Source organism: Halorubrum shenae (assembly GCF_051194165.1).
GTDB lineage: Archaea > Halobacteriota > Halobacteria > Halobacteriales > Haloferacaceae > Halorubrum.
The window spans coordinates 1-56,332 of the sequence record NZ_JBLZNI010000013.1 but is presented as its reverse complement, the minus strand read 5'-3'; the positions used below and the strand labels follow the sequence as shown (position 1 = coordinate 56,332).

General features: G+C 64.4%; 54 protein-coding genes (1 of these 54 cut by a window edge). 20 read left to right on the top strand and 34 right to left on the bottom strand.

Annotated features, from left to right (window positions below; genetic code table 11):
- The 4 genes from ACNS88_RS13655 to ACNS88_RS13640 form a co-directional block, all read left to right on the top strand.
- A protein-coding gene (locus ACNS88_RS13655; protein ID WP_435098756.1) for an orc1/cdc6 family replication initiation protein crosses the window boundary here: on the top strand, positions 1-858 show its 3' portion. 339 nt of this gene lie to the left of the window's left edge; the window shows 858 of its 1,197 coding nt (coding positions 340-1,197); the start codon falls outside the window, past its left edge; it ends in the stop codon at positions 856-858.
- A gap of 437 nt (positions 859-1,295) precedes the next feature.
- The gene (locus tag ACNS88_RS13650) at positions 1,296-2,573 is read left to right on the top strand and encodes an aminotransferase class V-fold PLP-dependent enzyme (RefSeq protein WP_435098753.1); all 1,278 of its coding nucleotides are present in this window, start codon (positions 1,296-1,298) and stop codon (positions 2,571-2,573) included.
- A 69-nt stretch (positions 2,574-2,642) separates the two neighbouring features.
- Positions 2,643-3,065, top strand: a complete 423-nt coding sequence (gene sufU, locus ACNS88_RS13645; RefSeq protein ID WP_435098750.1) for a Fe-S cluster assembly sulfur transfer protein SufU — start codon at positions 2,643-2,645, stop codon at positions 3,063-3,065.
- A 76-nt stretch (positions 3,066-3,141) separates the two neighbouring features.
- Positions 3,142-3,756 (top strand): Sjogren's syndrome/scleroderma autoantigen 1 family protein, encoded by a 615-nt coding sequence (locus tag ACNS88_RS13640; RefSeq protein WP_435098748.1) that lies wholly within the window; start codon positions 3,142-3,144, stop codon positions 3,754-3,756.
- 13 nt (positions 3,757-3,769) lie between these two features.
- On the opposite strand, the gene ACNS88_RS13635 is transcribed toward ACNS88_RS13640, so the two are convergent.
- Positions 3,770-4,363: a class I SAM-dependent methyltransferase gene (locus tag ACNS88_RS13635; protein WP_435098745.1), complete on the bottom strand. Its 594-nt coding sequence runs from the start codon at positions 4,361-4,363 to the stop codon at positions 3,770-3,772.
- 662 nt (positions 4,364-5,025) lie between these two features.
- Between ACNS88_RS13635 and ACNS88_RS13630 the strand changes: the two genes are divergently transcribed.
- Positions 5,026-6,960 (top strand): archaea-specific SMC-related protein, encoded by a 1,935-nt coding sequence (locus ACNS88_RS13630; protein WP_435098742.1) that lies wholly within the window; start codon positions 5,026-5,028, stop codon positions 6,958-6,960.
- A 432-nt stretch (positions 6,961-7,392) separates the two neighbouring features.
- Complete coding sequence (gene rdfA / locus ACNS88_RS13625; RefSeq protein WP_435098739.1) at positions 7,393-8,019, top strand: rod-determining factor RdfA; 627 nt, start codon at positions 7,393-7,395, stop codon at positions 8,017-8,019.
- A gap of 350 nt (positions 8,020-8,369) precedes the next feature.
- Here the strand turns inward: rdfA and ACNS88_RS13620 are convergent, their stop codons facing one another.
- The 11 genes from ACNS88_RS13620 to ACNS88_RS13570 form a co-directional block, all read right to left on the bottom strand.
- Positions 8,370-8,762, bottom strand: a complete 393-nt coding sequence (locus tag ACNS88_RS13620) for a PTS fructose transporter subunit IIB (protein ID WP_435098736.1) — start codon at positions 8,760-8,762, stop codon at positions 8,370-8,372.
- A 26-nt stretch (positions 8,763-8,788) separates the two neighbouring features.
- Positions 8,789-9,292 (bottom strand): PTS sugar transporter subunit IIA, encoded by a 504-nt coding sequence (locus ACNS88_RS13615; RefSeq protein WP_435098733.1) that lies wholly within the window; start codon positions 9,290-9,292, stop codon positions 8,789-8,791.
- Positions 9,282-10,382: a PTS fructose transporter subunit IIC gene (locus ACNS88_RS13610; RefSeq protein ID WP_435098730.1), complete on the bottom strand. Its 1,101-nt coding sequence runs from the start codon at positions 10,380-10,382 to the stop codon at positions 9,282-9,284. The genes ACNS88_RS13615 and ACNS88_RS13610 overlap by 11 nt, the downstream gene beginning before the upstream one ends.
- Before the next feature lie 145 nt (positions 10,383-10,527).
- Complete coding sequence (gene pfkB, locus ACNS88_RS13605; RefSeq protein ID WP_435098727.1) at positions 10,528-11,436, bottom strand: 1-phosphofructokinase; 909 nt, start codon at positions 11,434-11,436, stop codon at positions 10,528-10,530.
- A 7-nt stretch (positions 11,437-11,443) separates the two neighbouring features.
- The gene (gene glpR / locus ACNS88_RS13600; protein ID WP_435098724.1) at positions 11,444-12,271 is read right to left on the bottom strand and encodes an HTH-type transcriptional regulator GlpR; all 828 of its coding nucleotides are present in this window, start codon (positions 12,269-12,271) and stop codon (positions 11,444-11,446) included.
- A 65-nt stretch (positions 12,272-12,336) separates the two neighbouring features.
- Entirely contained in the window at positions 12,337-12,507 is a 171-nt protein-coding gene (locus tag ACNS88_RS13595; protein WP_435098721.1) for a hypothetical protein, read from the bottom strand.
- A 6-nt stretch (positions 12,508-12,513) separates the two neighbouring features.
- Entirely contained in the window at positions 12,514-13,662 is a 1,149-nt protein-coding gene (locus ACNS88_RS13590; RefSeq protein ID WP_435098718.1) for an ABC transporter ATP-binding protein, read from the bottom strand.
- Positions 13,663-13,695: 33 nt separating this feature from the next.
- On the bottom strand, positions 13,696-14,616 hold the full coding sequence (locus ACNS88_RS13585) for a carbohydrate ABC transporter permease (protein WP_435098715.1): 921 nt from the start codon (positions 14,614-14,616) through the stop codon (positions 13,696-13,698).
- Positions 14,613-15,536, bottom strand: coding sequence for a carbohydrate ABC transporter permease (locus tag ACNS88_RS13580; protein ID WP_435098712.1), 924 nt, complete (start codon positions 15,534-15,536; stop codon positions 14,613-14,615). The genes ACNS88_RS13585 and ACNS88_RS13580 overlap by 4 nt, the downstream gene beginning before the upstream one ends.
- A 12-nt stretch (positions 15,537-15,548) precedes the next feature.
- Complete coding sequence (locus ACNS88_RS13575) at positions 15,549-16,853, bottom strand: sugar ABC transporter substrate-binding protein (protein ID WP_435098709.1); 1,305 nt, start codon at positions 16,851-16,853, stop codon at positions 15,549-15,551.
- A 66-nt stretch (positions 16,854-16,919) separates the two neighbouring features.
- On the bottom strand, positions 16,920-17,372 hold the full coding sequence (locus ACNS88_RS13570; RefSeq protein WP_435098706.1) for an ADP-ribosylglycohydrolase family protein: 453 nt from the start codon (positions 17,370-17,372) through the stop codon (positions 16,920-16,922).
- On the opposite strand from ACNS88_RS13570, the gene ACNS88_RS13565 reads away from it, so the two are divergent.
- Positions 17,253-17,723, top strand: coding sequence for an FKBP-type peptidyl-prolyl cis-trans isomerase (locus ACNS88_RS13565; protein ID WP_435098704.1), 471 nt, complete (start codon positions 17,253-17,255; stop codon positions 17,721-17,723). The genes ACNS88_RS13570 and ACNS88_RS13565 overlap by 120 nt on opposite strands.
- Before the next feature lie 391 nt (positions 17,724-18,114).
- Here ACNS88_RS13565 and ACNS88_RS13560 read toward each other — a convergent pair whose 3' ends face one another.
- The 3 genes from ACNS88_RS13560 to ACNS88_RS13550 all read right to left on the bottom strand — a co-directional run bounded on the left by ACNS88_RS13560 (position 18,115) and on the right by ACNS88_RS13550 (position 21,696).
- The gene (locus ACNS88_RS13560; RefSeq protein ID WP_435098701.1) at positions 18,115-19,281 is read right to left on the bottom strand and encodes an NAD(P)/FAD-dependent oxidoreductase; all 1,167 of its coding nucleotides are present in this window, start codon (positions 19,279-19,281) and stop codon (positions 18,115-18,117) included.
- A 241-nt stretch (positions 19,282-19,522) separates the two neighbouring features.
- Positions 19,523-20,344, bottom strand: coding sequence for a hypothetical protein (locus ACNS88_RS13555; RefSeq protein ID WP_435098698.1), 822 nt, complete (start codon positions 20,342-20,344; stop codon positions 19,523-19,525).
- Entirely contained in the window at positions 20,341-21,696 is a 1,356-nt protein-coding gene (locus ACNS88_RS13550) for a serine/threonine protein kinase (RefSeq protein WP_435098695.1), read from the bottom strand. The genes ACNS88_RS13555 and ACNS88_RS13550 overlap by 4 nt, the downstream gene beginning before the upstream one ends.
- Positions 21,697-22,084: 388 nt before the next feature.
- On the opposite strand from ACNS88_RS13550, the gene ACNS88_RS13545 reads away from it, so the two are divergent.
- The 3 genes from ACNS88_RS13545 (at position 22,085) to ACNS88_RS13535 (ending at position 26,207) form a co-directional block, all read left to right on the top strand.
- Positions 22,085-22,300 carry a hypothetical protein gene (locus ACNS88_RS13545; RefSeq protein WP_435098692.1) on the top strand — a complete coding sequence of 72 codons (216 nt, stop codon included), beginning with the start codon at positions 22,085-22,087 and terminating at the stop codon, positions 22,298-22,300.
- 173 nt (positions 22,301-22,473) lie between these two features.
- Positions 22,474-23,991, top strand: coding sequence for an ATPase domain-containing protein (locus ACNS88_RS13540; protein ID WP_435098689.1), 1,518 nt, complete (start codon positions 22,474-22,476; stop codon positions 23,989-23,991).
- The gene (locus ACNS88_RS13535) at positions 23,988-26,207 is read left to right on the top strand and encodes a PAS domain S-box protein (RefSeq protein ID WP_435098686.1); all 2,220 of its coding nucleotides are present in this window, start codon (positions 23,988-23,990) and stop codon (positions 26,205-26,207) included. The genes ACNS88_RS13540 and ACNS88_RS13535 overlap by 4 nt, the downstream gene beginning before the upstream one ends.
- Before the next feature lie 401 nt (positions 26,208-26,608).
- Here the strand turns inward: ACNS88_RS13535 and ACNS88_RS13530 are convergent, their stop codons facing one another.
- Complete coding sequence (locus tag ACNS88_RS13530) at positions 26,609-26,962, bottom strand: ArsR/SmtB family transcription factor (RefSeq protein WP_435098683.1); 354 nt, start codon at positions 26,960-26,962, stop codon at positions 26,609-26,611.
- 140 nt (positions 26,963-27,102) lie between these two features.
- On the opposite strand from ACNS88_RS13530, the gene ACNS88_RS13525 reads away from it, so the two are divergent.
- The gene (locus tag ACNS88_RS13525; RefSeq protein ID WP_435098680.1) at positions 27,103-27,615 is read left to right on the top strand and encodes a GbsR/MarR family transcriptional regulator; all 513 of its coding nucleotides are present in this window, start codon (positions 27,103-27,105) and stop codon (positions 27,613-27,615) included.
- Positions 27,616-27,642: 27 nt separating this feature from the next.
- Here ACNS88_RS13525 and ACNS88_RS13520 read toward each other — a convergent pair whose 3' ends face one another.
- Positions 27,643-28,194: a hypothetical protein gene (locus ACNS88_RS13520; RefSeq protein WP_435098678.1), complete on the bottom strand. Its 552-nt coding sequence runs from the start codon at positions 28,192-28,194 to the stop codon at positions 27,643-27,645.
- Between the two features lie 821 nt (positions 28,195-29,015).
- Between ACNS88_RS13520 and ACNS88_RS13515 the strand changes: the two genes are divergently transcribed.
- Positions 29,016-29,288 (top strand): hypothetical protein, encoded by a 273-nt coding sequence (locus tag ACNS88_RS13515; protein WP_435098676.1) that lies wholly within the window; start codon positions 29,016-29,018, stop codon positions 29,286-29,288.
- A 258-nt stretch (positions 29,289-29,546) separates the two neighbouring features.
- Here the strand turns inward: ACNS88_RS13515 and ACNS88_RS13510 are convergent, their stop codons facing one another.
- A complete protein-coding gene (locus ACNS88_RS13510) occupies positions 29,547-30,086 on the bottom strand; it encodes a hypothetical protein (protein ID WP_435098674.1) in 540 nt (179 codons plus the stop codon).
- Between the two features lie 196 nt (positions 30,087-30,282).
- On the opposite strand from ACNS88_RS13510, the gene ACNS88_RS13505 reads away from it, so the two are divergent.
- A complete protein-coding gene (locus ACNS88_RS13505) occupies positions 30,283-31,572 on the top strand; it encodes a DNA double-strand break repair nuclease NurA (RefSeq protein ID WP_435098672.1) in 1,290 nt (429 codons plus the stop codon).
- Positions 31,573-31,605: 33 nt separating this feature from the next.
- On the opposite strand, the gene ACNS88_RS13500 is transcribed toward ACNS88_RS13505, so the two are convergent.
- The 3 genes from ACNS88_RS13500 to ACNS88_RS13490 all read right to left on the bottom strand — a co-directional run bounded on the left by ACNS88_RS13500 (position 31,606) and on the right by ACNS88_RS13490 (position 34,684).
- A complete protein-coding gene (locus ACNS88_RS13500; protein ID WP_435098670.1) occupies positions 31,606-32,331 on the bottom strand; it encodes a CPBP family intramembrane glutamic endopeptidase in 726 nt (241 codons plus the stop codon).
- A 75-nt stretch (positions 32,332-32,406) separates the two neighbouring features.
- Entirely contained in the window at positions 32,407-33,699 is a 1,293-nt protein-coding gene (locus ACNS88_RS13495; protein WP_435098668.1) for a phosphoglucose isomerase-related protein, read from the bottom strand.
- A gap of 73 nt (positions 33,700-33,772) precedes the next feature.
- A complete protein-coding gene (locus tag ACNS88_RS13490) occupies positions 33,773-34,684 on the bottom strand; it encodes an acyltransferase (RefSeq protein ID WP_435098666.1) in 912 nt (303 codons plus the stop codon).
- Positions 34,685-34,838: 154 nt separating this feature from the next.
- Here ACNS88_RS13490 and ACNS88_RS13485 point away from each other — a divergent pair, with 154 nt between their 5' ends.
- Positions 34,839-35,912, top strand: a complete 1,074-nt coding sequence (locus tag ACNS88_RS13485) for an aldo/keto reductase (protein WP_435098664.1) — start codon at positions 34,839-34,841, stop codon at positions 35,910-35,912.
- A 329-nt stretch (positions 35,913-36,241) separates the two neighbouring features.
- Here the strand turns inward: ACNS88_RS13485 and ACNS88_RS13480 are convergent, their stop codons facing one another.
- The 5 genes from ACNS88_RS13480 to ACNS88_RS13460 form a co-directional block, all read right to left on the bottom strand.
- Positions 36,242-37,183 carry an LLM class oxidoreductase gene (locus ACNS88_RS13480; protein WP_435098662.1) on the bottom strand — a complete coding sequence of 314 codons (942 nt, stop codon included), beginning with the start codon at positions 37,181-37,183 and terminating at the stop codon, positions 36,242-36,244.
- A gap of 8 nt (positions 37,184-37,191) precedes the next feature.
- Positions 37,192-38,151: a DUF7260 family protein gene (locus ACNS88_RS13475; protein ID WP_435098659.1), complete on the bottom strand. Its 960-nt coding sequence runs from the start codon at positions 38,149-38,151 to the stop codon at positions 37,192-37,194.
- A 125-nt stretch (positions 38,152-38,276) separates the two neighbouring features.
- A complete protein-coding gene (locus tag ACNS88_RS13470) occupies positions 38,277-39,119 on the bottom strand; it encodes an eIF2B alpha/beta/delta subunit family protein (RefSeq protein WP_435098656.1) in 843 nt (280 codons plus the stop codon).
- Positions 39,120-39,378: 259 nt separating this feature from the next.
- Positions 39,379-39,735 carry an RNA polymerase Rpb4 family protein gene (locus ACNS88_RS13465; protein WP_435098653.1) on the bottom strand — a complete coding sequence of 119 codons (357 nt, stop codon included), beginning with the start codon at positions 39,733-39,735 and terminating at the stop codon, positions 39,379-39,381.
- A gap of 6 nt (positions 39,736-39,741) precedes the next feature.
- Entirely contained in the window at positions 39,742-40,035 is a 294-nt protein-coding gene (locus tag ACNS88_RS13460) for a 50S ribosomal protein L21e (protein WP_435098650.1), read from the bottom strand.
- Between the two features lie 210 nt (positions 40,036-40,245).
- Here ACNS88_RS13460 and mptA point away from each other — a divergent pair, with 210 nt between their 5' ends.
- Positions 40,246-41,175: a GTP cyclohydrolase MptA gene (mptA, locus tag ACNS88_RS13455; protein ID WP_435098647.1), complete on the top strand. Its 930-nt coding sequence runs from the start codon at positions 40,246-40,248 to the stop codon at positions 41,173-41,175.
- Positions 41,176-41,311: 136 nt separating this feature from the next.
- Here mptA and ACNS88_RS13450 read toward each other — a convergent pair whose 3' ends face one another.
- From ACNS88_RS13450 to ACNS88_RS13435, 4 genes are all read right to left on the bottom strand, one after another.
- Positions 41,312-42,226 carry a DUF106 domain-containing protein gene (locus ACNS88_RS13450; protein WP_435098644.1) on the bottom strand — a complete coding sequence of 305 codons (915 nt, stop codon included), beginning with the start codon at positions 42,224-42,226 and terminating at the stop codon, positions 41,312-41,314.
- Between the two features lie 83 nt (positions 42,227-42,309).
- The gene (locus ACNS88_RS13445; protein WP_435098642.1) at positions 42,310-42,933 is read right to left on the bottom strand and encodes an adenylate kinase; all 624 of its coding nucleotides are present in this window, start codon (positions 42,931-42,933) and stop codon (positions 42,310-42,312) included.
- A 112-nt stretch (positions 42,934-43,045) separates the two neighbouring features.
- Positions 43,046-43,618 carry a GNAT family N-acetyltransferase gene (locus ACNS88_RS13440; protein ID WP_435098639.1) on the bottom strand — a complete coding sequence of 191 codons (573 nt, stop codon included), beginning with the start codon at positions 43,616-43,618 and terminating at the stop codon, positions 43,046-43,048.
- On the bottom strand, positions 43,615-43,983 hold the full coding sequence (locus ACNS88_RS13435; protein WP_435098636.1) for a universal stress protein: 369 nt from the start codon (positions 43,981-43,983) through the stop codon (positions 43,615-43,617). Before ACNS88_RS13435 ends, ACNS88_RS13440 begins: the two co-directional genes overlap by 4 nt.
- 101 nt (positions 43,984-44,084) lie before the next feature.
- On the opposite strand from ACNS88_RS13435, the gene ACNS88_RS13430 reads away from it, so the two are divergent.
- Together ACNS88_RS13430 and ACNS88_RS13425 are read left to right on the top strand one after the other, a co-directional pair.
- On the top strand, positions 44,085-44,813 hold the full coding sequence (locus ACNS88_RS13430) for a DUF5806 family protein (protein WP_435098633.1): 729 nt from the start codon (positions 44,085-44,087) through the stop codon (positions 44,811-44,813).
- A 2-nt stretch (positions 44,814-44,815) separates the two neighbouring features.
- The gene (locus ACNS88_RS13425; RefSeq protein WP_435098630.1) at positions 44,816-46,396 is read left to right on the top strand and encodes a PAS domain-containing sensor histidine kinase; all 1,581 of its coding nucleotides are present in this window, start codon (positions 44,816-44,818) and stop codon (positions 46,394-46,396) included.
- Positions 46,397-46,422: 26 nt separating this feature from the next.
- On the opposite strand, the gene ACNS88_RS13420 is transcribed toward ACNS88_RS13425, so the two are convergent.
- Both ACNS88_RS13420 and ACNS88_RS13415 read right to left on the bottom strand, forming a co-directional pair.
- Positions 46,423-48,210, bottom strand: coding sequence for an aldehyde ferredoxin oxidoreductase C-terminal domain-containing protein (locus ACNS88_RS13420; protein ID WP_435098627.1), 1,788 nt, complete (start codon positions 48,208-48,210; stop codon positions 46,423-46,425).
- Positions 48,211-48,275: 65 nt separating this feature from the next.
- On the bottom strand, positions 48,276-48,875 hold the full coding sequence (locus ACNS88_RS13415; protein WP_435098624.1) for a YfcE family phosphodiesterase: 600 nt from the start codon (positions 48,873-48,875) through the stop codon (positions 48,276-48,278).
- Positions 48,876-48,992: 117 nt separating this feature from the next.
- Between ACNS88_RS13415 and ACNS88_RS13410 the strand changes: the two genes are divergently transcribed.
- Together ACNS88_RS13410 and ACNS88_RS13405 are read left to right on the top strand one after the other, a co-directional pair.
- Positions 48,993-51,395 (top strand): amino acid permease, encoded by a 2,403-nt coding sequence (locus ACNS88_RS13410; protein ID WP_435098622.1) that lies wholly within the window; start codon positions 48,993-48,995, stop codon positions 51,393-51,395.
- Positions 51,396-51,562: 167 nt separating this feature from the next.
- A complete protein-coding gene (locus ACNS88_RS13405) occupies positions 51,563-52,759 on the top strand; it encodes a multicopper oxidase domain-containing protein (RefSeq protein WP_435098620.1) in 1,197 nt (398 codons plus the stop codon).
- A gap of 76 nt (positions 52,760-52,835) precedes the next feature.
- Here ACNS88_RS13405 and ACNS88_RS13400 read toward each other — a convergent pair whose 3' ends face one another.
- Complete coding sequence (locus tag ACNS88_RS13400; protein ID WP_435098618.1) at positions 52,836-53,258, bottom strand: MoaD/ThiS family protein; 423 nt, start codon at positions 53,256-53,258, stop codon at positions 52,836-52,838.
- A 182-nt stretch (positions 53,259-53,440) separates the two neighbouring features.
- On the opposite strand from ACNS88_RS13400, the gene ACNS88_RS13395 reads away from it, so the two are divergent.
- A complete protein-coding gene (locus ACNS88_RS13395; protein ID WP_435098592.1) occupies positions 53,441-55,729 on the top strand; it encodes a nitric-oxide reductase large subunit in 2,289 nt (762 codons plus the stop codon).
- A 7-nt stretch (positions 55,730-55,736) separates the two neighbouring features.
- Here ACNS88_RS13395 and ACNS88_RS13390 read toward each other — a convergent pair whose 3' ends face one another.
- Complete coding sequence (locus tag ACNS88_RS13390; RefSeq protein WP_435098590.1) at positions 55,737-56,135, bottom strand: CBS domain-containing protein; 399 nt, start codon at positions 56,133-56,135, stop codon at positions 55,737-55,739.
- Positions 56,136-56,332: the final 197 nt, after the last annotated feature.

Below are 56,332 nucleotides of genomic sequence, written 5' to 3'. Positions count from 1 at the left end.
GAAGCGGCCAGCGACTTCCCGAAGCGGGGGCTCGGTACGGGCGACGCGTTCGACGAACTGTACGCACAACTCGATCGAATCGGTGGAACCCATCTGTTTGTTATCGACGAAATCGACCACCTCGACGACGCAAACACACTCTTGTACGAGCTGCCGCGGGCACGTGCGAACAGCCACATTTCGGAGGCTCTCGTCGGTATCGTCGGCATTAGCAACGACTACACGTTTCGCCAGTCGCTATCGCCGAAGGTCAAAGATACGCTGATGGAGACAGAGATTTCGTTCAGTCCGTACGACGCGGGTGAACTCCAAACGATTCTTCGTCACCGGGCGGAGAAGGCGTTCGTTGACGGTGTTTGTGACCAGTCGTCTATCGCGAAGGCGGCGGCGCTCGCTGCACAGGATATGGGGAACGCACGACAAGCAATCGACTTTCTCCGTGTCGGATCAGAAGTTGCGGAGCGAGAGGGCGACCGACACGTGATCGACGATCACATCGAGCGGGCACGGACGCTCGTCCAGCGGGGCCGTCTCCAGAACAAGATCCGCGATCAGACCCAGCATGGCCAGTATATCCTTGAAGCGATCGCCACGCTTGCCAAAGAGGATGAACTCCCAGCACGATCTAAGGAGATCCAGACAGTGTACGAGACGGTTGCCGACGCCCACGGGACGTCACCGTTGACGACGCTAAAAAGCGTGCAGGACCACCTCTCCGATCTCCACATGCTCGGCTTTCTGATCCGACACGAACAAAATCAGGGTCGAAGCGGCGGACAGTACTACGAGTACGAACTGGATCTCGATCCAAACATCATTGTCCAAACACGCAAGAAGATCGCTGAGCAGACCCGCTGAGTGGATTTTCGGTCGGAGGTCTGCAGTTAAGTACAGAACCGAAGAACAGACGAAAGGTACTCTCCGTATCTCACAGAACACACGAAAGGTACTCTCCGTATCTCACAGAACACACGAAATGTACTCTCTCATAATGTGGACGAGATCACTTCCGAGTCTGTCGAAGAACAGACGAAACGTACTCTCTCGATGTCAGTGACCCACGACTGAAATCTCGGGCTTCGGCCTTGTCTATCTGTGAGACGATCAGGCCCTCTCAGCTATGGGAAACATACGAAATGTACTCTCTGAGTGAGAAAGACGATTCCCACCACACGACAAAGAACACACGAAATGTACTCTCGGGACGCGCTTCACTCATACAAAGCCACCTCCCAGACACTGGCAACACGTACCGGACCGAAGGTGTGTTAGTGCTTGGGGCCCAGATCCGGGTAATGGGAGTTCAGGAGCAGTACCCGTTCGACGTGGAAGCGCTCCGGGCCGATTTCCCGATCCTCGATCGGCTGGTCGGCGGCGATCCGGAGTCGCCCGGCGAAGGCCCCGGCGACGACACCCCGCTCGTCTACCTCGACAACGCGGCCACCTCGCACACGCCGGACCAGGTCGTCGACACGATCGCGGACTACTACCGCAGCTACAACGCCAACGTCCACCGCGGGATCCACCAGCTGAGCCAGGAGGCGTCGGTCGCCTACGAGGAGGCCCACGACACCGTCGCCGACTTCATCGGCGCGTCGGGCCGCGAGGAGATCATCTTCACGAAAAACACCACGGAGGCGATGAACCTCGTCGCCTACGCGTGGGGGCTCGAAGAACTCGGGCCGGGCGACAACGTCGTTCTCTCGCAGATGGAACACCACGCGTCGCTCGTCACATGGCAGCAGATCGGTAAACGCACCGGCGCAGACGTGCGGTTCATCGACGTGACCGACGAGGGGCGGCTCGACATGAAACACGCCGCGGACCTCATCGACGACGACACGCAGATGGTGTCAGTCGTCCACGTCTCGAACACGCTGGGCACGATCAACCCGATCGCGGAGCTGGCCGACCTCGCGCACGACCACGACGCGTACGTCTTCGCCGACGGCGCGCAGTCGGTTCCGACCCGCCCGGTCGACGTCAACGATCTCGGCGTCGACTTCCTCGCCTTCTCCGGGCACAAGATGTGCGGCCCGACCGGCATCGGAGCGCTCTACGGTCGCGAGGAGATCCTCGAGTCCATGCAGCCGTACCTCTACGGCGGCGACATGATCCGGCGCGTCTCCTTCGAGGACTCCACGTGGGAGGACCTCCCGTGGAAGTTCGAGGCCGGAACGCCCTCGATCGCGCAGGGGATCGCCTTTGCGGCCGCGATCGAGTATCTAGAAGAGATCGGTATGGCGAACGTGCAGGCCCACGAGGACCTGCTGGCCGAGTACGCGTACGACGAACTCGAGGCCCTCGGCGGCGTGGAGATCTACGGCCCGCCGGGCGACGACCGCGGCGGTCTCGTCGCGTTCAACGTCGAGGGCGTCCACGCCCACGACCTGTCCAGCATCCTCAACGACTACGGGGTCGCGATCCGCGCCGGCGACCACTGCACCCAGCCGCTCCACGACGAGATGGGGGTCGCCGCCTCCGCGCGCGCCTCCTTCTACCTCTACAACACCGTCGAGGAGATCGACGCTTTGGTGGAGGCCGTCGGCGAGGCCCGCGACCTGTTCGCGTAGACCGGCGAACGCTTTCGTCCACGAGGTGACGGAACCCTTTTGACTCGCACGGGCCTACTTCAAATCGATATGGGAATGGGCTCGGACATGTACCGACAGCAGATCCTCGACCACTATAAGAACCCGCGAAACTACGGGGAACTCGAGGATCCCGACTTCACCCACGTCGGCGAGAACCCCTCCTGTGGCGACACGATCCGGATGCAGGTCGTCCTCGACGACGCGGGCGAGACGATCGACGCGGTGCGGTTCACCGGCGACGGCTGCGCCATCTCGATGGCCTCGGCGAGCATGCTCTCCGAGCGCCTCCACGGGATGTCGATCGCGGAGCTCGACGAACTCGACACCGACGACGTCACCGAGATGCTCGGCGTCGACATCTCCCCGATGCGCGTGAAGTGCGCGGTGCTCGGCCGGCAGGTCGCGCAGGACGGCTCGAAGATCCACCGCGGCGAGCTCGACCCCGACGACCGCACGAAGACCGAGGTGTAGGGCGCTCCCGCCCCCGATCGACTCCGACCGTCCCGAGCCCACCGGACTTTTGCTCGTGAGCCACGTTCGTCCACGTATGAGTGACGGGTTCGACAAGGAGGCCGAACGCGAGAAGCTCCGCGAGAAGCTCGCGGACGACGATGAGAAGCGCGAGCACACCCAGCGGATGTCCGAGCTGCTGTTGCAGGGCGCGACGATGACCAACCGCCACTGCGACGACTGCGGCGATCCGATCTTCCGGCACGACGGCCAGGAGTTCTGTCCGACGTGTCACGCGACCGGCGCGGACGACGGCGCGCAGGGCGGTGTGCAGTCCCCGGACGCGAACGCAACGCCCTCACAGGGGGACACACAAGAAGCGTCGGCGCCTCCGACCGCGGAGCGAACCGCACCATCGGACGCGAGTCAGGACGCGACGAGTCCAGCGACGACGGACCCGACCGCGGCGGATCGGAACGCCGCCACCCCGCGTGCGGCGTCACCGCCCGCCGAGAAATCGCGTGACGAGCCGAGGACGGCTCCATCGGCCGGGCCCGCCGAAACGGGAACCGTCGCGGACGCCCGCGCATCGCTGACGCGAACGTTGGCGCGGTTCGCTCGCGCGGCCGAGGAGACGGACGACCCGCGGCGCGCTCGTGACCACCTCCAGGCGGCGCGCGAGGCGGCGGAGGCGCTGGCGGCGCTGGACTGACGTCTCTCCCCGATCAGCGCTCGAAAACGAGTCCGTAGTGGTACGGCGGAAGGTCGATCTCCCGAGCGAGGCGCAGGTCACTCGCGTCCTCGACGGCCCGGCGGGTCGCCGCCGGCGAGATCCGTAGGTCGGTCGGCGGCCCGCGGGGCTCGCCGTCGATCGTCGTCTCCTCACGCGGACGGTCGTGCCAGTTCACCACCGCGAACCGACCGTTGACGGCGAGTGCGGCGGCGACAGCCTCGACGAACGCGGCGCGGTCCGCGATCCCGTGAAACGCGTTCGCGAGCAGCGCGAAGTCCACTGGCTCGGGGAGCAGCTCCGAGAGCGCACGTGCGTCCCCCTCGACGGCGGTGACGTTGTCGATCCCGTGGTCCGCCGCGAGCGCGTCGAGCTCGGCGAGCAGCGCCTCGTCGACGTCGACCGCGTACACCGTCGCCGGGTCGGCGATACGCGCGGCGGGCAGCGCGAAGTACCCGTTCCCGCTGCCGATTTCGACGACGCGGTCCCCGGGCGTGAGCCCGAGTTGCCTGAGGGTGGCCCCCGGTGTCGGCCACACCCGTCCCCACCAGTCCCAGTCCGGCTGTCCAGTGTTCTGGAAACGGTCCATGTTCGGGCGTGGGACACACGGCGAGTTAGCGATTGGGATCGTTCGTCAACGGTCATGTCTGATAGTCTCCAAGCGGGCCTACCTAGTCTCAATCGGTCACTATAAACCACAGGTACATCAATTTTCAGTATTAATATATATTCTGATAATTATTTGAACAGAGTGAATTAGATCTATATCCGTGGGATCGAAGCCACAGAGAGTTTCGACACGCTTGACGAGAGATCGCTTATAATATGGTATCAGACGGCTGCTCTCCCACCTCTCTCGTTTTTGAGAGAATATATCTTGATCACACATATTGTACTATTTATATATGATACAGAAAGAGTACTAGCTATTTTTGGAGGGATATGAGAGTTATGCAGACAACGTCTCCCTCTCGTTTCGGCGCTATGACTGAAGAGAAGCGATGGCGTTCAGAACAGATTTACGATACGTCGACCGGAACGATCTCGCGGATTCGAGACTTTCAAACCTATTTGTTTTTCTATATTATCTTTAAAACATCTAAAAACATATATTTCGTGTAGCAGTATCGATCGATCAAGATCGACGCTGTCTCGGCCTCCTCGGCGTCGGTGCGGCGAACCGAGAAGTTTGACGAATCGTCGGACAAAAGATACATTTAACATTCTGAGTGTTGTCTTTGGACCATATCAATGGCTCAAACTTCGAAACCTGCCGTCCGTGTCGATGTCCGAAACATCGGTGGCATCGACAAGGCGTCGGTGACGCTTTCCGACGGTGTCTCGGTTTTAAGCGGGCGAAACGCAACGAATCGGACCTCCTTTCTACAGGCGCTGATGGCCGGACTCGGCAGCCGCCAAAGCTCGCTGAAGGGTGACGCAGAGGCGGGTGAGGTGACCCTCGAACTCGGCGGCGAGACGTACACGCGGAGCCTAGAACGCCGCGGTAGTTCCGTCGCCTTCGGCGGTGATCCCTACCTGGACGATCCGGAACTCGCCGACCTGTTCGCGTTCTTGCTGGAAGGCAACGAGGCGCGCCGGGCGGTAGCGCGCGGCGACGACCTCCACGATATCATCATGCGCCCGATCGACACGGACGCGATCGACGCCGAGATCCGTGAGTGCAAGCGCGAGCGCGACGGTCTGGAGTCCGAGATCGAACAACTCGACAGCCTCGAACGCGACCTGCCCGACCTCGAAGCAGACCGCCGCGCGAAAGTCGAAGAGCTGGAGGCGGCAGAAGAAGATCTCGCGTCGGTACGCGAAGAGCTCGACGACCTCGACACCGGGGTCGAAGAGAGTCGGACGCGGAAACAGGAGATGGAGGAGGCGTTCCAGCGGGTCCGCGACGCCCGGTCCGAGCTCGACGATCTCGAGTTCGACCTCGAAACCGAGCGCTCGACCCTCACGGAGCTGAAGTCGGAACGCGAGGAGCTTCGAGAGACGGTCGAGAAGGCCGAGGGTCCCGAAGGGAACGCGGACCGCCTCGCCGGGCGTATCGACGAGCTTCGGCGCCGGAAGCGCTCCCTCGACGACGACATCAGCGAGCTGGGAAGCGTTATCGGGTTCAACGAGGACATGGTGGACGGCTCGGGGATCGACATCGACATCGACGAAGAACCGATCAGCGACGACCCGACCGGCGCGCTGACCGCGGGCGACCAGACGGTCTGCTGGACCTGTGGATCCGAGGTCGAAGCCGAGCAGATCGAGGCCACCCTCGACCGGCTTCGGGAACTTCGGTCCGACAAGCTCGACGAGCGCAACGAGATCCGCGCGGAGATACAGGAACTCACCGACCGACAGTCATCGATCCGCGAGGCGCAACGCGAGATCGAGCGCGCCGAAGAGCGGCTCGACACGGTCGAGACCGAGATCGAGTCGACCGAGTCGCGGATCGCGGACCTCGAAGCGCGGATCGAGTCGAAACGAGACGAGATCGAGGAGCGGGAAGCGGAGGCCGAGTCGGTCGACGTCGACGGGTACGACGAGGCGCTGGAGCTTCACCGCGAGGCGAACGGGATCGAACTCCGGGTCGAGCGACTCGAAGGCGAGATCGACGAGATCGACGACGAGATCGACGAGCGGGAGACCGCGATCGAGCGCCGAGACGACCTGAAGGCCGAACGCGAGGAACTCGCCGACCGGCTGACGGAGCTGCGGACGCGCGTCGACCGCATCGAGGAGAACGCCGTCGAGGGGTTCAACGAGCACATGGAGACCGTCCTCGACATCTTGGAGTACGAGAACCTCGACCGAATTTGGATCGAACGCCGAGAGACGGAGGTCCGCGAAGGGCGCCGCAAGGTCACACGGACCCGGTTCGACCTGCACATCGTCCGCTCCTCGCCGGACGGGACCGCCTACGAGGACACGGTAGACCACCTCTCGGAGAGCGAGCGCGAGGTGACGGGACTCGTGTTCGCGCTCGCGGGGTACCTCGTCCACGACGTCCACGAGACGGTCCCGTTCGTCCTGCTCGATTCGCTCGAGGCCATCGACTCGGACCGAATCGCACGCGTCGTCGACTACTTCCGGACGCACGCCGACTACCTCATCGCCGCGCTCCTGCCGGAGGACGCTGCCGCGCTCTCCGGCGAGTACACCTACATCGAGAGCATCGACTGATCGATCGGTAGTCACACGCCGGACCTGCGGGTATCGCCCCCCGCTTCTCGTTCTGCAGGGGCGTTCGAGGGGCGTTCGGGGAGCGGTACACAATTACAAAGTTAGTTTTGTAATGCTTCTCGGTCGGACTGTCAGAGCAGCCGGTGGCCTTCGGTCGCTCTTGATGAACTCGATAGCGCCGCGGCCCAGGTCCATTCTGCACACTGCGTTTGATAAGACAGTCTTTTGGTAGTTGCGTTAAAATATACTATTCCTTCAATATCTTTCTGAGGGAGAGACGATCGCAAATCGCGGATGCTGTCGACACCGTCGGGCGATCGACGGAGCCGGTTCAGCCCGCTGGTCCTTCAAATTGGATTCCGCGGGTCGGTGCGGTGGATCACCCGGTCGGGACACCGATGATTTTGTCATGCTCGGGGCCCAAATCCGACTATGACCACCGAAACGAGCGGCACGAACACGAAGGTCGCACGCGTGATTCGGGAGTACGACCTCGACGACATGGGCGAGAGCTTGGAGGCCGCGTGGACCGGCGAGGCAGGTGAGCGGACGAGCCTGCGGGACCTCGCCGACGAGTTCAACGAAGCGGTGCTGGAGGCGGCCCTCCGCGGGGCGAGCGTCTCGTCGCTCAGCGTCGACGTTTCGACCACGTACGAGGCCCTCCGTGGCGATTCCGGGTCATCGGCGACGCGGGCGCGTCGCCGTCTCGAACGCGAGGGCGTCGACGTCGACGAGTTGACCGGCGACTTCGTCACCCACCAGGCGATCCACACGTACCTCACTCAGGAGCGCGAGGCGAGCCTCCCGGCGGCGAAAGACGACATCGCCGACCGAAAGGTCGAGACCATCGAGAAGCTTCAGGGACGGGTTTCGGCGGTCGCCGAGTCGGCCATCTCCTCGCTCGCGAACGCGGAGGAACTGGATCGGGGCGATTACGACGTGCTCGTCGACGTGCGTGCCGTTTGCCCGAACTGCGGGGCCGACGCGCCGGTGGGGGAGCTGATCCGACGCGGCGGCTGCGGCTGCGCGGAGGGAACTGAGGCGAACGGCGACGAGTGAGTTGCGAGTCGCGGCGAACCGTGGACGATCAGCGCCGGTTCGGAGTGGGTCACACCCCATAAATATCAGAACGCAATACAATACTGATTTTTGGTAACTTGACGGCATCTCGGCAGGCCTCCGGCTTGACGTTCTGAGCCGTTCGTGTCCGCTCCGTGAGAACTGGCTTGAGAGGGCCCGGTCGACCGCCTCGGAGTGCGTGGAATGGACGTGGATCGGCTCGCCTCGCAGTACAGGTGTTCGTCGAAATCAATGACCTGCGCGTCGTCGCTGCGGGCGCGTTCGGGCTCTATCCGGAGTGAGGATTCGCCCTCGCGTCCGTCGCCGCCGCGGTCCCCTCAGTCGCCGGCTCATCGTAACAGGCGCATGATCCGCGCCAGTAGTCCGTGGGACCCATCGGTTCGCGACTCGGGAGTCGTCTCTGTCCGTGGGTCCGCATCGTGTGCGGATCGAGCTGCGCGGTCGATCAATCCCTCGGGGTCGGTGACCGCCTCGCTCACGGAGACGTTCACCGTCGGAAGAGCCGCGAAGCGGTCCGTGTCTACCCGGATATCGGCGGCGACCAGCGCGACGTCGGCCGTCTCGATTTGGTCCGTCGTCAGGCCGTTCTCGGTCCCCATCGCCCCCTGCACCTCGACGTGGATCTCGTGGCCCGCGTCGGTCGCCGCGCGTTCGAGCGCCTCCGCGCCCATCTGGCTGTGGGCGATTCCCGTTGGACAGGCGGTAACGGCGACGATCTCCATGTTCTAGGTCTGCTCCGCGTGGTTACTTATGTCTTTTCGGACCCGGCATCCGCCTCGCCGACGAGTGCCGATCGGAGTGTCGTGACGACTGCCGACGCGTCGGGTGCATCTCGGAGGTGATCCCGGACCGCGGGATCGACGAGCGATCGGGAGATCTGCGAGAGGACCGTCAGGTGGGCATCGATCGCGTCCGCAGGCATTAGAAGGAGCACCACGAGTTCCACCGGCTCGCCATCTGGCGTCTCGTATCCGACGCCCGACAGTGAGCGACCGAAGACGACCGTCGGCGTCTCGACCGCGGCCGTCTTCGCGTGTGGCATGGCGATCCCGTTACCCATCGCGGTCGTTGCAGTCGCCTCACGGGCGAAGATCGACTCATGGGCCGCCTCGAGGTTGGTGACGCGTCCAGCGGCGACAGCGAGCGAGAGCAGTTCTTCAATACAGGCGGTCTTCTCGGTTGGGAGTTCGGAGAGTTGAACGAGACATTCGGTGATGACGGAGTCGGGGTCGAGCGGTAGTTCAGTCGTCATCGGTCACCGCCATGGATTGTGGGGCCGGCTGACGCACGACACTGGCGAGTGCGGTCACGACGACTCCGGCTGCCAGCGCTCCGAGGAAGTTTAAGGGCGCGTTCGTCAGTGGCACAACGAGAATCCCTCCGTGAGGAGCGGGTACAGAGACACCGAGATACATTGCCGCTGCGCCCGCAGTCGCGCCACCGAGAACACACGAGAGGTCGAGCCGACTCCCCTGGTCCGCGGTGTAGACAAGTGCACCCTCGGTCACGAACGAGAAACCGGATATAACCGCTGCTCGGGCCTGCTGACGGTCGATATCAGGGAACCGACTCGGTACGGCCAGGTGCGCGATGCCGAATCCGAGCGGGGGGACCATTCCGGCAATCATCACTGCGGCCATCGGTTGGAACAGCAGTTCCGGAAGGAGACCAACCGCGAAGACGTACGCCACCTTGTTGATCGGGCCACCGAGATCGGCGGCCATCATCGCCCCCAACACCGAGCCGAACGCGAGCAACGGTACGCCGGCCGCGTTCCGGACGAACGACTCGATCACGCTCGCACCGAGCGCGATGGGGACCCCAAGGACGAGAACGAACGGTGCGAGCAAGCCTGTGACCGCCACCGGAACGGCAAGTACCGAGACCAGCGGCCGAAATGCAGGCGGGAACTTCCGATTCGTCGCCCACCGCGCCGCGACCCCCGCGAGTAAGCCGACGACAAGTGCCCCGATGTACCCCGCCTGCGCGTCACCAGTGTTGATGCCCAGCAGGGTCCCAGTCGATCGGATCAGTCGGGCGTCGGTCACGAGTGCGGTGAGGACGAACCCCGGTGCCAGCCCGGGCCTATCGGCGACGCCGTAGGCGACGAATCCCCCGAGAATCGGCACCATCGCCCCGAGCGCTAGTGACCCGACAGTGACGAAATACCACGGGATCGTCCCCTCGTTGCCACCGATCGTCGTCGGGTCGCCGAGCGTGTACCCCAGTGCGAGGAAGATACCCCCGATCGTGACGAACGGGATCATGTAGGTGACACCGGTCAGCAGGTGCTCCCGCGTCGGTCGCAGCCACCCGTTCGATCCACCGACCTCACTTCTCATGCCAATCACCCATAGATTATCAGTATCGTTCAAAACCTTTTCTGAACCTGTGTGTTTGTGTGCGAACCGGTTCGTCTTCACCACTACACCGGGAGACGATGACAGTGCGAGGCGAGATCGACGACCGGCGTGAATAGGGGTCTGCTCAGCCCGATCGGACGTGCAGGTCGCGTGCCACCTCGTCCATCCCACTCAGGTCCGGAGCGGACGTGCCGGGGACGGTGACGGACCGGCCGGCAACGGCCGTCCCGTACTGGAGCGCCCGCTCGTCGGAGAAGCCACGCGTCAAGGCGTGGACGATGCCTGCGAGCATCGCGTCGCCCGCGCCGGCGGTGTCGACCACCTCAACCCCCACGGCCGGAACGTAGAACGTCTCGGCGGCCGTCGAGAGCACGGCACCGTCCGCCCCGAGCGAGGCGACGACGCGCTCGAAGCCGGTCTCCCGGAGCGCGTTCGCAGCTGCGATACAGTCCTCGACGGTGTCGGTTTCCATTCCGGTGGCCGTCGCCAGTTCCTGTTGGTTCGGCTTTGCGAGCGCACAGTCCACGCGGAGTCGCTCGAGCAGGTGTCCCCCCACGTCCACGGCGGTGTCCCAATCGCCCGCATCGGCGATACGGTCGATCGTCGCCGGGCCGACACCCGGTGGGAGGCTTCCGGCGACGACGACCACCTCGGGGTCGTACTCGCGGACTGTGTCGATCACCGCCTGGGTCGTCTGGCGGGTGACACCGTTGCCCGACTGGTTGATCTTGTACTCTTTGTCGTCGGTAAGAATCGTCGTGTTTAGCCGGGTACAGCCGGACATCTCGACGAAGTCGTGCGGTGTTTTCGTCCGCGAGAGCTGTCTGGCGACGTACTCGCCGAATAATCCACCGACGATGCCCGTGGCGACCGTCTCCGCACCCAGTCCGGTGAGGTACTTCGAGACATTGATCCCCTTGCCACCGGCATCGTAGCGGGCCACGTTCCCGCGATTGACACGCTCGGGATCTAACTCGCCGTCGACGTTGATTGTGTGATCGACGGCTGGGTTCAGGGTGACGGTCAGAATCATCTCTGAGTCAGTCGCTCTTGTGGTCCGTACTGACGCTCTCTCCGTCGTCTGATCCGACGCTCTCTCCGTCGTTCGTACTGACGCTGACGATGTCGACGCCCGCCGTCTCGAAGGCCTCACGCATCTCGCCCTCGACCACGGCGTCGGTGATGAGCAGATCGAGCGTTTCCAAGTCGGCGAATCGCACGAATGAGGTCCGCCCGAGCTTCGAGGCGTCGGCGACGACGACGACCCGCTGGGCGGTCGCACACATCAGTTCCTTCATGCGGGCCTCGTCCTCGTTCGGCGTCGTCAAACCGGCCTCGGGGTGGATCGCATTCGTCCCGAGGAACACCTGATCGAAGTTCTTCTTCTCCATGAACGCCTCACCGGTCGGCCCGACCAAGGCCTTCGTCTGCGGGCGGAGCGTGCCGCCCGTCAGCTTCACGTCGCGTTCGTCGTCCGCCAGTTCGAGTGCCAGTTCCGGGAAGTTCGTCGCAGCGATGAACTCCACATCCGGCGGGACCTCTCGGGCGACTTCCATCGTCGTCGTCCCCGCGTCGAAGAAGACGACCTGTCGTTCGTGAAACTCCTCGCTCGCGCGCGCCGCGATGGCTCGCTTCGCGTCGAGGTTCTGGACGCCACGCTGACTGTACGACTGCTCGCTGGCGACGGTCCGAACCGGGAGCGCCCCGCCGTGGGAGCGTTCGATCCGCCCCTCGTCTTCGAGATCGCTCAGATCACGTCTGATCGTCGCCTTCGAGACGTCGAGCATCTCCGAGAGCTCCGCCACCGAGCAACCGTCACGGTCGACGACAGTGTCCACAATCTTCCGTTTCCGTTCAGCAGGTAACATGCACTGACGTATCCACTACTGTAGGACACGGTTCGGGGGATTATCTGGTTTTCGCTCGCACACGTTCAGTTCAGTAGCACGGCGAACGAAAACGATAGTATCGCGCCGGTCCCAGCGACGATCGCCCCGCCGTAGACGCGGCCGAGCAACTGCCCGACGGCCACGGCGACGAGCAGGAGCCCGAAACCGAGCATGACCACATCGGTCCCGACTTCCCGCGTGGTCACGACGCGCATCGTCGATCAGTCCCCTTCCTCTGTCACGGTGACCGCGGCGTGATCTCCCGTCCGCTGGCTACGTTCCACGGCGTCGGGCGAGTACGTGAGACAGCTCCCGTCCTCGGCGAAGTAGTGGATCGAGTCACGGTCGAAGTCGAGGCTCACGCGGTCGTTCATCTCGACTGGAATGCCCGGTTCGACGGATGCTTTCAAGACCTGATCGCCGAGTGCGAGTTCGAGAACGGTCTTCTCGCCTTGCGGTTCGACGACGTTCACCGTCGCGGGGACGCCGTCCGGTCGGAGGGTGATGTCCTCCGGGCGGACGCCGAGCGTCACCCGCTCGTCCTCGTACCCCCGCAGGTCGGCCGCGTACTGCTCGGGGACGTGGTGTTCGATGGGGCCGACGTCGAGAACGAACGCTCCGTCGTCCCTCGACAGCTCACCCTCGAGGAAGTTCATCGACGGACTTCCGAGGAAGTCGGCAACGAACCGGTTCCGGGGGTTGTCGTAGACGACGGTCGGCGGACCGACCTGCTGGATTTGGCCGCCGTCCATGATGGCGATCCGGTCGCCGAGTGTCATCGCCTCCACCTGGTCGTGAGTGACGTACACCGTCGTCGTCGACAGTGCCTCGTGGAGCTTGTTCAGCTCCGCGCGCATCTGGATCCGGAGTTTTGCGTCCAGGTTCGACAGCGGTTCGTCCATCAGGAACACCTCCGGCTCCCGGACGATGGCCCGTCCGAGAGCGACGCGCTGCTGCTGGCCGCCGGACAGTTCTGCCGGACGACGATCAAGCAACTCGCCGATCTGGAGGAGGTCAGCCGCCTCGTCGACGCGCTCGCCGATCACGTCCTCGTCGATACCGTGCTGTTCGAGTCCGAACCGCATGTTCTCGCGGACGGACATGTGCGGGTACAGCGCATAGTTCTGGAACACCATGGCGATGTCCCGTTCGTAGGCGCGCTGGTCGTTGACGAGCTCGCGGCCGATCTCGATCTCTCCGTCGGTGGCGCGCTCGAGGCCAGCGATCAACCGGAGCGTCGTCGTCTTGCCACAGCCAGAGGGGCCCACGAGGACGGTGAACGACTCGTCGGGGATGTCGAGCGACACCCCGTCGACTGCCGTCACGTCGTCGAACTCCTTCACCAGGTTCCGGAGTGTCACTTCAGCCATCGATACCACCGCCGTCTGCATGTGTCGTGTGAATCATTCCTTGACTGCCCCCTGTGTGAGGCCGCTGACGATGTACTGCTGGAAGAACAGACCGAACAGGATGCCGGGGATCGCCGCGATCATCCCGCCGGCCGCGAGATGCGCCCAGTCCACGAAATCGTCTGCCACGAACAGCGACACTGCGATTGGCAGCGTCTGTGACTGCTCCGAGGAGGTGAGGACTAAGGCGAAAACGAACTCGTTCCACGAGAAGATGAACGCGAGGATGGCCGTCGCCGCGATCCCGGGTTTCGCCATCGGCAGGATCACCTTCACGAATCCCTCCCATGTAGAACAACCGTCGACCTGTGCCTGCTCGTCGAGCGAGCGGGGCACACCATCAAAGTAATTCTTCATGATCCAGACGCTAAACGGGAGGTTGAAGAACGTGTACGTCAGGATCAGAGCGATGCGCGTGTCGTAGAGACTTCCGGTGATTCCACCGATCAGCGGGGGCTGGCTCATAATCTCGAAGAACGGGACGATCAGCGCGATGGGCGGGATCATCCGTGCGGCGACAATCGAGAGCAGGAGCGCCTTGTTCCCGAGGAAGTTGTACCGCGAGAACGTATACCCCGAGAGCGTGCCGAGGGTCACACAGACGACAGTCGTGGTCGTGGCGACCACGAGGCTGTTGACCGTGTACAGCTCGAAGGGGCGGTCTTGGAAGATCTCTACGTAGTTGGCGGCCGTCACCTGCTGGGGAATAAAGTTCACCGGCAGGGACAGCACCTCGGCCGTCGGCTGGATGCTCGTGATGAAGATGTAGTAGATCGGGAACCACACCACGAACACGTACAGCGACAGGAGCGCGTACGCAACCAATCGCTCGCGGACGACGCTCGGCCACTCGTTATCAGTGTCGAAGGCGAGCAGACTGCGGACTCGTTCGACGGTGTTTGTGTCGGTACTCATGCGTATGGGGTGTCTCCAAAGGTCTTGTACAGGACTGCGACGACGCCGAACGTCACGGCAAGCATGACGACGCCGAGTGCCGCCCCCTCGCCGGGTTTACCGAATACCTGCGCGGTGCGGTAGAGCCACGATGCCCACACTTCCGTCTCCTTTCCAGGCCCGCCCTTCGTCATCACCCAGACGAGGTCCAGCGCTCGGATGTCGAAGATGATACGGATCGTCAGGGCGACCAAGATCGACGGCTTCAGGAACGGGTAGGTGACGTTCCAGAACCGGGAGAACCGACGTGCTCCGTCCACCTCGGCCGCGTCGTACAACTGTTCGGGGACGTTCTGAAGTCCCGCCAGCAGGATGATGATGATGAAGGGCGTGAACACCCACACGTCCGCGACGATCAGCGCGAACATCGCGGTCGTCCCGTCCGAGAAGAACGGGATGGGGTTTGCCAGCAGTCCGGACTGGGTCAGCACACCGTTGATCGCGCCGTACTGCGCTTGGAACATCCAGCGCCACATCAGTCCGCTCATCACGTACGGCAGGATCCACGGGACGATCACTGCCGTCCGGAACCAGCCGCGCCCTTCGAGGTCCTTGTCGAGCAGGAGCGCGATGCCCAATCCGAGCACGAAGGAGATCGTGACGCTAAACCCGACGTACACTAGCGTGTGGGTGGTGAACTGCACGAAATCCGGGGCGAAGACGCTGAGGACGCCGCCCTCCTCCGCGAACAGCAGTCGACGGAAGTTCCGGAACCCGACAAACTCCTTCTGCTGGGAGATCGGGTTAGTCCAGAACAGACTGCTCCAGAGCAGCTTGAGCGTCGGGTAGATGATGATGGCCGCGATCCACAGTACTGTCGGTCCCACCGTCAGGGGGACGAACAGGCTGTCGACGCGCCGCCGGAGTGTGTTCGTGTCCATGCGTCGACCGTCTCAGAGCAGTCCGATGTCTTCGTACAGGGAGACGATGTTATCGTTGGCAGCCTGCAGTGCCGCCTGCGGTTCCTTTTTGCCGAGTAGCGCCGGCGTGACCTGTTCGGAGATGTAGTCGTCGACCTGCGGCTGGGCGAGGTAGGTCTCGCTCATCGCGTTCTCCAAGTTGAACCGCATGTCTTCGAGGAGCCACGACGGGTACTCCGACTGCACCTCGCTGTCCTCGTACACTGACGGGACGACCGAGGGGTTCCCCTCGACGAGCATGTTCGTCTTGCTCGACTGCTGGGTCGTCATGAAGCGGGCGAACTCCTTTGCAGCGTTCTTACGCTTCGAGAACGCAGAGACGGAGATGCCGTTCGTGTCCTGGAACGTTGCCCGCGACTCGGGGCCCTTCGGGGGCTTTGCACTACCGAGACGGTCCTTGCTCCACCCATCGGCACCCATCGCGCGGGCCGCGAGCGGCGTCCACGACTCAACCGTGGCGAACTGGCCGCCGACGAACGCGTCGCCGACACCGCCCTCGCCCATCGACGAGATGCCGTCTGGCAGTGCCCCCTGCTCGCGGAGCCCACCGAAGAACTCCAGCACCTCCATGCCGGCGTCCTGAAAGGCCGGCTGGTTGCCGTCGAACAGCTGGCCGCCGGCCTGATAGAGGAACTGTTTGAACGTGAAAACGCTCTTATTCGCCCACGTGAAGCCGAAATTGTTCACGCCGTCGACGTTCATCGACAGAACGTCGTCCCACGTGTCCGGCGGTGATTCGACCTTCTGGGTGTCGTAGAGGAAGGTACCCCACTTGCCGAACTCCGGAGCCATGTACGCCTGCCCGTCGAACGTGACGAGGTCGACGAGGTTGTCCGGGAACTTGTTCAGGTGAGAGTCCGGGAGCCCGAGCGGGTCGAGCCAGCCCGAACTGACGAAGTCAGCGAGCCACCACGTCGGCCCGTTGAACACGTCGACCTTCGAAGACTGGTTGCGCCAGATGGTCGTTAGACTCGTCTTGAGGTTGTTCCACGGCACCTCGTTCACCTCCACGGTGATGCCGGTCTCCTCCTCGAACCGCTCGATGTTCTCCGCCGTCCCGGGGTCGTACTGGAGACTCCCGGCGTTGTAGAACACGATCTTGTCCGCCATCTCGTCGCTGCTCGCGCTCCCGCCGGTCGTCGTTCCGTCTCCTTCGGTCGTGTTAGTGGAGTCCGGCTGGTTGTCCGATCCGCCTGTACATCCCGCCAGTGCGGTCGCCCCGGCCGCGCCCGAACCGATCAGGAAGCGCCGCCTCGTCTGTGAGTTGTGTTCTGACATGAACAATCATACGTGATTCGACGGCCTACTTAAATCTTGCGCAAAAACAAACACATACAGTCAAAATCAATCACTACAATGAGCGTTAGTGTTTGTATCTCTCCGTTGCCCGATGCCGTTCGTGCATCTATGCCGGGCCGTTTGCCCGAATCGAGCAACGGGGGTCTCGCCTCCCAGACGTGCTGGCCTGTTTCGTCCCTTTCGTCGGTGTTTCAGTCGACTCAACGACTTTATGGTCATGTGCCCGGTGTCGAACGGGTCACTAACGTACCACGCGACGAACCGCTTGGCAACGTCCGCCGGATCGAACGCCTGTTGCTCGACGAGGCTCCGCGCGATGCACAGCGCCTGCTCGCGCTCGATGCAACAGCATTTCCGTGTGGCACCCGTTATATTCGTATGACGATAGAAACCGGCGATTCTGTTACGCTCGAGTACACCGGCCGACTTGACGACGAAACCGTGTTCGACACCTCCCGACAGTCCGTCGCTGAAGAGACGGGTCTCGCCGAGGCCCAACCCGACCGAGAGTACGCGCCGCTGACGGTCGACGTCGGTGACGAACAGGTCATCGAAGGGATGGAAGAGGGGCTGATCGGCTTGGCGGCCGGGGAGAGCGAAACCCTGACGATTCCGCCGGAGAAGGCCTACGGCGAGCCCAGCGACGAGAATGTTCAGGAGTTCGAAACCGACGAGCTCAGAGAGATGCTCGGCGGCCAGACGCCCGAAGAGGGCACGTACCTCGAGGCGCAGAACGGCAGCCAAGGCGAAGTCGTCCACGTCGACGAGGAGGTCGTCCGAGTGGACTTCAACCCGCGCCTCGCCGGCGAGACGCTGACGTTCGACGTCGAAATCGTCGACGTCAAGTAACCGACCCCAGCCTACTTCGCTCACCCGGACGGGTTCGCTCGTTGAGGGTGGGGCTTTGATGTGGGACTCGCCGTCAGTTGTCGCCGGGGAGGAAGGTCGTTCCTCACCCGTACCGGACGACCTTCGGGGTCGGCGTCCCCACCATTCAGGGGCCGGGCTACTGCGGCCCGTGATACCGGCGACTTGTGCGACGGTATCACTAACTGGTTCCACAACCTCTTCCGAAAAAAGCGTACCGAGTGGCGAGTCAGTCATCGTCAGCCACGTTGTTTGGTTCCCACCGTGTCGGCTTCCTCTCCGGCCTACTCGCGTCGCGCTTCTGACTGAGCGTCGGAAGCCCTCGCTCCTTGAGGCCGGAGGCTCCGCCTTGAAAGATGCTGAATCGTCTCGTTCAGGCGACGCTTCGCTCGGTGAGCGTCTCACCGCGCTCGAACCGGTCGCCCGAAAGCGGCGAGACGTCGAGGAGGTCCGTTTTTCCGTCGACGGCGAGATCGGCGGCGATCCGCCCGGAGGCGGGTGCGTGCTGGAATCCGTGTCCGGAGAAGCCGGCGACGGTCACGAGGCCGGGCACCGTCTCCTCGACGATCGGGTGGCGATCGGGTGTCACCGCGTACAGCCCGGCCCAGCCGCGTTTGATCCGGGTATCGGGCCCGAAGTAGTCGGTGTACTCCGCGGCGCTCTCGACCGCGCGCGCCGCCCACGAGATGTCCATCCGCTCGTCGTAGGCGTCGGGGTCCTGGTCGGGGTCGTCTCCGTCGAAGTGACCGCCGACAAGCGCGACTCCGTCCCGCTCGGGCCGGAAGTACGACCCCGTCTCGAGGTCGATCGTCAGCGGGACCGACTCGGGGACCGGCGGCGTCGGGTCGACCACGGCGATCTGCCGCCGTCGGGGCGCGATCGAGAGATCGACGCCGGCCATCGCGCCGATTTTCGCGGCCCACGCGCCCGCCGCGTTGACGACGCAGTCGACCTCGCGACGCTCGGGTTCCTCCCCGCCGACCGGTCGGAGGTCAGCGCCGACGACGCGGTCCCCCTCGCGATGGAGCTCTGTGACGGCCGTCTTCGTTCGGACGTCGACGCCCAGTTCGCGGGCGGCCTCGGCGTACCCTCGGACGGCGAGGTTCGGATCGGCGATCCCGTCGTCGGGGTTGTACGTCGCCGCGACGAACGGCTCCGGGTCGAGTCCCGGACAGCGTTCAGTCGCCTCCGTTGGGGTGAGCAGTTCGCTTTCCGCGCCGAGTACGCGTTGCATCTCGACGTTCTCGCGAAACTGCTCGGCGGCGTCTTCCGTCCGGGCGAGAAACAGGTAGCCGTTCTTTCGAAGCCCGATGTCCACGCCGAATCGGTCCTCGAAGGCGTTCCACACCTCCTTGCTGGCCAGCGAGAGTTCGACGTTCACACGCGTGGAGAACTGCGACCGGATCCCACCGACCGACCGAGCGGTGCTCTCGTTGCCGAGTGACCCCTTCTCGACGAGCGTCACACTCACGCCGCGGTCGGCCAACGAGTACGCCGTTGAAACCCCGACGATCCCCCCGCCGACGACGAGTGCGTCCATACCCCTCGATCGGCCGCCAGCGTATAAACGTACGACGGCGATGTGGGACGCTCTCGGGGGGGTTCGGTCGCTAATGAGGAACGGCAGCATCAAGCCCGGATCGCCCTCGCCGAGGGACGTGAGGTCCCACTCGACGAGCGCGCCGTCTGCTCGCGTCCGCTCGAGAGGTCGTTATGTGGGTCACCTCAGTTCGGGCAAAGTAGGCCGTCCGGCCTCAGTAATGCAACTGCGCTCGCCCGCCTCAACCCGCCGTTCCACCGGCCGCGTCTGCGCTACGTTTCAGCCGGATGATCAGGCTGATGAGAAACGAGCCGACCATGACTAAGAGCACGTTTACTGCCCCGTCGACGGCGGCTTGGGGCACTGCAACGACGACGGCGCTCTCGGTGATCGTTACCGCGCCAACGGAGAGCAGGACGGCGATTGTGTACGTGACGGTAACGTCGAGGACGGTACCGTGGGTCAGCCGACGAGCGCGAATCGCCTGCCCGAACGAAACACCGTAGACGGTGAACGCGACGGCTGCGAGTCCGAGGACCGCTCGCGCAACCCCTGCCGGACCGATCAAAACGACGACCGGAAATTGCACCACCGCAAGCAGCATGAACCCGGTTTCGATCCGGCGTGCGGTCGAGAGCGACACCAGTTCGCCTTCGTCGGAGGTCGTGGGCTGTGCGTAGTACAGTTCTCGCAGCGACAGCGCAAGGAAGATGACGAAGAACAGCTGTGCAAGCAGCCTGAACGCTCGAATCACCGTCCCAGCCTCCGGCGTAACCAGTTCAACGATCAGCAGCGCCGCGTAGACGCCGCCGACCGTCGTGGACAGTGCGACGTACCGCCACACGAGCGTGTCGTGCGTTTCGTGTCTCGCGTTCGCGAGCGCATACCACGTCGTCCCGAGACAGGCGACGAACACGAGCACCGCCGCGACGAACCGGGTGACTCCGGCCCCAGATGCACTCGGTGTCGTCCCGACGAGTCCCGGCACAGTACCGGCCATGCGTCGAGACAGAGAGACGGCAGTAACGGGGTCGCCGACGCCGACAGGGCCTGTGCCACTCATCTGTTGTCCGCCGCTGCCAGGTCGCGTTTGAGCGCCGCAGCAGAGGCATATCGTTCCATTTTGGCCGTTCTGAGGCACTTGGTGAGAGTCGTCGACAGTCGGTCAGGCACGTTGGGAGCGACCGCAGACGCGGGGCGAATCTCTCCGCCATCGCGGAGCGGTGCGCGCCCGGTCAGCAGCTGGTAGCCGATGACTCCGACCCCGTAGATATCACTTGCGGTGTCGACACCGCCGAACCGGTCGGGGGAGACGTGCTCCGGCGCGGCGTATCGACGCGGCACGTCTGCGTGGGGCTCGCTCGAGCCGAACAGGTTGTCGAGCTGCCAGTCGTCGACGCGGGGGTACTTCCACGCGTCGGCGTCTTCGACGGTCTCTGCCGACGCGACTGTGCCCGGATGAAGACCACCGTGTAACACGCCGGCGGCGTGTGCGTAGCTGAGCGCGTCGGCGATCTGATAGAGCACCCACCGCGCTTCCGGCGACGAGAGCGGTGTGTCCCGCTCCGTGAGCGACTCCGTGGTGCTTCGCTCGGTAACGAGCCACGGTGTCGGCTGGGTGCCGTGGTCGATGACGGAGACGACTGCGTCGTGATCGTCGATCCGGCACCATCGGTTAACGGCACTGTGAAACGCGTCGCGGTCGACGCCGTCGATCGCTTGTAAGCGCTGTCGGATCCCGGTGAACTCCCGACCGTCCACGGCGAACCGTACCACCGCGTGTAGTCGGCCCCCGATTTGCGTGTCCGGGGTGATCGGTTCGTACGCGGTCAGCGATCGGTCGAGGCGCGGCGGCTTCGCCGGTGAGTTGGTGGGTGGCCGGCCGAGAGAGGTCCCGTCCGACTCCTCGCTGGAGGCAGTGTCGGAGCCAGACCCCTTCTGCTCGGACCCGCCGCGTTCTTCATCCTCTTCGGTGCCGACCGTCTCGGTCCCGGGAGCCATTTCATCGCCCTCATCAGCGATCACGGTCCCATCGGATCCCGGCTCTGGCGGCCGGTAACCGGCAATCACGTTTCGTCCGACGAATCGGTCGATTATGTCCTCTTCGACCGCTCCGTCGAGTATCTCGGCGACAGCCTCCGGGTTGTGTTCGGCGACAACTGAGAGCGTTCGGAGGACATCCGATTGAGCGTCGGTGTTACGAAGCGCCCGTCGGAACCGCCCGGCACAGCGGTCGGCGAGCGACGGAGACTCCGCAGTTACAAACCGGATCGCCCAGGATGCCGCGCGCCGAACCTGGGGGTCGTCACGCTCTAACTGCGCGATCAGTCTTGCGGTCCGTGCAGAGTCAAACGACTCCGGATTAGTGAGCGCTGATGTGAGGAGTTCGTCCGGTGTCGGGTTAGGTCGGCTCATGTGATACGGACAGCACCAACGTCGCTGCGCACGCTCCGCATACGCGGCAACGACGCGACATCCGCCCCGCCGCGAACGGAGAGGGACCGGAGGTCCCTCAGGCGGTCGGGAAACGTCGTCTGATGGAAGGGTGTCTTCCGCGACGAAATGGCGAATCCCGATACCGCCTCAGTGGGGTAAGGCGGGGAGGCCGCCTCGGTCAACACCACTTGTCTGTAGAGCCTCTTAAAACTACGTTCGGGCGAAACCGCTCAACAGATCCGTGAAGGTGGCATAGAACCGCGCCGAATCGGTATCGCGTCGGCGGACCGACATCGCCAAATGGCCATCTCAGACAAACGAGGATCGGAATACAAATAGCCGAATAGCTGTAAGGGTAGATACCAGAATGACAGAAGCCAACGGTTCCGAGCAGGTCCCCAGTCAACCGGTTATTGTCCAAGAGGATACGCATCAAAACGAGATACCGGACAACATTGACTCTGACCTCTATTCGGCTGATAGCCCGACCAACTCGTTCCACGAATTCAGGATCGAGCCCGATGACGAGCTTGTGGAAGCACTTCGCGACAACGGCTACACGGTGGAGTTTAGAGAGCGATAACGTCTCTGAGACATCCTCCTCGCCGTAAGGAAATCACGCTAACAGCTTGCGTTCGGCCTCTCTGACGGGCGGACCCTCAGTGGTGGGATCCGTCGCATCAAGCGGATGAATATGAAATTAGCTAGTAATTATTGTTATATCACTCGATCTCCTAACACGGGTAATAAGACACTATGTCCGATGCCACCGGCGAACCACTGGCAGAGGGGATCGAGTTAGTCGCATCGGGTATCCCCGAGTTAGACAACCTACTCAACGGCGGGTACGTCAAGGGTAGAACCTATCTCGTACAGGGCGTTTCGGGGACGGGAAAGTCGCTTCTCGGACAGCACTTCCTGCGGACGGGACTCGACGTCGACGAGACGGTCGTCTACATCCACGGTGAGGAGTCTAAACACGATATTCTCGTCAACGCAGCACAGTTGGGTGTCGGTATCCGAGACGCCGACTTTCTCGACATCGGGCCGGGGACGGACTTCTTCGCCGAGGACAAGTCGTATAACTTGGTCGAGGCGACCGAGGTCGAATCCGAGCGGTTCACGAAGGACATCAAACAGGTGATCGAGGATGTCGACCCGGACCGGATTCTCATCGATCCGATCACACAACTGCAGTACGTGGAACAGGACCAGTACCAGTACCGCAAGCGGCTGCAGTCGCTCATCCGATTCCTCCGAGACCGGCAGGTGACAACTGTCGCCACGCGAACGCTCAACAGGGAGGGAACCGCCGAAACCAGGCACGACGACTTCGAATCGATTAGTGACGGCGTCATTAACCTGTATCTCGACGAGCACGAACGTCGGATCGCGGTCTCGAAACATCGCGGGCTCGGACAGGTCGACGGCACCCACGGTCTCGAGATCCGCAAGGACGGGATCGAGGTCTACGCGCAAATCATTCCGGAACACGACAACCGAACGTTCGATCCGGAACTCATCCCGACCGGATACGACGCCCTCGACGACCTCCTCGGTGGCGGGCTCGAGCGCGGAACCGTCTCGTTTATCAGCGGTCCGACCGGCATCGGCAAGTCGACCACCGGTGCGCAGATACTCTCGGGCATCGCCGAACACGGTGGCACCGCACTTGGATACCTGTTCGAGGAGTCTATCGATCAGTTCGTTCACCGGTCCGAAGCCCTCGGACTCCCGATTACCGAAATGCAGGCCCAGGGGTCGCTACAGCTCACAGAGACCGAACCTCTCGTGCGTTCGGCCGAGGAATTCGGCCAGCACGTGCTTAACCAAGCCGAAGAGTATGCGCCGGACGCGGTGTTCATCGACGGCTTATCGGGCTACAAAATCTCACTTCAGGGCGGCGATCAGCGGCTCGCTCGCCGCCTCCACGGTCTCACCCGAGTGCTCAAGAATCGCGGTATCGCAGTCATTGTCACTGACGAGGCGGACCGCCTTACCGGTATCCAGAAAGCCACCAGTACGAACACGAGCTACATCGCGGACAACATCGTGTTTCTCTCGTACGTCGAAGTCGACGGCGAACTCGATCGGGCGATCGGCATCGTTAAAAAGCGGCTCGGGGATTTCGACAACCGGTTCCACCGGTTCTCCATCGTCTCCGGCGAGGGACTGGTTATCGAGGGACCGTTCGACAACGTTCGGGGGATCATGCGGGGGACTTCGGCATCTCGCACCCATGACGGGCACACCCAGACGACAGATCGGCCATGACAGACCGATCAGACAGCCAGGACGGGTGGCGACACACGATACAGCTCCTGGTTCACGGGGACAGCGATCGGAAAGCCCTCGAAGAGTTTCTCGGCAGCCGGTACGACGTCACCGACGGCGAGACGCTCCGACCCGTCGATTGTTACCTCATCGGTGAGCAGATGCTGCCGGTGTATCGCGACGCGTTGCGAGAGCGCAAAAAAACGGCCCACCCGACCTTCACACCCGTACTGCTGATTCAACAAGGCGGGTCGAGGGGAACGGTCCCGTTGCCATCCGAGCAGAACGGTGACGGGCCGCCGCTTATCGACGAAGTGATGTCAGCACCCGTCGACCGGCTGACCTTGTTTCGTCGGGTCGGGAACTTACTGGCCCGACGCGAACAGTCGGTCGAGTTATCCGACCGCTACGAGGATATCCAAACACGGTTTCAACGGCTATTTAATTCGACGAACGACGCGCTCTTCGTCGTCGCTCCCGCGACTGATGAGATCGTCGAGTGTAATCCGGCGGCGAGTGACCTCTTGGGATACACGCGCGATGAATTGCTGTCTATCTCTCTCATTGACACGGTCCACGCCGACGATCGCGAGAGGTTTGAGGCCTTCCTACGGGACGTACAGGACGACGGCGAGGGCTCGATCGACGACCTTACTTGTCAGACAACTGATGAAGAAAACCGGCAGTTAGAGGTGTCGGCTGCGACGCTCGAGGATTCGACGCAGTCGCCGATCGTCCTCTCCGCCCGGGACGTGACCGAGCGGAAAGCGTACGAACGAGAGATCAAGGTGAAATCGAGGGCGATGGACGAAGCGCCCGTCGGGATCTCGATTTCCGACCCCGACCAAGAGGACAACCCGATGATCTACGTGAACGACGGGTTCGAAGCGATAACGGGATACTCAGAGTCGGAATCGGTCGGCCGCAACTGTCGGTTTCTCCAAGGGGAGGCGACGCGAGAGGAACCCGTTGCCGAAATGCGGAACGCGATAGATGAGGCCGAGCCCGTGACCATGGAACTCCGGAACTATCGGAAGGACGGCAGCCAGTTTTGGAATCGCGTCACCATCGCGCCGGTGACGGACGACGCCGGAACCGTCACGAGCTACGTTGGGTTCCAAGAAGATGTCTCCGAGCGCAAAGAGCGCGAGCAGGACTTACAGCTGTTCAGGAAAGCCGTCGAGAACGCGGGACACGCGGCCTTCATTACCGATAGGGAGGGGACGATCGAGTACGTGAATCCGGTGTTCGAGGACCGGACCGGCTACACGCGGGCGGAAGCCGTCGGTCGAACGCCGGACATCCTCAACTCCGGCAAACAGGACGACGAGTTCTACGACCGGATGTGGCGAACGATTTTGGCGGGTAAGCAGTGGAAGGCTCGACTCATCAACCGACGGAAGAACGGAGAGCTGTATCACGTCGATCAGATGATCTCACCGATAACGAACGACGTCGGTGATATCACGCACTTCGTCGCGATCGAATCCGACGTGACGAACCGGCGGCTGCGCGAACAACAGCTCAAGGTCCTCAATCGCGTGTTGCGCCACAACCTCCGGAACGGAACGAACGTCATCGAAGGCAACGCGGCGATGCTTCGGGATGCAGTTGACGACGGCGAGCTCCAAACACGGGCAGAAGCGATCGAAGAACGGACGGCGGCATTGTCGCATTTGAGTGAGCAGGCCGCGACTGTAAGCTCACTGTTCGACAGTGAAACACCGACGGATTCCATCTACGACGTAACGCCGCTCGTGTCCGAAGTCGTCGACACCGTCTCGGACATGTATCCCGACGCCACACTCACGATCGACAGAGAGGGTCCCGTCTACGCTCGAGTTGACAGTCGACTGAAAACGGCGCTATCGGAACTGATACAAAACGCGATCATCCACAACGACCGGCCCACCCCAAAGGTGACGGTTACCACAGGGCCATCGATCGGGGAGAGAACCGGAGAGTGGATCGAAATTGTGGTCGCAGACAACGGACCGGGAGTCCCCGAACACGAACAGCAAACGATCGACTCGGGCGATGAAACCCCGCTGCAACACGGGACTGGCCTCGGACTGTGGATCGTCTACTGGACCGTCTCACTGTTCGGGGGAGAGGTATCGATCGAAGAGAACTCTCCGCGCGGGACGCGGGTCGTACTGAACATCCCCCGAGCGTCCGTCCTCTCACATCAACTCACGCCAATTAACGAGGGTTGACATCCTCCCCGCCCTGAACAGTAGTCGCCGAACCCCTCAACACAGCGCATATCGAAGGTGCTGATCGTCGAACTCGGCGCATTCCATTTTTATACTCCTTTATCGAGTGTATGTACGTAGATCGTCGTTCACACGAGATCGATGGCTGAAACGAACTGATTCGGCAACTACTGTGAACGGCGAGAGAAATGTCAACTCCTCGTCACCCTCAACCGTCGGCCACCACGGTCAAACTCATCAATTCCCAACGGCCCAGTTTCTCGTCTACAATCCGAATGGACGGCGCTTACAAAAAACCAGCACTCACACGTTGGGTGGTATGCGTTTTCGATGGAGCTTTGACGACGTCAAACCGCACCAAAATCCCTGGCATCAGTCTCGTCGCGTCGCGTCTGAACCGCTTAGGACGAACGGTGGCAATTTGCACTGAATTGGATGACAAATTCTTCTGCGACCAAAGCGTAGACGGTCATCTCTCTGCCTTTGGAGGAGTACCACGTGTCGACAGCCTCGATGAGGCCAGCCTCGGCGAGACGAGTGAGGTGATACTGGGCATTCTGAATGGAGGTGCCGACTGCGTCGGCGACCTCCGAGGCAGTTCTTGGCCTCTCACTAAGGACGTCCAAGAGCTTCTGGGCAGTGTCAGACGACAGTGTCTGGAGGACTCGGGAGGGCTCGTCATCACCAATAACAATCTCTGTTCGGTCGCGGGGCGTGTGATCGACGGGAGGCTGGAGTGGAAAAGCGCTTGCCATGGTATTAGTGAATCTCGTTTCGTTTTGTTTGTTCGGCTCACTCCGAACAAACGAATCAAACAATTTAATAGTTACGAAGTTTTTCAGAATCATATGATTCACCGGGGCACCCAACAAGACAGCGACCACCAACAGTACTCATGAGTAGCGACGAGATGACGGACGCCCGCGAGCGGGTCATCGAATCGATGGAACAGTCAGCCGAAGTCTACGGATTGAGCCGGAGCGCCGGCCGCATCTATGGGGTTCTGTACTTCGCAGATGAGCCGCTCTCAATTCCTGAACTCGTAGACACGACCGGCTACGCGAAATCGACGGTCAGTAACGTCACGCGAACGCTGACACGGATCGGACTCATCCATCGACGATCCTCAGACGGAGGGGGACGGCGAGTACAGTTTAACGCCGAACGCGAGGTCTGGTTCATCGTTCAGGACGTGTTCCAACAGTACATCCACCGCGAGATGCAGGCGACGCTCCGCACAATCCAGCGCGCCGAAGATCAGCTCTCCGATGAAGACGATCAGCACGACGAAGAACGCATCCGTGAGCTGCGAGAGACGTATGAGGATCTCAGAGAAATTGTTCAACTCGCCTCCGAGTTCTCCGCGGCGGAGTTGCGTGAGGCGCTCGAAACGCACGAACAGGAGTAGCGGACGCTCCCTAGACTCACCAGTGAATCACCAGTGAACTGTGTACGTACACGCGTCGTCACCCTCGCGGCGGCAGCTATCCCCGGTTTCTTCGATGAACACGAACGAATCGACGGGTGCGTACTGCTTGGCGACGCCCCGAATCAACCCGCGGTCGAACGAGCAGGGATAGGGATTGTGACACGTGACCTCACCGACCCGGTCGCCCGTCTGGTTGAATCGGTAGAATCCGATGTCGCCGCCGCGGTGATTGCGCTGGTAGGCGTCGTCGATCGAACGGAGGGCATTGGGGACGGTGTCAATATCGGCTGGCCACGCCGCGATCGACGGGAGTTGCTCGCCGAGGCGATCGAGGACGTGGGGCTCTAAGTCATCGGTAATCGTCTCGAAGGCGTTCAACCACGCCTGCTGTCGATACCACTCATCGGGATCGGGATCGACGATATCTTCCTCGGCAAGCGCGCTGTTCGCCCGATCCCGGTATTCTTCGGAAAACCGCCCCATGGCCGTCTCGACGACCTGTAGAACCGTCTGACCCTTGATTTCGACGTCCTGATCGAATGCCTCGTACGGGACCATTGTCCCAATTGTCTTTACCGCGAGCAATAAAACTGACAGATTCCGATACCGGGACCAGTTACCTTCCGAGACGAGTATCATGGAATAGATCAACCGGGCCCAGTTTCAGTTCGGAAGAGTGTCGATCGGTGCTCACTCTGTCGAGTTAGTTTGAGTGCGTGTCCCTGGTTGCTCGGAGGGTGATAGGGATGAAAAGGGAACGTCTCGAATTATAATATCTCCATCTCCTACTGGTGTGAGAACGATAGCGACTGCTCTTGTTCCGGTTTTTATGCGCTGTGAGGGAGTCGAGTCATTCCATTGGACGAACAGTCGATACGTTCCAGCTTTTTCAAAGCGATTTAGCTCGACGACTTCCCCACCGTCAAGGTCGTATGTTTCCCAGAAGATTGGCTCTCCAGCAGCCTCAAACAGCACGTTGACCGATTGGCGGCTCTCAGTTCCGTTCCGAATAAGAACGTACCGAAGGTCCGTGCTCCGGAATTGCTCGCTGACCTCTGACCCGACAGTCCAGCAGATTATCCCAGTACCGGCTCCTATAGTGCCGATGAGAAGATCACGGCGTGTTGGCATCTACGGTAGCTATTTCGAGAGCAGGCAAACCTCTTCTGGTGGTTGTCTTAGCACCGATCGAACCGTCATGGTGAGCACAGATACTGTACTGAGCGATTGAAGATAAAAACATCAACTGCTGAGAGTTTCAACAGAGCCTCGGCGAGGTAACTGTATCGACTGCGAGGTGGACATACGTATTGAACAACCCAGTTGAGACTCTGTCAAATGACAACCACTATCTGTTATTGGAATGGTGTGTTAGCCGTATGCCCTCCAAAACAGCGGCTGGTGCTGCACCGTTGATCACGGGAATTCTGCTCGCATTTCAATCAGCAGGTGCGATAATCGAAAGCGGGCTTTCGCTATGGTCAGTTCCCGGCTTCGTTGGTGGTTGTGCTGGAATCGTCATTGGTCTCGGAATTCTGCTTGAATGGAATACACTCGGACAAGACCCTACAGAGCAGAAGCGAGCTTCTGCGGCTCTTCTCGGGATCGCAACTACCGCGTTCTTCGTCGGTACAGCAATCGCTATCGCGTAGACCGGGTAGAACCACCACCACGTCCGTTTCGGATGATCAGATTCCCCGACAAAGTAATTTGGTCAAGTAGTATCGAACGCTATCACATCCTGCTGTACCTACTGATTTCCTCTGAATTTGTTGGAGGGTGTGAAAACAGTTCCATGCCGCCTTCTGTGTATTTACAACTGGAAGATCTCGTCGGACACAAACACCCGGACCCAGGTAGTGGTCGTGGTATCGGTATGCCTTGCTGACTCGCGTCCGGTAGTATGTCGTTCAGCCCGACACCTCCCCGCCGCCACTTACGGATCCACCCATAAGCGAACTGTCGGAGTCGCCAAAGATCGTTGTGACGTTCTGTCTGTCGTGTCGAATAATGACCTGCCACGGATCATCACCGGCTGGGATCCGCATGGAAGCGTTGTAACGGACGGTTGTATCCTGATGTGTACCACCGGGGCAATCCGTCGTGTTCGGCGTCTCCTCGGTGGTGATCGAGAGGAGATACGTGGATTCGTTGAGTCGCTCGAACGTTGGATCCCCGACCGTATGCGCGCGGGAGGGAAGCGAGATGTTCTGGGTGTACGTGATTCCGGTGTTCGCTCCGCCACCACGGATCGATGTCGAACTGTTCGCGGTGGGGTCATCGGTGCAGTAGATTCCGGCCGTGTCGAATTCCTCAAGCGCAGGCGGTTGGCGTTGCTCGCCGTCGAGTACCGTCGAAAGCTGCCCGACTGCGAGTCCCGCGCCGATTACTCCGATGACAAGCACCAGCGCGATCACGATGAGGCCCGCGACGATCGACCGTCGGTTCATACCTGTTGTCTCGGGGCCACTGATAAACCAGGTCCGATGAATCAAATCAGTCTTTTACTAAATTCCGGCGCTGAGTTCCCGTCCTCAAGGAGCGAGCCGCGTCAGCGGCGGGTGAGTGGCACAGTCGTTCACAATGTAAGGTTCAGCGCTCGCCTGAGCCGACGCGTTTTATATTCCTCCGAACCGCGATACGGTCGTGACGCTCGATCCGATCCACGTCGAGAACATCGCGCAGCTCGCGTACGGCATCGCGAGCGACGTGGACACGACCGATCACGACGACCTCGCGGGCCGGGTGTGGCGCGACTGGCTCCCCGAGCTCCGCCGCGACGGGCGGGTCGTGATCGAGCCGCTCGACGAGCACGAACGCCGGCGAGCCCCGATCGACGACGCCGCCCTCACCGACCGTCCGTTCGAGACGGTACACGGCCTCGACTCCGGCACGATCAACCCGACCACCTTTAAAAACGGGCTCGTCGTCGACGTGGCCCACGCCGCGATGGCGAGCGCGCCGAGCGACCTGGACCTCCACCGCGACCGGACGATCGTCGCGACCGTCCACGCCGGCGACTCGACCGCGAGCTTCGACGGCGAGTGGCGCGAGCGCGACGACGGCCACACCCGTCAGCGCGTGCTTCACGCCCCCCGGGTGAACCGGTACGCCGAGGGGGTCGTCCACGCGCTCGCCTTATACCTCGCCGAGGGGACCCACGCGCTCGACCACGCCGACGAGGTCGACGACCTGCTCGTCCTCGACGGTCCGATCTACCCGAAGGAGCTGTTCACGTGGGACGACCGCAACCCGGAGCTCGGCGCGCTCGCCCGCGAGGCGAAGCCCCGCGCCGTGGTCGAGAAGTACGTCCGGCTCGTCGAGCGGTTCGTCGAGCGCGACGTGCCGCTGGCCGGCTTCGTGAAGAACCCCTCCAGCGGCACGATCGTCCGCGCGCTGGCCCGGAAGGGCGTCGAATCACCGTGGCCCGACGACACGGCGCTTTTCACCCGACTTCTCGAACGGCGCGAGGACGACGGCTCCGCCGGCGGCGACTCCGTCGGTAACGCTTCCAGCGGCCGACCCGACCGGGTCGACGACGAGCTCACGTTCACCACGTGGTTTCACAGCCGCGGCGGCGTCGATGCGACGATGGCCGCCGACGGCGACGCGCTGGGGATCGAACGCGCGCTCGACCCCGAGCTGTACGAGCCGACGTTCATGGTCGTGTACGACCCCCGGACAGACGTGACCTACAAGCTGGAGGCGCCGTACGCGTTCGCTCGCGACCCGTCGATCCGCGACCGGCTCACCCGGCAGGTCCTCGCCGACGTGGCGACCACCCGCGGGCCGCCGGAGGCCGTCGCGAAGGCCGACGAGCTGGCGCGGATCTCGGCGAGCGAGAAGGCCGCGCTCCGGCGGAAGTTCGAGGAGCGCTTCGACAGCGACCAACAGGCGACCTACGACGACCGGCGGTGGGGGAAGGAGCCGTATTAGCCCGCACTCGGGACGGTTCCGCTCAGCGGGGGGTCACAGCGCGCCTCGGAGGAGCCCCGCGAAGATGATCGCGTTGTACAGCCCGTGTGCGAACCCCGGGACCAGCACGTTGTCGGTTTTCTCGTAGAGGACGCCGAGGATCGCACCGAGGATCACCGTCACCCCCATGTACGCGACCTGTTCGACGACGGTGCCCTCGACGTTCCCGTGGAGCGCGCCGAACATGAGGGCCGCGATGAGGATCGCCGGCGCGGCGCCGAACGAGCGCCGGAGCCCGCCCTGGACGACGCCGCGGAGCAGCAGCTCTTCCGCGGGCCCCACGACGAAAAACGAGACCGCGATCATCGCGCCGTAGTAGACCACCGGGTCGCCGGGGGCCATCGTCGCCGGGTTCTGTCCGGTCCCGAACCCGAACTCGCGAAGCGTGAGGAGGAGCCCGATCTGGAGCCCGTAGAGAACGACTGCGGACCCCACGATGAGCCCGACCTCCCGGAGCGACGGGCGCGAGACCGACACGAGGTCCCGCTGGTCGGTGATCAGGAGGTAGCCGACCACGGCCGGGAGGAAGCCCACGAAGCTGGCGACGGTCCGGAGCAGGGTGAACGCGTTCGTGTCGGGCGCGACGACGCCGACACCGACCGCGGCCGAGGTGGCAAGTTGGGCGATCAGGCTGGCGACGACGAGCGCGAACACAAGTGCGAACACGGCGCTCGCAGCGTGGACCAGTCGATCGATCGGCACCGGGAAGTCGTCTGTCATCGACGGTGATTGGGCGCACGGCGTGTTAGGCGCTCCGGAAGGCTACAACGCGGGGATCGGGGCGAACGGCCGCAGTTAGGAGCCGTCGATCCGCAGCTCGCGCTTGTCGGCCACGGCGTCGGCCTCGGGGAAGTCGCCGCCGCCGAGCAACCCGCGCGCCGCCTTCTTCCCCCACTCGACCGCGGGCTGGGTGAACGTCGACACGCTCGCGAGCTCGCCGTACAGGATGCAGGCGGCCTCCATCTCGTACAGCAGCTCACCGAGGCTCCGCTCGTCGACAGAGTCGATCTCGACGCGGAGGTTCGGGACGCCCGCGGCCGCGAGGCTCGCCTCGGTCGCCTCGAACTCGGCGTCAAGCAGGTCGCCGAGCGACGAGCCGCCGAGGTACGCCAGCCCGTCAAGGTTGGTCTCCGGAATCTCGGTCTCGGCGCGCTCGGTTGGCCGGATCAGAGAGACGAGCTTGTCCGGCGGGCCGGCGCGGTATAACTGGAGCTGGGAGTGCTGGTCGGTCGCGCCGAGCGCGCGTGCCGGGGTCTGCCCGAGCCCGTCCTTGCCGAGGCTCTCGGCCCACAGCTGGGCGAACCACTCGGCGAACGTCTCCAGCGACTCCGCGTACGGCATCACGGCGTTGGTGAGCGCGCCCCGCTCGGCGAGCGCGTACGTCGCCGCGCCGTAGGCGTAGGCGGGGGTCTCGAACAGCGAGCCCGACAGGCTCTCCATCCCGTCGCGCCCGCCCGCCAAGATCGCCTCGATGTCGTGGCCCTGCAGCGCCGGCACGGCGAGCCCGACCGTCGAGAGGACGGTGAAGCGCCCCGGCACCCCGTCGGGCACGTCGAGCGCGGGGAGGTCGTGGGCGTCGGCGAGCGCGCGGAGGTTCCCCGCCTCGCCGGTCGTCACGAGCGTGCGGTCGGTCCAGTCGACGCCCGCCTCCGCCATCGCCTCGCGGACGACGAGGAAGTTCGCGAGCGTCTCCGCGGTCGTCCCGGACTTGGAGACGACGTTGACGACAGTCTCCGAGAGCGGGAGGCGGTCGAGCAGCGCGCCGACCGCGTCCGGGTCGACGTTGTCGAGGAAGCACGCGTCCACGTCGCTTTCGAGGGCGTTCGCGAGGGTCGCCGCGCCGAGCGCGCTCCCGCCGATGCCGACGGTCAAGACGGCTTCGGGGCGTTCGAACCGGTCGGTCGCTTCGCGGATCGCGTCCGGATCGGCCGTCTCCGGGAGGTTCAGGGCGGCGTAGCCGAACTCGTCGGCGGCCATCCCGGCGGCGATCCGATCGTGTGCGTCCGCGACCCGGGAATCGAGTCGCTCCAAGGTCTCCTCCGTGAGTCCCGGTGTCGTGTCTAAGGCGTTGCCGAGGTCGACGTGCATACCGGCTGTGGGGGCGACCGGGACTTAAGAATGGGTTTCTGAGCGGAGCGCCGACGCGGACGTCGGTCCCGGGTCACTGCGGCGGACGCGGCGGCCGCAGGTCGCGCTGGAACTCGTCGAATGGGTCGATGTCGTTCGGAAGGTCGTACTCGATCTCGCGTTCGTCCTGTCTGTCGGGGAGCCGACCGTCCTCCAGTTCGTCGGCGGCCTCTTCCCACCCCGGCTTCACGCGGACGCTCCGCGCGGGCGAGCCGACGACGACGTGGTGAGCGGGCACGTCGCCCTGCACGACCGAGCGCGCGCCGACGACGCTGTTTTCGCCGACTCGGCAGCCGGCGCGCACCATGGCGTCGTAGGTGACGCGGGCGTCGTCCTCGACGACCGTGTGGAAGTTCCGGACTTCGGTCTGGTCGACAAGGTCGTGGTCGTGGCTGTAGAGGTGGACGCCGTCCGAGATCGACGCGCGGTCGCCGATCGTCAGCTTCCCGCGGTCGTCGAGGTGGACGTCGTCGTGGATCACGACGTTGTCGCCGACCTCGATGTTGTGGCCGTAGGTGACGGAGATACCCTTAAAAAAGCGGCAGTCGTCGCCGCAGTCGGCGAAGAGGTGGTTGCCGAGCATCTGTCGGAACCGGAGCGCGAACTCGACGTTGTCGGCCATCGGCGTGGCGTCGAACTGCCGCCAGAGCCACTGGAGGTACTTCGACTGTTGGAACTGTTCTTCGTCCTTCTCGGCGTAGTACTCCGACTCCAGCGTGGCGTTACACGGGTCGTACCCCTGCAAGCGGACGCGCTCGGCTCTCGACACCGACTCGCCGTCCTGCCACGCCTCCCAGCGCTCGCGGTCGCCATGGAGGTCGATCAGCGTGTCTCGGACGACCGTGCAGGTGTCCTCCTCCGAGGAGAGGCGCTCGTCCACCTCGTCGACGAATCCTCGGACCCCGGCCTCCGCACCGTCGGGCAGGGAGACGTGTCGCTTTGTCATCGTCGCTCCTTCGTTGTCATCACTCAAAGGGATTCGGTTGTGCGACGTGCGCGCCACGTCGGTTCGAGCCGATCGCCTTTTTAACCCCGTCTCGTGGTTCCCGCCCCGCGGGGGAGACCGCACCCGCTAAGTGTCCCGATCCCGTACATCGGGTATGCAACACCGCGAACTCGGGAACTCCGGCGTCGAGGTCTCTGAGATCGGCTTCGGCGCGTGGGTCGTCGGTACCGACTGGTGGGGCGACCGCTCGGACGAACAGGCGGTCGGGATGGTCGAGGACGCGCTCGACGCGGGCGTCACCTACGTCGACACCGGCGACGTGTACGGCCACGGCGACAGCGAGACGATCATCGGGAAAGCGATCGACGGTCGCCGCGACGAGGTGACGCTGTCGACGAAGATCGGCTACGACTTCTACGACAACCCGCAGGCCGGTCACGGCGAACTCCCCAAGGAGCTGAACGAGGAGTATCTCACAGAGGCGTTCGAGGCCTCGCTTGACCGGCTCGACACCGACTACGTCGACGTGCTCCAGCTCCACAACGCCAACGTCGACGAGGTCACTCCCGAGGTCCGAGACCTCCTCGCCGAGTGGAAGGCCGACGGCCGCGTCCGCGCGCTCGGCTGGGCGCTCGGCCCCTCTATCGGCTGGCTCGCCGAGGGCGACGCCGCCGTCGAGTACGAGGAGTTCGACGCGGTTCAGACCGTCTTCAACCTGTTCGAGCAGCAGCCCGGCCGGCACTTCGTGGACACCATCCGCGAGAGCGGCTCGGACACCTCGGTTATCGCGCGCGTTCCGCACTCTTCCGGACTGCTCAACGAGCAGGTGACGCCCGACACCGTCCTCGAAGACGGCGACCACCGCTCGCACCGCCCGAAAGAGTGGTACGAGACCGGCTGGGACAAGGTGGAGGCGATCCGCTTCCTCGAAGATCCCGACCACGGCAAGGGAACCCGTACGATGGCGCAGGCCGCGATCCGCTGGCTGCTCGCGCACGACGAGGTCGCCTCCGTCACGCCCACCTTCCGCGACGGCGACGATATCGCCGAGTGGAGCGCCGCGAGCGACGTCCCGCCGCTCTCCGAGGCCGAGTACGATCGCGTCGACGAGCTGTACGCGCGCGACTTCGACATCGACCGCGACGACGGGATGGACGTGCTCCGAACCTCCGTCGACGGCGACGACATCGAGGCCGCCGGCCTCGACAAGCGCGCCGCGTCGTACTGAACCGCCGACCCGCTCGCTTCTCGTCGAGATCGCTAGACTGCGACTGCTCTCTGGGCTTTTGAACCACTTTCACTGCGGCCTGTCACGCGTCTCGGTATCGTGTCGCGTGTCACCGTGGACCGTCCCGTGCGGTGACGTCACTCGTGCGGGGCGAGCCAGACGACCCGCGAACGCCGTCGCTCGCGGTCTCGAAGTGGTGGCTCGGTGGAAAACCCTCATCACAAGGGGCTCAGTGGGGGTAACACGTCGTCATGGCCACCGTCTGCAGCGTGGCCGTCGCCGGGTATAAATCTCCCGCGATGGGCCGGGCGGGAGTCGCGAAGCCGGGCTCACAATCTCTCGCCCACCTCGTCCGCGAACGTCTCCATCGCACCCTCGGGGTCGTCGCCGCGCAGGCCGACGATGACGTGATCGACCCCGATCTCGTCGAGACGCCGGAAGTACTCCCGGAACCACTCGGCACCGGCGCAGTAGCCGAGGTGGAGGTGCTCGGGCTCCGCGGTCGGGTCGTCTGCGAACTCGACGCCGACGGCGATGGCAAACGGTTTGTCGCCCGCCAGCTCGCGCCACTCCGAGACGTAGCTCCGGAGCGTCTCGTCCGGGAGGTGATAGAACAGCCAGCCGTCGCCGTGGTCGGCGATCCACTCGGTCGACTGCCGCGCGTTGCCCGTGGGCAACACCGGGAGCGTCTCCGTCGTCGGCTTCGGGAGCACGTCGAGCTCGCCGTCGAGTGTCCCCCATTCGCCGTCGACCTCGGGGAACTCCTCGCGCCAGCACGCACGCATTGCCGCGATCCGGTCACGGACCATCTCGCCCCGTCGCTCGGGGTCGACGCCGAACGCCGGGTACTCCGGGTCGCGGTCGCCGGAGGCGACGCCGAGGACGACCCGTCCGTCGGAGAGCCGGTCGAGGCTCGCCGCGGACTTCGCGAGGTGGATCGGGTGCCGGAGCGGGAGGACGACGCTCGCCGTGCCGAGCGCGACCTCGTCGGTACGGGCGGCCACGTGAGAAAGCAGCGTCCACGGGTCGAACGCCCCGCCGGCGTCGCCGAACGTGGGCCAGTAGGTCGGGACGTCCCGCGCCCAGAGCCCGTCGAACCCGAGTGCCTCGGCGCGCTCAGCGAGCCGGACCTCCTCGGTGGGATCCGGCATGCCGCGTCGCTCGCCGGTCAAGGGGAACCCGAGCCCGAACGTGAGCCCGGCGTCGCCGAACAGCCGTCGGAAGCCCGCGTTGTCGTGGCCGACGCGCTCGCCCGCATCAGGGTCCGCCATCGAGCGAGTTACTCGCCGCCGGCGATCCGACTGGTGAGCCGGTTCCGGTCAACCCTGATCTGCTCGGCGATCTCCGCGGCTTCCGCCAGCACGGGATAGCGGGGCCCCTCGGTCGATCCGTACAGATACTCGTGGAACAGGCAGGGACCCGTCCCGTTACCGAGGTCGTCGACCGTCATCGGCGGGTCGTTGAGCGTGAGCTGGCGCTCCTCGACCGCCTCGTCACACTCGGATTCGAGGTCGCCGAGTTGCTGCCAGATGTCGATCGCGGCGTCCGTCCGGTCGCCCGCGATGCCGTCGAGGTGTTCGATGAGTCGGCGGCGGCGCCGGTCGACGCGGGTTAGATCGGTCTCGAACCGCGACAGCGCGTCGATCTCCGTCTCTATCGCATCGGACAGCGATAGCCGGGCGTCGGCCGCCCGCCGGCTGCGTCGCACGAGCGCCGATTGCGCTCCGGGCGAGAGGGTGCCGTTGGAGGCCAACGCGGCGGTCGTGTCTGGACCCAACTCGGCGGCGAGGCTCTCGGGTATCGTCTCGTCGTACTCCTCCCTGTAGTGCGGTAGCGCCATCACCGTATCCCGGTACGCCGCGAGCACGCGCCGCAACCGGACGTCGGTGCTCCCCCCTCCGTTGGCTGTAGAGACTGTGCGGACCGCGGCCGTCGGTCCGTCGAACGCCAGTGTGGTCGCCGAGGCGGGTGCAGGGTCGAGACCGGCGACGCGATCGGCGAAGTCGTTGAAGGCGTCGCGCTCGTCGAGGACTCGCGTCCGCTCGCTGCGGCAGTCCTCCTTGGCGCCGCGGACGTACGCCAGTGCGACGAACGCGACGAGACCGGCGAGGACCACCGCGGTGATAGCGCCGGGGTCGCTCGCGATCGCGGTGAGGTCACACGAGACGCTGGTACACTCCGCCGACGGCTCCGCGCCTTGGATCCGAAAGACCCCCGCGGCACCTTGTCTCGCGCTCATTGTTTGCGTTAACACGTCACACGTACAAAGTGCTTGTGGCGGATCTCGATACCTGAAACAACGGTTTTCGGATCCGATAGCTCACTACGATCTCGGTGACGGTGGTAGGTTCACCGGTGTCCCGACTACTCGACGACGCCGTCGTCGGTGATCACGGTGTCGATCATGCCGATCGGGGTCGCGTCGTAGCTCGGGTTCTCGATCGTCACGCCCTCGACGGGCTCGCGCATCACCTCGACGGCGTCGCGGAACTCGTTTTCGAATCGGAACTCCTCGATCCGTTTCGCGCCGGAGCCGACTGCGGTCACCGGCACGCCGAGCTCGCGTGCGGTGACGACCAGCGGGAACGTCCCGACGCGGTTGTAGTACGTGCCGCCGGTCATACACGTGATGCCGAGCAGGACGCGGTCGCAGTCGCGGAGGGCGTACCCCATCGCGCTGTCGACGACCATCCGGGTGTCGACCCGGGCGATGCCGGCGAGGACGCGGGCCGTCTTTCGACCGAGGGTGCGCGGGCGCGCCTCCGTGACGTACACCGTCAGATGGGCGCCGTCGCGGGCCGCGTTCTCGATCGATTCGAGCACCGTCGTCGAGTAGTCGTGGACCAGCAGGGTGTCGCCGTCCTCGATGCGCTCGGCCGCGTTGGCGGCGGCCTCTCCCTTCGCGGTCTCGATGTCGTCGACGACGCGGTCGATAGTCTCTTCCAGCAGCTGTTTGGCGTCCTCGACGCTCGTCGCCTCGCTGATGATAGAGCGCTCGACGTCGCGCATCGCGTTGTGAAGCGCGGCGTGGGAGGGGTTCGACCGCCGCAACACCCCGGCGTTGTGTTCGAGGTCGCGCTCGAACTCGTCGACCGTCCTGTACTCGCGGTCGAGGAGTTCCGCGAGCGATCGCGTCGCCTTTACGGCCACCGCCGAGGTGCTGTGGGTCCGCATCGCCCGGATCTCGGCGACCGTCTCGTCAATCATACCCGGAGAGTCGTCGCCCCAATTCAAAGGGGTTCCGGGGTTTGGTCGGACTACTAGTGCGTGAATCCAACTGACCGATACCGACGTGAAGAGCGCAGCGAGTCGCGCGAGTCCTCGCGGCTAGCGCTCTGGAGGTCTTCACCACGGAGTCACCGATCACGGACTACCGAGCGGCTGGGGCTTCGCAGATGTACTCCACGGAGCTCGCGTCAACGGCGTATCGAACGAAACGCGAAACAGAAAGCCGGTCAGAGACGTCTCAGGCGTACTTCGCGACGACGTTCAGCACGTTGTCGAGCTCGTCGCCGTCGAGCGAGTAGCGCTCCTGGGCGAACACCGAGCGCAGCTCGGTCCGGTCCTCGGGCAGGAGGTCCGTGATCTTCACCGCGGTCGGCAGGTCGATCTGCTCGAGCTCGGTCAGCTCCTCGACCAGTTCTCGCGACTCCTCGGCGTCGAGGTGCGCGAACCGGTTGACGTGCTCGATCGCACGGGCGAGCTCGTAGCGGAGGTCGCGTTCCTCGTCGTCCGCGCGGTCCGCTTCGATCTCCACGAGGATCTGCTTCGCCTCGGAGGTGGTGATGTACTCCTCGTCGAGTTTCTCTTTAAATATCGTCATCTCGGGTCAGTTCTGCTGCGCGCTCATGTGGGCGGCGGTGACGATGAGCGTCTTCGTCTTGCCGCCGTCCGAGATTTCGACTTTGAACGCGGAGCCCTGCTTGCCCAGCACTGTGCCTGTGCGGCCGTCGAAGCGCGGGTGGAAGCGGCCCTTCTGGACGCTCGGGTCGATCTTGAGGTGGACCTGCGATCCCTCGTCGAACTCCTGGATCGCTCGCTGCGGCGGCGACGTGCCGCGGTCGCGGGGTTTGTTCGAGAGCTTGTCGCGGGTCGCTTTCTGGGGCCCATTGGAACTCGGCATGGTCTTGGGCGTTGTTCCGCTGCCGCGGTTATAAATGGTGCGTTACGGGCCTCGACCGGGAGCCGGTAGCACACTGGTGCCGTGGTGCTTCGTCGCCGACGCCGCCGAGCCGAGACTCTCCTGCCACCGGCGTCACGCCGCCCCCGAGATAACCCCACGTCACCCCACCTTTCGAAAGGGCTAATCCCTTGACTCCCTACCATGTTGATAATGAGCCACCAACTGCCGGACGTGCAGGCGTCGGCACCCGACGTGACCGTTGGGCTCTCGCAGGTCGGGGTCACCGGAGTCGAAAAGCTCGTCAAGCTCGCGCGCGGCGACAAACGCCCCATCGTCCTCATGGCGGAGTTCGAGGTGTTCGTCGACCTCCCCAGCGGCCGCAAGGGGATCGACATGTCGCGGAACCTCGCGACGGTCGACGAAATCCTCGAGGACATCACCCGCGAGGAGGCGTACCGCGTCGAAGACGTCTGCGGTGACGCCGCCGAACGACTCCTCGAGAAACACGACTACACCACCACCGCCGAGGTGTCGATGTCGGCCGAACTCGTCACTCGCGAGGACACGCCGGCGTCCGAGATCGAGACGCAGAGCACGGCGACGATCGTCGCCAGCGCCACCGCGACCGAGGGCGGCACCCGAGAGGAGATCGGCGCCGAGGTCACCGGCATGACGGTCTGCCCCTGCTCGCAGGGGATGAGCGAGTCCCGCGCCCGCGACAAGCTCGCCGAGCTGGGCGTCGACGAGGAGACGACCGAGGAGTTCCTCGACGCCGTCCCGCAGCCGGGCCACTCCCAGCGCGGCCACGCCACGCTCACCGTCACCACCGACGGCCACCCCGACATCGATCTCCGAGACCTGATCGACGTCGCCCGCGACTCGATGAGCGCCCGGATCTACAACATGGCGAAGCGCCCGGACGAGGATCACATGACCTACGAGGCCCACGCGGACGCGAAGTTCGTCGAGGACTGCGTCCGCGCGCTGGCCGAGGGTACCGTCGAGGAGTTCGATCACCTCCCGAACGACGCCGTCGTTCACATGAAACAGTCGAACGACGAGTCGATCCACCAGCACAACGCCCACGCCGAGCGCGAAGTCACGATGGGCGACCTGCGAGATGAGCTGGACGCGGCATAAGCACGGTCGGGTCTTCACTCGCGGAAAACGGGGGTAGCGGCTCTGTGAGAAGTTCGACAGTGGCGTTGACACGGAAACAGACTGAAACAGACCGAAACAGACGACCCCGCAGTGAAACCGCGTCGAAGCGAACGAGCTACGACGACGACGGCGACATCTCGATGTTGAGACTTTTCTGGACGAGCTGGGTGAACGCCATCGAACACAGGAAGTACCAGACGATCCACATCTGCATCGGACCGATGATCCCCGTGTCCCACGTGACCGTTCCGGCGAGCGGAACCACCAGCTCTTCGGCGGCGATGGCGGGATACTCGGCGGCGGAGCCGCGGTAGCCGATCACCCAGAACATCCAGAGGAACGCCGGGATCGTGAGGAACATGATCCACACCATCGGGCGGAACTGCTCTTTGAACATCCCGAGCTGGTCGCCCATCGCGTCCATCTGCTCTTCTTGGATGGCGTCGAGCGCCTCCTGATCGTCGCGTTCCTTGGCCTCCTTGCGGCGGTCCTGGATGTCCTTCATCCGGTCTTGGTATGCGCTCATCTTCTCCATGTCCATGAGTCCCGCGCGCAACAGGGTCGAGTACAGCCCCGTCGCGAGCGCGATCACCATGATCACGACGTAGAACGGAACCACGTTGAGGAGCGGCCCCAACACGAGGTCGAAGGCGCCGGCGATCACGTTGCGGACCGGGTTGACGGCGTAGCCGACGAACGCGCCCAGCGTCGCGACTCCGGCGATCTTGTCCCACTTTGTCCACGTGGTCGTCTCCGGGGTCTCGACGTCGCTGCTGGAGATGTCACCGTCGTCGTCGTCCTCCAGCCCGGCCTCGATGGCGTCGCGGTCTGCCAGCGCGAAGCCGGTGTCGCCGTCGATGAGAATCTCCTTCTCGATGAGCCGGCCCCACTGGCCGCTCGTGATATCGTCGCGGACGTCGATCCACTGGACCTCGCCGTCCGTGGCGCTATCGAGGACGACCTCGACGGCGTCTCGCATCTCGCCGTCGTCGCCGACCAGCGAGCGGACTCTTCGTTCGACCTTACTCATTACTGGTCGGTTGTCGGTCGACGGTTAAGAACCTTGCAGGATCGCCGGCGGTCGAGTCGCTGTCGCGAGACCGGCGAGTCGCCCTACTCGTCGAGCACGTCGCGGATGCGCCCGAAGACCTCGTCGGGCGTCGCCTCACCGTCGATTTCGACGAGAGCGCCCTCGTCGCGGAAGTGGTCGATGACGGGCTCGGTGTTCTCGTAGAAGACCTCGAGTCGCTCGCGGGCGGTCTCCTCGGTGTCGTCCTCGCGCTGGATCAGGTCGCCGCCGCACTCGTCGCAGACGCCCGCCTCCTCGGGCGGCTGGAAGTCGACGTGGAAGTTCGCGCCGCAGTCGTCGCACACCCGCCGGCCGGTGAGTCGGTCGACGAGGACCTCCTCGTCGACGTCGAGGTAAAACACGGCGTCGAGGTCCGTGATCTCCGAGAGATACTCCGCCTGGTCGAGGTTCCGCGGATAGCCGTCGAGCACGAACCCGTCGGCGTCAGCCAGTGCGGCCTGGACGATCTCGTTGACGACCGGGTCCGGGACGAGCTCTCCGGCCTCCATGAACGAGCGGGGCGTCCCGTACTCGGTCTCCATGTCCTTGTTCGCGCGGAGCGCGTCGCCCGTGGTGACGTGTTCGACGCCGTACTCCTCGGCGAGTTTCGCGCTCTGCGTGCCTTTTCCGGCGCCCGGCGCTCCCAACAGAAGGATTCGATGACTCATACTGCAGCGCTCACTCGCCGCACGTAAAGGCTTGAAGATCCCGGCTAACGCTACGTGATTCCCCGGTCGGCCGCAGAGACGCTCTGCAACGTCACAGGCGGTTTCCGAACCGCTATTCGTCGTCCTCGCTCTCGCTCGGGGCGGTCTCCGCGTCCGGATTCAGCCGGAGCCCCATCTCCAACTCGAAGCTCTCGGCGTCAGAGATTTCGAAGCCGATCTTCTTGTACAGCGAGACGGCCGCGCGGTTCCAGCGCTCGACCGTGAGCCACACCTTCTGGACGCCCTCGGTCTGTCCGTGACCGAGCAGCCCACGGATCAGGTGCGTGCCGATACCGGCGCGTTGGTAGTCTTGGTGAACGAAGATCGCCAGCTCGTAGGCGTCGTCGTCGGGCACCAGCGTGGCGTGGCCGGCGACGTCGCCGCCGCACCACGCGATCACGTTGAGACAGTCGTCAGCGAGGATCGCGTCCAGCCACTCCCGGATACGCTTTTGTCCGCCCGGCGGGATCCCCTGCGCGCGGTCGGCGGGGTCGAAGGCGTCGTACATGTCGACGAGCGACTCGTATCCCGTTTCGGCCCCCTCGTAGGGGCGGATTTCGACGGTGCGTTCCTCACGGTCCGTAAACTCTGTGGGCGGGGCGGGGAACTCGTCGGCCACCGCTTCGGGGTATCCTCGGTCGCTCATCTGACCAGCGTGACGGACGTCTTGGCGTTCAACAGGACGAACTCGGCGATCGGCCCGACCGTTATCTTCCCCATCGGGCTCGTGTGTCCGCCGCCGAGAACGATCTCCTCGAACTCCTCCCGCTCAGCGATTTCCACCAGCCGGCTCCCCGGGTCACCCTCGACCAATCGGACCTCGGCGTCGAGCCCGGCCTCCTCGACCGCCGACTCGGCCTGTTGGGCGATCTCATCCGGGTCGACCGACGAGTCCGGGTTCTCGACCACCGCGACCGTGAGATCGTCGTTCGCGACCGCCGCACGCTCGACGGTTCGGTCGAGCGCGCGGAACGAGTCGTCGCTGCCGCCGATCCCGCAAAGCACCTTCATAGGTCTCCTGTTCACACGCCGGTACTAAAGTGATATCCTCCCCGACAGCTTCGTGGCGCCCACCGACAACCCTTTTGTTCGGCGGTCAGGTTACCAACAACATGAACGAACCAACCGATCCCGCGTCAGACGGGGGATCGGACGCCGACGACGGGACCGCGGACGTCGCGGCAGAGGCGTCGGAGCCGGGCGATGCGTCTCGGTCGGATATCGACGGGACGGAAACCGACGCGTTCGACGGCGAATCGGACGAACGGGCCGCAAACGACGGCGAAGAAGACGATCAGGAGCAAGAGCAGGTCCCGCCCGAGGTCCGCAAGTACGAGCGGTTCAAGAAGATGGACGGCGCGCGCTACGAGCGCGTCAACGAGTTCCTCCGCGACCGGACGTACGTCACGGCTCGAGAGTGGGCGATCGCGCGGCTCTGCGCCGACTTCCGCACCGAGACGGGCGTCGAGATGACGAAGATCGGCGAGAACCTCCCGGAGCTGGTCCCCTTTATGACCGACACGTACACGCCGCAGGCGGTCAACCAGGCGCGGTACTCCTTCGAGGAGAAGGTGACGAAGGCGGGGGCGACGTTCCTCTACGGCGCGATGTCGGGCTTCTTCACCGCCGAGGACTTAGACGAGATGATGTACGAGGTGACGGAAGTCGCGAAGTTCCTCTTGGAGGTCGAAGGGGTCGACCTCGCGGTCGCCGACGAGCTGGAGGCCGAAGACCGGATCAGCGAAGTGATGCGTGAAGTGCGTACCTCCTCCGCGAACCTCCGGGGAGAGGAGGTCCGGTGTCCGGAGTGCGGACACGTCCACGAACCGACCGAGGAGTAGCGATGGAGCGATTCCCGGAGGCGTTAGAGGGCATCCCGGACCCAGTCGTGATCGTCGACAGCGGCGGCGTCGTCAGGGCCGGAAACGGGCGGGTCGAGACGGTCCTCGGATACGCGCCGGCGGAGCTGGAGGGCACCGGCTTCGAGACGCTGGTGTACGACCCCGACGAGGGCGCGGCCGGCGAGGAGCTCCGGCGCCACGTCGTCGACCCCGAACCGCGTTCGATGGCAGCGAGCCTGGACCTGTGCGCGCGGGCCGCGGACGGGACCGAGGTGCCCGTGACGCTCAGCCTCGGTCCGTTCGAACGGGACGGCGAGACGTACCTCGTCGCCACGATCGTCGACGTCAGGGAGAAGCGCGCACAACAGGTCGAGCTCCACCGTCGGACGCAGACGCTGGAGGCGCTCCACGAGGCGACCCAGGACCTGCTGAAGACGACCGAGCGGGAGTTCGCCGCGGAAGCAGCGGTCGAGTACGTCGAAGAGGCACTCGGCCACACGCTGGCGGCGATCTGGCTGTACGACGAGAGCCGCGACGTCCTCGATCCGGTCGACTGGAGCGAGGCGGCCGACGAGGTCGTGGGCGACCACCCGACGTTCGGCCCCGACGCGTCCAGCATCTCGTGGGAGGCGTTCGAGTCCGGCGACCCGATGTACGTGCCGGACACGCACGCCGTCTCGGATCGGCACAACCCGGACTCGTCGATCCGCAGCGAGCTGATTCTCCCGCTCGGTCGGTACGGCCTCATCAACATCGGGAACACGGAGCCCGACGCGTTCGACGAGTCCGACCTCGCCGTCGCGCGCCTCTGGGCCGCCACCGTCACGATGGTGTTCGTTCGGATCGAGCGGGAGCGCCAGCTCCGGGCCCGAGAACAGGAGATCGTGCGCGAGCGTGACCGACTAGAGGAGTTCGCCGGCCTCGTCTCCCACGACCTCCGGAGCCCGCTCAACGTCGCGACGGGAAACCTCGAGATGGTCCGCGAGCGGCTCCGGGAGGAACACGAGGCGCTGACCGAGGTCGACACCGTCGCCCGCTCGCTCGACCGGATGGAGGCGCTCGTGGACGACATGCTGACGCTCGCGCGACAGGGGTCTACCATCGACGAGACCGAAGCGGTGTCGCTCGCCGCGCTGGCGGAAGAGTCCTGGACCGCGGTCGACACCGCGGCGGCCGATCTCGTCGTCGACGACCTCCGGCTGCGCGCCGATCGGAGCCGGCTGCGACAGGTCTTGGAGAACCTCTTCGGCAACGCGATTATCCACGCCGGCGAGTCGGTCCGCGTCGAGGTCGGCGGCCTCCCTGACGGCGACGGGTTCTACGTCGAAGACGACGGCCCCGGAATCCCCGCAGACCGCCGAGAAGAGGCGTTCGACGCCGGCGTCTCGACCGATCCGGGGGGAACAGGCTTCGGCCTCAAGATCGTCGCCGAGGTGGCCAACGCGCACGGGTGGGCGGTCGACCTCGTCGAAGCTGCCGAGGGCGGCGCACGGTTCGAGTTCCGAGGGGTCGAGACCGTCGACGCAGCGGAAGAGTCGGGTGCAGACGGTTCCGGACCCGATAGCTCCGACACGAACGACTAGGCGTCGACGGCTCCGTTTCGGCGGGACTAGTCGTCTGCGGAGGCGGTCTCGCTTCCCGCGTAGCCGTCCCCGAGCTCGCTCCGGTCGCCCCCGAATCCCGAGACGGTTCCGTCGTCGGTCCAGCCACGGAGCGCGTAGTACTCCGAGAGCCCCGCCTCGAAGCCGTCAATGGCGTCCGCGTAGGGGAGGGTGTCGTCGCGCCGGTCGAAGCCGCGGGCGTTGTTGAACGCGCGCTCCAGTTCGACGACCCGCGCGCCGACATCGAGCAGGTCGTCGTAGTCGGCGTCGAGAAGGGCGGCGAGCCGGTCGTCGGTGACCGTGCCGCGCGAGAACTTGCAGATCACGGCGGAATCGAGCACGGCGTTGCGGTTCTCCTTGGCCACGAGCTTCGGCGGCTTCCCCTCCAGTCCGGTCGGGTCGAGCGCATCCGCCTTGCCGACGAGCGGGTACTCGTAGGGGTAGAACTCCCCGTACATGTGGTCCGCGCCGCGGTTCGAGGTCGCGAACCCGAGCCCCTGTCCGTTGAGTGTGCGACCGTCGTGTCCCGAGAACGCCATCCCCTTGACGGTCCAGTCGTCGGCGCCGAACTCCTCGTGCGCGCGGTGAATGCCTTCTGCGAGCTTGTCGCCGACCCCCTCGCGGTAGGCGATCTGCTCGACGAGCGACCGGACGAGCCCGGCGTTGCCGAACTCGTCTTCGCTCTCTAAGAACATCGACACCACGTCGCCACAGGAGATGGTGTCCAATCCGAGCTCGTCGCACAGCTCGTTGGCGCGCATCACGTCGACGATGTCGTCGACGCCGGCGTTCGAGCCGAACGCCATCACCGTCTCGAACTCGGGCCCCTCCGTCTCGACGCCCGTCTCCTCGTCGCGGGTCGGGAGCTTGCAGGCGAACGCGCAGCTCGAACAGGTCCCCTTCTTGTACTTTTTCTCTTCGACGCGGTCGCCGGAGATGCCCTCGGCGCCCTCGAAGGAGGTCTCGGAGAAGTAGTACGACGGGAGCGCGTCCACCTCGTTGGCCAGCTCGGTCACGCTCGACGTCCCCTGCCGTTTCATGATCGAGTCGGAGGTAGCCGCCTCGCGGTGGACGTCGCCGGCCTCGTCGGGCCAGTCGAGGTCGATTTCGGCGTCGGCATCGCCGGACGACGTCCGGCTGCCCGTGGCGCTGTGCGCCACGCTGTCGCCGTTAAAAGTGAGCGCCTTCACGCCCTTCGCGCCGAGGACCGCGCCGAGCCCGCCGCGCCCGAACGCTCGCGTGTCCGAGGTCATGACCGAGGCGAAGCGCACCTCGTTCTCCCCCGCGGGGCCGATACAGGCCACGTGTTCGGGCGAGAGGTCGTGGCTCTCGGCGAACCGGTCGGAGACCGCCGGGACCTCACTCTGCGCCAGCTCCGGCACCGGCTCGAAGGTCACGTCCGGCTCGCCGTCGTCGCCGACCTCGCGGACGTGGACCGCGAGCAGTTCGTCGCTCTCGCCGACGAGTTCGACGGCGGCGTACCCCGCCCCCGTGAAGTTCCGCGAGAGGAAACCGCCCGCGTTCGACGAGAGCAGGCCGTTCGTGAGCGGCGAGAGGCTCGTGGCGGCCATTCGGCCGGTGAAGGAGGTGGTCGAGTACTGCATCGGGCCGGTGGAGAGGTACAGCCGGTTTTGCGGCCCTAACGGGTCGGCGTCGAACGGGATTCGGTCGTACGCGAGCGACGTGTTGAGCCCGCGCCCGCCGACGAACTCGGCGAGTCGGTCGTCGATCTGCGCCGTCGACGCCGACCGGTCCGTCAGGTCGATCGTGAGGAGCGGTCCCTGTGCGTGTCTCATACGCACATCCAGCGAGGGAACGGCGATAAAACTCCGGGTGGTGAGCTGAGCGTCGCGTCTCTCCCTTATAAATCGAGGACGTGATGCGTCACCGCGTCGGCGCCGGTCGCCCCGTCGGCGTCCGCCCCGACGTCGAGGATCGCGACCCGGAAGGCCTCGTCCGCGCCCTCGACCGGGATGGGGAGGCCGCCGGGATTCACTCGCACCGTCCCGTCGCGCTCCTCGACGCCGTGCGCGTGGGTGTGACCGTGGAACACGTAGTCGTAGTCGCCGCAGTCGACGAGGGCGTCGACGACGACCGCGCTCGTGCCGTGAGTGACGGCGACGTCGACGGCGTCGTCTCCCCCGCCGGAGCCGCCGAACGAGAGCGCCCCGGCTTCGCCGAGGTACGTTCCGAACGATTCGACGGTCGACTGGACCGCCCACTCCCCGTCGTTGTTGCCGCGGGCGGCGTAGAAGTCGAAGCCGGCGTCGGGTGCGTCGCCGCCGGCGTTGGGACCGTCGGCGTCCGGGCCGTCGCCGACGTCGAACGGCGTCACTGAAAAGGGCGCGACGAAGTCGCCGCAGTGGACGACGACGTCGACGCCCTCGCAGTCGAACAGCGATACGGCCGCCTCGACGGCGGCGAGGTCGTCATGGGTGTCGGAGACGATGCCGATACGCATGGGTCCCGCGTCGAAGCCGAGGGGAATAAACCATGCGCAGATTCGGATCCAATAGAATTTCTGATATCTGATACGGGATCAATAGTTTTTGGTGGGTTCATTTCGGATCAGGTCGCAATGGTAGAGCACACCCGGACGCTCGATTTTAAAATCGCCTTCGCGATCGGGTTAGGGACGATGATCGCGGCGGGGATCTTCTCGCTTTCGGGTACGGCGGTCGCCGAGATCGGGAGCAGCGCCGTGATCGCCTTCGTCCTCGCGGCGGTGGTCGCCAGCCTGACCGCGGCGTCGTACTCCGAGTTCGCGTCGATCTACTCCGAGAACGGCGGCGGCTACCTGTTCTCCTCGCGCACCTTCGAGCACGACACGCTGGTGTACGCCGTCGGCGCGATGCTGTTTTTAGGCTACACCGGAACGACCGCCTTCTACCTCGCGACGATGGACGAGTGGGTCGTCCGGTTCATCCTCCCGAAGTCGCTCCACGTTCTCCCGCACGGGACCTCCGGCGTACTCGCGGCCCTGCTACTCGGCGCCCTCAACGCTCGGGGGACCGAGGAGAGTGGGACCTTCCAGCTGTTCGTGACGGGCGCGAAGGTGGCCGTCCTCATCGCGTTCGTCGGCGGCGCCGTCGCGTTCCGGGGGCCGGCCGTCGCCGCCGACAACTTCGCCGCCGGCTTTACCGCCGACCCGGTCGGGATCGTCTCGATCGCCGCGCTGGCGTTCATCACCTTCTTCGGATTCTCCGCGATCGCCGCGAGCGCCGGGGAGATCATCGAGCCGCGCCGGACGGTTCCGCTCGCGATCGCTGCGAGTATTCTCACGGTGACCGTTCTCTACGCATTCGTCATCGTGTCGATGGTGAACTCGCCAGTTCCGGCCGAGGTCATCGCCGAGGAGGGCGAGACCGCGATGGGTCGCGTCGCCGCGGGCTTCCTCGGTCCCGCGGGGCGCTCGCTCATCGTCGCCGGCGCGATATTCAGCATGATCAGCGCCTCGAACGCGAGCATCCTCGCGGCTAGCGGGATCGGCTCGCTGATGGGCCGACAGGGGCAGGCGCCGCGGCCGTTCTCGCGGATCCACCGGCAGTACGGCACCCCGTTCTGGAGCGTGACCACCGCGACGGGGGTGATCGTCGCGCTCATCGTCGTGTTCATCGGACTTTTCCCGGCGGAGGGGGGCGTGATTCCGTTCGATCTCACGGTCGCGCTGCCGGCACTTGGCTCGATCACCCTCACGGACCTCGGGCTGACGACGCTCACCGGATTCGCGACGCTGAACCTGTTGTTGCCGCTCTCCGTGGTCAACATCGCGCTCATCTATTCCCGACACCGGTACCCGGACATCGAGCGTGGGTTCCGGGTGCCGGGCGTCCCGTTGATTCCGATCGTCGGGGTGATCGCGAACGTCGCGCTCATCACCAATCTCCCGGCCAAGGGTGTCGTCGTCGGTATCGTCCTCGTCGTCGGTATGCTCGCGGCGTACCTGATCTGGGGTGGGGAACCGGACATGGACGAGCTGTACGAGGAGGTTGCGCCGTCCACCACGCCCGACGGGCGGGCCGAGACAGAAGGGGCGGTCGCGGAGGCCGACACCGAGGCCCCCGGCGCCACCGCCGAGACGCCGAGCGAGGATTCGTTCCGCATTCTCGTCCCGGTCGCGCGACCGGAACGGGCCGTCCGGTACGCGCGGCTAGCAGGGGCGATGGCCGAGTATCAGGAGGGCGAGCCGTTCGTCGACGTGTTGACCGTCACACAGATTCCCGAACAAACGCCGTACGAGGCGGTCGAGGAGATCACCCGCGGCCGGATCACGCGCATTCGGGAGCTGTTGGCGGCCGAGGACCTCGACGTGTCGTATGCGGTCGAGGGACACACCTGTCGGGACGTCGGATTCGACATCGTCCAAACGGCCCGGGATAAGGAATCGGACCTCGTGGTGATGGGCTACCCCGAGGAGCACACCGAGGTCGCCGAACAGGTCGAGTACAAGGCCCCGTGCGGGGTGCTGTTCGCGAGCGGCGTGATGGACCCGGATGCACTCGACGTGGTCAACATCGGAGCGGGCGGCGGCCCACACCACATGGACCTGCTCTCGCTCATCGACCGGATGGGCGAGCGGGACGCGGAGGTCAACGTGATCAACATCACTCCGGAAGGCGGCGAGGGGCGCCCGGAGAACACGGAGGCGACGGTCTCCGGGCTCCCGAACGCGTCGTCGGTCCAGATCCACAACATCACCGCACAGACGATCGCCGACGGACTGGTCGATCTGGCCCGCGAGAACGGTGGCATCCTCATCATCGGAGCCACCCGGACCCGTCGCCTCCGACGCCGCGTCTTCGGGAGCACCCCGGACAACGTGATCAAACTCGCTCAGGGAGGTGGGGTTCCGGTGCTCGTGTACGCGAGTCCGCGCGGGGTGCAGGGCCCGATCGAGGAGTACATCTACCCGGTCTACCGGTACCTCAGGGGGATCCGGCGCAGCCCGACACAGACCGCCAACTCCGGGGTCGACGAGTAGTTCGGGCTGTCGCCGCCGCGACGAGCGGCTCGTCGGGATTTGCGGCGAGAGCGCGAAGAGCCTCCATTCCCATTTCGCAGATATATAAATGAACCGACCGAAGACCGCGTTTTCACGGGCCGTGGATCCTGATCTAGTTTATACATCTCTACCATTCATGTTCGTCCATGACGAGAAACGGCGGCGATGCTGGTCGGCGAACGGGTTCCAGACGCGGCTTCCTCTCGGCGGCCGCGGCGCTTGGAACGGTCGGGCTCGCGGGATGCGGTGCCCCGCGAGCGAACGACGGAGGCGACGCGGAGAACGCGGTCGCCGACGAGACGGTTCAAGAGCGGGTCGAGGAGTGGTCGGGGAGCGACGCGACGGCCGTCGAGACGGACCACCCGTACACGTCCCCGCGGACGACGATCGACCTGGACGAGACGGACGGCGCGATCACGATGTCCACGACGCCGTGTCGCCACAAGCTGCTCGGCGACGAGACGAAGGGCGGTCCGTGGGAGCTGCCCGAGGTCTGGGCGTGGCAGACGCCGGACACGGATCCGAGCGTCCCCGGCCCGCTGCTTCGGGTGACCGAGGGGACCGACATGGAGATCACCTACGACAACTCGGAGCACAACCGGCCGCACACGTTCCACGTCCACGGACTCTCGAAGAGCTGGATGGACGACGGCGTGCCGACGACGACCGGTCAGCAGGTCGCCCCGGGCGAGGAACACACCTACGAAATCACCGCGAACCAGCCGGGCACCCACTTTTACCACTGCCACTACCAGACGCAGAACCATCTCGATATGGGGATGTACGGGATCCTCCGCGTCGACCCGGAGGGGTACGAGGCCCCCGACAAGGAGGCGTTCATGACGATCAAAGACTGGGACACTCGCCTGTCCGCCTCGACGGCTGGCGGTGACGTGGACTTCAGCCACCGCGACCGTAACCCCGACGCGTTCACCGTGAACGGTCGTTCCGCGCCGTACACCTTCCACCCCGAGCAGGGGTCGCCGTTGATCGTCGAGGAGGGCGATTCGGTCCGGATCCACTACGTCAACGCCGGGTACGAGTCGCACGCGATGCACACGCACAACCACGGGTTCACCGTCGTCGAGAAGGACGGCGGCGTCATCCCCGAGGCCGCCCGGCACCGCGAGGACGTGATTCCCATCGCGCCCGCCGAGCGGAAGACGATCGAGTTCACCGCCGGCGCCGACCCCGGCGTCTACGCGCTCCACTGTCACAAGGTGAACCACGCGATGAACGGCGACACCTACCCCGGCGGCATGATCGGCGGGATGGTGTACGAGAGCGTGATGGACACCGAACAGTTCGCCTCCGTGATGGAGATGGCGGGCTACGAGGCCTGAAGCCGCCTCTCGCTGCGTCCGTATAAAAGCCGCAAGCGGTCAGCGTTGACGGGGTCGAACTCCCCCATTTCCCCGGCTAACAGCAGAACATGAACGGGTACACCAGCGCGACCCGGTCGCCGTCCTCCAACTCCGTGTCGAACCCCTTCTCGTTCTCGTTGAAGTGACCGTTCACGAGGATCCGGGCGTACGCGATCGTCTGCTCGCCGACCGGGTTCTTCGTCCACGTCCCCGGCAGCTCATCGGGCGTCGGCGCCCAGCCGCTGTGGGTCGACTCCTCTTCGCTTTCCGCGATCAGCATCTCCTGTAGCTCCGGGTACTCCGCGAACAGCTCGTCGAGGAACTCCCGGAGCGTGTCCCCCTCGAACGTGTACTCGAACTCGTACTTCCCGAGCTCTGTCCGAACGTGACCGGTACACCGTACCGTGACAGTGGTTTCGGCCGTCGTTTCTGACGCCCTATCCGGCTTCGGCGCCGCCGCCTCGCTAGTCGTTGGCATGCACGATCGTACGCGGCGTCTTCCGGTAAGCCACCGCACGAACATGTTCGTACTGTCGACCAACGGTGGCGTTCTCGGCCCACAGCGCCAGCGACGACGACCGAGGGGTGTCAGTCGGTGAGAACGGCGTCCGAACATGTTGCCGCCAAGTCGATAGTCTGTGTGACGGCAACGCCCTCTCGATGGAGCTTACACGCAAGACGATCGCGAAGGTCATCGTCGCGGCGTTTCTGCTGAACTTGGTCGTGATGGGTGCCGGGGCGTGGTTCGCGTACCAGGAGGCGCCGCCGATCCCCGACGAGGTCGTCGGTCCCGACGGCGAGACAATCGCCACCGGGGAGACGGTCCAAGACGGGAAGGCGGCGTTCCAGCAGTACGGGCTCATGAACCACGGGTCGATCCTCGGCAACGGCGCGTACTACGGCGAGGACTACACCGCCGAGACGCTGGAACTAAAGACCGAGCACATGCGCGAGTACTACGCGCAACAGGAGTACGACGCCGGCTACGACTCGCTCGGCTCGTCGGAGCGCGCGGCTGTCAACCAGATGGCCCGCGACGACCTCGACAGCGCGCACGACGGCAGCGACACCGTCCAGTACTCCCCCGCGGAGGCGTACGCCCACGAGCAGGTACGCGAGACGTACGTCGAGCGGTACCACGAGGGCGACCACGACCGGGGCGTTCCGGTCGGGATGATCGAGTCGTCCGAGGAGGCCGAGGACTTCGCCGACTTCGCGCTGTGGACGGCGTGGTTCTCCCACACCGATCGGCCCGACGGCGACAACTCCTACACGAACGAGTGGCCCTACTCGCCGGGCGCCGGCAACGACGCGACCGGCGCCGCGATGACGTGGAGCGTGATCGCGATGGTGCTGCTCGTCGCCGCGGCGGGCGCGGGGATCCTCCTGTACAAGTCGGTGACGCTCCCGGAGCCGTCGGCCGAGGGGATCGACGTGCCGAAACCGGGCGACGTGAGCGTCTTCCCGAGTCAGCGCGCGGCGCTCCGGTTCATCCCCATCGCCGCCGGACTGTTCTTGGCGCAGGTGTTGCTCGGTGGACTACTCGCGCACTTCTACATCGAACGGGCCGGGTTCTTCGGGATCGAGGAGCTGTTCGGGGTCCACATCCTCCAACTGCTCCCCTTCTCGATCGCGAAGACGTGGCACATCGATCTGGCGATTCTCTGGATCGCGTCGACGTGGCTCGGTGCCGGCCTGTTCCTCCCTCCCCTCCTCACCGGCCACGAGCCGAAGAATCAGGCGCGATACGTCAACGTCCTCTTGGGCGCGCTGGTGACCGTCGTCGTCGGCGGGATGGGCGGCATCTGGCTCGGCGCGAACGGTTACTTCGACGGGCAGCTCTGGTGGCTCCTCGGCAACGAAGGCTTGGAGTACCTCGAAGTTGGGAAGGTGTGGCAGGGCGGTCTGCTCGCCGGATTCATCCTCTGGGCGGTCCTCGCGATCCGGGGGCTCAAACCGCTCCTCGACCGCGAGCCGGTGTACGGGCTCGCGCACATGATCCTCTACGCGGGCGGCTCGATCACCCTGCTGTTCGTCGCCGGCTTCCTGTTCACGCCGTCGACGAACATGGCCGTCACGGAGTTCTGGCGGTGGTGGGTCGTCCACATGTGGGTCGAGGGCGCCTTCGAGTTCTTCATCGTCGCGATCATCGGACTCACGCTGGTCTCGATGAACCTCCTCACCCGGCGCAGCGCCGAGAAGGCCGTCATGCTGCAGGCGTTACTCGTGATGGGGACCGGCGTGATCGGCGTCTCCCACCACTACTGGTGGGTCGGCATGGCCGACTACTGGGTCCCGATCGGGAGCGTCTTCTCGACGCTGGAGCTGCTCCCGCTGATATTCATCCTCTACGAGGCGATCGGACAGTACCGGACGATGACCGCAACCGGCGGGTTCCCCTACAAACTTCCCTTCATGTTCATCGTCGCCAGCGGGGTGTGGAACTTCGTCGGCGCCGGGGTGCTCGGCTTCTTTATCAACCTCCCGCTTATCAACTACTACGAGCACGGGACGTATCTCACGGTGGGTCACGCCCACGCCGCGATGTTCGGCGCGTTCGGCTTCCTCGCGCTCGGGATGGTCGCGTACATGCTCCAGCTGTCGATCGACCCCGAGCGGTGGGACGGCTCGTGGCTCCGGGCGTCGTTCTGGTGTTGGAACGTCGGGCTCGCGCTGATGGTGTTCGTCTCGGTGCTCCCCGTCGGCTTCCTTCAGCTGGAGGTCGCGTTCACGGAGAGCTACGCCGCGGCGCGCAGCCTCGCGTTCTACGAGCGGTCGCTCGTCCAGACGTTGTTCTGGGCGCGGCTGCCGGGCGATACTCTGATGATCATCGGGACCGCCATCTATTTCGTGGACCTGATCCGCAAGCGGTTCGTCCTGCGGAGCTCCGCTGACGACCCGAGCGTCGACGACATGGCCGTCGCCGAGGGGGTCCTCAGCGACGACTGAACAAGCTTCAGTCGTCGAGCCGGTCGCCCCGGTTCGACCAGCGATCTGCGTCGGTCGCCAGATCGCGCACCTCGCGTGTGATCCCGGCGTAGTTATCGACGACATCGCCCGTCGTGACGATTCCGACGGGTTTCATCCCCTCGACGACGACGAGCTTCTTCACTCCCTCAGAGCGCATGCGCTCCGTCGCAGTGCGGAGTGGCTTCGTCGGCTGGATCGTCACGAGCGGGCTGCTCATGGCCTTTCGAAGCGGGATCGCGGATAGCGGGTCGTCGGTGACGTATCCCGCGTGGAGCACGTCGGTCTCGGTGGCGATTCCCGCCGGTGTCCCCTCGTTCGCGTCCCTAACCGATGCGCCGGCGTCGCAAGTGACGAGGTCCGTCGTCATCGCCTCCTCGACGAGCATGCGTCCCGGTACTCGGAGGCTCTACTTGATAACGAGGGCCGATTCGCGAGCGCGCTCGCGGTGCCGTCATCACAGAGGAACAAGGAGGAAACCCACGGCTTCAGCCGTTCACGAGACGCTTAATGAGTACGAAATCTTTTGTGATCTAAGAGATATAGTGAGGTAATGGAACGCTCGCGCCGAATAGATATCAAGCA

Coding starts and splice junctions, on each gene's coding strand:
- ACNS88_RS13650 (WP_435098753.1), top strand. CDS start 1,296: ATGGGAGTTCAGGAGCAGTACCCGTTCGACGTGGAAGCGCTCCGGGCC.
- sufU (WP_435098750.1), top strand. CDS start 2,643: ATGGGAATGGGCTCGGACATGTACCGACAGCAGATCCTCGACCACTAT.
- ACNS88_RS13640 (WP_435098748.1), top strand. CDS start 3,142: ATGAGTGACGGGTTCGACAAGGAGGCCGAACGCGAGAAGCTCCGCGAG.
- ACNS88_RS13635 (WP_435098745.1), bottom strand. CDS start 4,363: ATGGACCGTTTCCAGAACACTGGACAGCCGGACTGGGACTGGTGGGGA.
- ACNS88_RS13630 (WP_435098742.1), top strand. CDS start 5,026: ATGGCTCAAACTTCGAAACCTGCCGTCCGTGTCGATGTCCGAAACATC.
- rdfA (WP_435098739.1), top strand. CDS start 7,393: ATGACCACCGAAACGAGCGGCACGAACACGAAGGTCGCACGCGTGATT.
- ACNS88_RS13620 (WP_435098736.1), bottom strand. CDS start 8,762: ATGGAGATCGTCGCCGTTACCGCCTGTCCAACGGGAATCGCCCACAGC.
- ACNS88_RS13615 (WP_435098733.1), bottom strand. CDS start 9,292: ATGACGACTGAACTACCGCTCGACCCCGACTCCGTCATCACCGAATGT.
- ACNS88_RS13610 (WP_435098730.1), bottom strand. CDS start 10,382: ATGAGAAGTGAGGTCGGTGGATCGAACGGGTGGCTGCGACCGACGCGG.
- pfkB (WP_435098727.1), bottom strand. CDS start 11,436: ATGATTCTGACCGTCACCCTGAACCCAGCCGTCGATCACACAATCAAC.
- glpR (WP_435098724.1), bottom strand. CDS start 12,271: ATGTTACCTGCTGAACGGAAACGGAAGATTGTGGACACTGTCGTCGAC.
- ACNS88_RS13595 (WP_435098721.1), bottom strand. CDS start 12,507: ATGCGCGTCGTGACCACGCGGGAAGTCGGGACCGATGTGGTCATGCTC.
- ACNS88_RS13590 (WP_435098718.1), bottom strand. CDS start 13,662: ATGGCTGAAGTGACACTCCGGAACCTGGTGAAGGAGTTCGACGACGTG.
- ACNS88_RS13585 (WP_435098715.1), bottom strand. CDS start 14,616: ATGAGTACCGACACAAACACCGTCGAACGAGTCCGCAGTCTGCTCGCC.
- ACNS88_RS13580 (WP_435098712.1), bottom strand. CDS start 15,536: ATGGACACGAACACACTCCGGCGGCGCGTCGACAGCCTGTTCGTCCCC.
- ACNS88_RS13575 (WP_435098709.1), bottom strand. CDS start 16,853: ATGTCAGAACACAACTCACAGACGAGGCGGCGCTTCCTGATCGGTTCG.
- ACNS88_RS13565 (WP_435098704.1), top strand. CDS start 17,253: ATGACGATAGAAACCGGCGATTCTGTTACGCTCGAGTACACCGGCCGA.
- ACNS88_RS13560 (WP_435098701.1), bottom strand. CDS start 19,281: ATGGACGCACTCGTCGTCGGCGGGGGGATCGTCGGGGTTTCAACGGCG.
- ACNS88_RS13555 (WP_435098698.1), bottom strand. CDS start 20,344: ATGAGTGGCACAGGCCCTGTCGGCGTCGGCGACCCCGTTACTGCCGTC.
- ACNS88_RS13550 (WP_435098695.1), bottom strand. CDS start 21,696: ATGAGCCGACCTAACCCGACACCGGACGAACTCCTCACATCAGCGCTC.
- ACNS88_RS13545 (WP_435098692.1), top strand. CDS start 22,085: ATGACAGAAGCCAACGGTTCCGAGCAGGTCCCCAGTCAACCGGTTATT.
- ACNS88_RS13540 (WP_435098689.1), top strand. CDS start 22,474: ATGTCCGATGCCACCGGCGAACCACTGGCAGAGGGGATCGAGTTAGTC.
- ACNS88_RS13535 (WP_435098686.1), top strand. CDS start 23,988: ATGACAGACCGATCAGACAGCCAGGACGGGTGGCGACACACGATACAG.
- ACNS88_RS13530 (WP_435098683.1), bottom strand. CDS start 26,962: ATGGCAAGCGCTTTTCCACTCCAGCCTCCCGTCGATCACACGCCCCGC.
- ACNS88_RS13525 (WP_435098680.1), top strand. CDS start 27,103: ATGAGTAGCGACGAGATGACGGACGCCCGCGAGCGGGTCATCGAATCG.
- ACNS88_RS13520 (WP_435098678.1), bottom strand. CDS start 28,194: ATGGTCCCGTACGAGGCATTCGATCAGGACGTCGAAATCAAGGGTCAG.
- ACNS88_RS13515 (WP_435098676.1), top strand. CDS start 29,016: ATGCCCTCCAAAACAGCGGCTGGTGCTGCACCGTTGATCACGGGAATT.
- ACNS88_RS13510 (WP_435098674.1), bottom strand. CDS start 30,086: ATGAACCGACGGTCGATCGTCGCGGGCCTCATCGTGATCGCGCTGGTG.
- ACNS88_RS13500 (WP_435098670.1), bottom strand. CDS start 32,331: ATGACAGACGACTTCCCGGTGCCGATCGATCGACTGGTCCACGCTGCG.
- ACNS88_RS13495 (WP_435098668.1), bottom strand. CDS start 33,699: ATGCACGTCGACCTCGGCAACGCCTTAGACACGACACCGGGACTCACG.
- ACNS88_RS13490 (WP_435098666.1), bottom strand. CDS start 34,684: ATGACAAAGCGACACGTCTCCCTGCCCGACGGTGCGGAGGCCGGGGTC.
- ACNS88_RS13485 (WP_435098664.1), top strand. CDS start 34,839: ATGCAACACCGCGAACTCGGGAACTCCGGCGTCGAGGTCTCTGAGATC.
- ACNS88_RS13480 (WP_435098662.1), bottom strand. CDS start 37,183: ATGGCGGACCCTGATGCGGGCGAGCGCGTCGGCCACGACAACGCGGGC.
- ACNS88_RS13475 (WP_435098659.1), bottom strand. CDS start 38,151: ATGAGCGCGAGACAAGGTGCCGCGGGGGTCTTTCGGATCCAAGGCGCG.
- ACNS88_RS13470 (WP_435098656.1), bottom strand. CDS start 39,119: ATGATTGACGAGACGGTCGCCGAGATCCGGGCGATGCGGACCCACAGC.
- ACNS88_RS13465 (WP_435098653.1), bottom strand. CDS start 39,735: ATGACGATATTTAAAGAGAAACTCGACGAGGAGTACATCACCACCTCC.
- ACNS88_RS13460 (WP_435098650.1), bottom strand. CDS start 40,035: ATGCCGAGTTCCAATGGGCCCCAGAAAGCGACCCGCGACAAGCTCTCG.
- mptA (WP_435098647.1), top strand. CDS start 40,246: ATGAGCCACCAACTGCCGGACGTGCAGGCGTCGGCACCCGACGTGACC.
- ACNS88_RS13450 (WP_435098644.1), bottom strand. CDS start 42,226: ATGAGTAAGGTCGAACGAAGAGTCCGCTCGCTGGTCGGCGACGACGGC.
- ACNS88_RS13445 (WP_435098642.1), bottom strand. CDS start 42,933: ATGAGTCATCGAATCCTTCTGTTGGGAGCGCCGGGCGCCGGAAAAGGC.
- ACNS88_RS13440 (WP_435098639.1), bottom strand. CDS start 43,618: ATGAGCGACCGAGGATACCCCGAAGCGGTGGCCGACGAGTTCCCCGCC.
- ACNS88_RS13435 (WP_435098636.1), bottom strand. CDS start 43,983: ATGAAGGTGCTTTGCGGGATCGGCGGCAGCGACGACTCGTTCCGCGCG.
- ACNS88_RS13430 (WP_435098633.1), top strand. CDS start 44,085: ATGAACGAACCAACCGATCCCGCGTCAGACGGGGGATCGGACGCCGAC.
- ACNS88_RS13425 (WP_435098630.1), top strand. CDS start 44,816: ATGGAGCGATTCCCGGAGGCGTTAGAGGGCATCCCGGACCCAGTCGTG.
- ACNS88_RS13420 (WP_435098627.1), bottom strand. CDS start 48,210: ATGAGACACGCACAGGGACCGCTCCTCACGATCGACCTGACGGACCGG.
- ACNS88_RS13415 (WP_435098624.1), bottom strand. CDS start 48,875: ATGCGTATCGGCATCGTCTCCGACACCCATGACGACCTCGCCGCCGTC.
- ACNS88_RS13410 (WP_435098622.1), top strand. CDS start 48,993: ATGGTAGAGCACACCCGGACGCTCGATTTTAAAATCGCCTTCGCGATC.
- ACNS88_RS13405 (WP_435098620.1), top strand. CDS start 51,563: ATGACGAGAAACGGCGGCGATGCTGGTCGGCGAACGGGTTCCAGACGC.
- ACNS88_RS13400 (WP_435098618.1), bottom strand. CDS start 53,258: ATGCCAACGACTAGCGAGGCGGCGGCGCCGAAGCCGGATAGGGCGTCA.
- ACNS88_RS13395 (WP_435098592.1), top strand. CDS start 53,441: ATGGAGCTTACACGCAAGACGATCGCGAAGGTCATCGTCGCGGCGTTT.
- ACNS88_RS13390 (WP_435098590.1), bottom strand. CDS start 56,135: ATGCTCGTCGAGGAGGCGATGACGACGGACCTCGTCACTTGCGACGCC.